This window comes from Nonomuraea sp. NPDC050680, from assembly GCF_040654555.1.
Lineage (GTDB): Bacteria > Actinomycetota > Actinomycetes > Streptosporangiales > Streptosporangiaceae > Nonomuraea.
Window position 1 is genome coordinate 112955 of sequence record NZ_JBFAIF010000019.1, and the last position, 56539, is coordinate 169493.

Below are 56539 nucleotides of genomic sequence, written 5' to 3' on the forward strand. Positions count from 1 at the left end.
CACACGCTCGTCGGCGCGGGCGCGGCCGAGGGCGCGATCGACGCCGCCAGCATCCTCAAGCCGATGCTGGCGCGTGGTGAGCTGCAGACCATCGGGGCCACGACCCTCGACGAATATCGCAAATACCTGGAGAAGGACGCCGCTCTGGAGCGGCGCTTCCAGCCGATCCAGGTGGCCGAGCCCTCGCTCAGCCACACGATCGAGATCCTCAAGGGTCTGCGCGACCGCTACGAGGCGCACCACCGGGTGTCCATCACCGATGGCGCGCTGGTGGCCGCCGCGCAGCTGGCCGATCGCTACATCAGCGACCGCTACCTGCCCGACAAGGCGATCGACCTCATCGACGAGGCCGGTTCGCGGATGCGCATCCGCCGGATGACCGCTCCGCCGGACCTGCGCGAATACGACGAGAAGATCGCCAACGTCCGCAGGGACAAGGAGTCCGCGATCGACGCGCAGGACTTCGAGAAGGCGGCCGCGCTCCGTGACCAGGAGAAGCAGCTCCAGCTCAAGCGCGAGCGGCGCGAGAAGGAGTGGAAGGCCGGCGACATGGACGTCGTGGCCGAGGTCACCGAGGAGCTCATCGCCGAGGTCCTGGCGACGGCCACCGGCATCCCGGTCTTCAAGCTGACCGAGGAGGAGTCGCAGCGTCTGCTCCGCATGGAGGACGAGCTGCACAAGCGGATCATCGGCCAGGACGACGCCATCAAGGGTCTGTCCAGGTCGATCCGGCGCACCCGCGCCGGGCTGAAGGACCCGCGCCGTCCCGGTGGTTCGTTCATCTTCGCCGGCCCGTCCGGCGTCGGTAAGACCGAGCTGTCCAAGGCGCTGGCGGAGTTCCTCTTCGGTGACGAAGACGCGCTGATCAGCCTGGACATGTCGGAGTTCATGGAGAAGCACACCGTCTCCCGGCTGTTCGGCTCGCCTCCCGGCTACGTCGGTTACGAGGAGGGCGGCCAGCTCACCGAGAAGGTGCGGCGCAAGCCGTTCTCCGTGGTCCTGTTCGACGAGATCGAGAAGGCCCACCCCGACATCTTCAACTCGCTGCTGCAGATCCTGGAAGACGGTCGCCTGACCGACGCCCAGGGCCGGGTGGTCGACTTCAAGAACACGGTCATCATCATGACCACCAACCTCGGCACCCGCGATATCTCCAAGGGCATCGGGGTCGGGTTCGCCAAGTCCAACGACGCCGACTCCAACTACGAGCGGATGAAGTCCAAGGTCCAGGAGGAGCTCAAGCAGCACTTCCGGCCCGAGTTCCTCAACCGTGTCGATGACATCGTGGTCTTCCACCAGCTGACGCCGGCGGAGATCATCCTGATCGTGGACCTGATGCTCGCTCAGGTCGACGCCCGGATGAAGGACCGCGACATGGGGCTCGACGTCTCGCCCGACGCCAAGCAGCTGCTGGCCGACCGTGGTTACGACCCGGTCATGGGTGCCCGGCCGCTGCGCCGGACCATCCAGCGCGAGCTGGAGGACTCGCTGTCGGAGAAGATCCTGTACGGCGAGCTCCGTCCGGGGCAGATCGTCAAGGTCACGATCGAGGGCGAAGGCGACGACGCGAAGTTCATCTTCACCGGTGAGGACGCGGCGTCCAGCCAGGTCCCCGACTCGGCCGCGGCGATCGCAGCGCCGATCAAGAACTGACGGCGCCCGAGTTCGACCTAGGAACCCCCCTGTGAGAGATCACAGGGGGGTTCCGTCGTTTTCTGGGTCGTTGCCGAATTTTTGGAAACGTGGGTACACCGCCACCGGGAGTAGTACTACACTGCGTAGAGCATTGCCAAGTCTCAGCCAAGTCGTCCCCAAGGCGGCGTTTGCAGGGTGAGGGCTGCTCCCTGGGGAGTACTAGGGAATCAACTCAGGGCGGACGCGTGCGCCCCCCGGCAGCAGGCATGCTCGACAGGTCCGCATGATCCCCAAGGCGGGCGACAGGAACGACCATGCAAGCCGTGGAGGATTCAATGCGTCTGCGTCACCAAGACGGAACGCTGGTTCACCTCGCCTACAACGCAGGCGTACACCCCGCGGAGGACCTGGAGAACCTGATCGCCCACCTGACCCGCTACACGGTGCCGGTGCGCAAGCGACTCGGGGTCGAGCGCATGGGCGTCGGGCTGTGGCTCTCGCCCGGCGTGGCCGACCATCTCACGGCCGACCGCATCGAGCTCGTACGACTGCGCAGGTCGCTGGAGGAGCGCGGCCTGGAGGTGGTGAGCCTCAACGGCACCGGCGGGCGCAACCTGGAGGTGCCAGGCCCCGACTGGGCCAAGCCGGAACGCTACCGCTACACGATGGCGCTGGCCAAGATCCTGGCGTTCCTGCTGCCCGACGACGTACGCTTCGGCAGCATCTCCACCATCCCGATCGGCTGGCGCCACGACTGGCCCGCCGACCTGCACGCGATCGCCACCCGGCGGCTCGAACGGCTGGCCAGGGAGCTGCGCGGCATCTACAGCGTCACCGGCAAGACCATCCGCGTCGGCTTCGAGCCGTGGCCCGGCTGCGTGCTGGAGACGACCGAGCAGGCGCTGGAGCGGGTGTGCGGGATCGACTCCGAGCACCTGGGCGTCTGCCTCGACGCCTGCCACCTCACCTGCGGCGGCGAGGAGCCCGGCGCGGCACTGCGGGGGCTGGCCGCCGCGGGCGCGCCGGTGGTCAAGCTGGGGCACGTGCACAACCACACGGGCGATACACCCGGCACGGGCGCGGTGCTGTACGACACGATGGCGGCGATGCTGTCGGGTGCGGTCAGCGGGAGCGCCCACATCGAGGTCGAGACGCACAACCTGGCGGTCCCAGGGCGCGCCAAGGGGCCGGGGGCGCTGGTGTCCCTGCTGGCCGAACAGCTGGACTGGGCCCGCAACAGCCTGACCGGGTTGGGTCTGCAACTGGCCGCGTAGCCCCGGCCGCCGCGTAGCTCTGGCCACGAAACCGGTCAGGAGTGGGGCAGGCGGTAGGTGCCGTCGTCGAGGTGTTCGGCCAGGCCGTCCGTGATCAGGCCGTCCAGGGCTCGCTCCCGTTGCACCGGATCGTCCCACACCACGTCGAGCGCCGCCTTGGGTACCGGGCCGTGGGCGGCTCGCAGCACGGCCAGCAGGCGGCCCCGGCATTGCCGGTCGGTCCCCGCGTATGTCTGGCCCTTGCGGGCGGGCCCGTCGTGCGGCGGTTTGCCGGCCAGGCGCCACGCGCACACCTGGGCGATCGGGCAGTCGGCGCAGCGTGGCGTGCGAGCCGTGCAGACCAGGGCGCCCAGCTCCATGACGGCCACGCCCCAGCGGGCGGCGCCGAGCTCGGGCAGGAGCGTCTCGGCCAGCCGGCGTTCGGCGGCGGAGGTGGCCGTCGGCGGATACTCCTCGGCCCGTACCGCCCTGGCGAACACCCGCCGGACGTTGGTGTCGAGGATCGCGTGCCGCGCGCCGTACGCGAAGCTGGCGACCGCGGCGGCCGTGTACTCGCCGATGCCGGGCAGCGCCAGCAGGGTCGCGTGATCTGACGGCACCTCGCCGCCGTGCTCCTCGGTGATGGCCCTCGCGCACGCGTGCAGCCGTAGCGCCCGGCGCGGGTAGCCGAGCCTGCCCCAGTGGCGTACGGCCTCGCCGGGGAGCTCGGCCGCCAGGGCCTTCGGGGTGGGCCAGCGGTCCATCCACTCGTGCCAGATGGGCAGGACGCGGACGACCGGGGTCTGCTGGAGCATGATCTCGCTGACGAGCACACCCCAGGGTGTCGCGTCGGGGGTACGCCACGGGAGGTCTCGGGCGTTGTCCTCGTACCACTCCAGAACGGGGACGTGTAGGAGGTTCGGCTCAACCACGCGCCCTAGGCTATGCCGAGATGGCGACCAGCGGCGTGTCGTCACCCTCCGTGGCCAATGGATTACCATGCTGTGAGTATGGATCCGGATACGATGGGTGACGGCAGCGGAGACGTCTACTGGCGACGGCGCATGAGCGTGCTGGTAGCGGTTCTCGTCGTGGTGGCGGTTGTCGCTTGGGCGTGTTCCAGCGGGGGGAGTGGGCCGCAGCGTTCCTCCAGCGCGCAGACCTCCACGAGCGCGTCGCCCTCGACGGATCCGCTGCTCGCCGGCCTGCGCACCCTCGCCATGGGCACGGCCACCCCCACGGCGTCGGTGTCGGTGTCGCCCACACCGAGCCCCAGCAAGGTCACGCTCACGCCCATGACCCGGCCCAAGCGGCCGGGCGAGCCCTGCACGGACGCCGACCTGGTGCTCAGCATGCAGGGCAAGCAGGACGTCTACGGGGCGGGTGTCCAGCCCAACTTCCTCATCACCCTGGTCAACACCGGCCCCGTCATGTGCTTGGCCGACGTGGGTCCGCGCTCCATGGAAGTGCGCATCACCTCCGGGGAGGACCGGATCTGGTCGACCTCCGACTGCGTCAGCGGTGAGGCGACCGAGATCAAGCAGTTGCAGCGCGGGGTTCCGTGGGTGCGCTCGCTCGACTGGAATCGGCGCCGCTCCAGCAGCGACTGCCGTACCGACCCGCCGGCCGCCCTGCCGGGGACCTACGTGGCCGTGGTACGCATGGGCAAGCTCAAAAGCCCGATGGGCGTCTTCCACCTTCGCTGAGCAGGCCCGCCGAGCACGGTGAGCCTGTCAGACGTAGCGCTCCAGGATGGAGGATTCCGCGAGGCGGGAGAGCCCCTCGCGGACGCTGCGCGCCCGGGACTCGCCGACGCCGCCCACCGCCTGGAGGTCGTCGATGCTGGCCGCCAGCAGCTTCTGCAGCCCGCCGAAGTGGTTGACCAGCCGATCGACCACGGTGGCGGGCAGGCGGGGCACCTTGGCCAGCAGGCGGAACCCGCGCGGGCTGACCGGGCTGTCGAGCGTCTCGTCGCCGCTGTGTCCCAGCACGTGGGCGACCGTCGAAAGGTCGAGCAGCTCCGCGCCCGAGAGCTGGTCGAGGTCGTGCATGGCCTCGGCGAGGCGCCGATGCCGGCGGCCGGCGGGGGCCGGGAGGTAGTCGCGGACGACGAGTTCGCGCTCCGAGTCGACGCCCGCCACCAGCTCGTCGAGCTGCAGCGACAGGAGCCGGCCGTCGGTGCCGAGCTCGACCACGTAGCCCTTGATCTCGTCGGAGATGCGCCTGACCATCTCCAGGCGCTGGGCGACGGCGGCCACGTCACGGACCGTCACCAGGTCCTCGATCTCCAGGGCCGACAGCGTGCCGGAGACCTCGTCGAGGCGGTGCTTGTAGCGTTCGAGCGTGGCGAGGGCCTGGTTGGCCTTGGACAGGATGGCCGCCGACTCCTCCAGCACGTAGCGGATGCCGTCGAGGTAGAGGGCGATGATCCGCATCGACTTGCTGATCGCGATGATCGGCAGGCCGGTCTGGCGGGCGACCCGCTGCGCGGTGCGGTGGCGGGTGCCCGACTCGTCGGTCGGGATGCCCGGGTCGGGCACCAGGTGCACGGCGGCGCGGACGATCCGCTGGCCGTTGCCCACCACGATCGCGCCGTCCATCTTGGCCAGCTCGCGCAGCCGCGTGGCGGAGAACTCGACGTCGAGCTCGAATCCGCCGCTGGAGACCTCTTCGACCACTTTGTTGTAGCCGAGCACGATCAGGCCGCCGGTCTGACCGCGCAGGATCCGCTCCAAGCCGTCGCGCAGTGGTGTGCCCGGGGCCACGGAGGCCAGGGCTTCGCGACGGCGGTCGTCGAGACTCCTGTCGTTTGGCACCTGACCCCCGTGTCGAATAGTCAAGCCAAGCTTAGCCGCGCTATGTGACGTGCGTGAGTGCGTCCCAGACGTTCTCCACCTCGACCACCTCGAAGCCGGCCGTGAACGCCACCGGTCCGACGGGCACCAGCGAACGCTGCCCATCCCGCTGCCCGTCGCGCCGGCCGGTGCCTTGGTCGAGGGAGCCGGCGGGCACCAGCCCGCGCTTGAACCCCAGCCTGGCGGCCTCACTCAGCCGCCGCCGGACGTCCTTCACCGGGCGCAGCTCGCCGGACAGCCCCACCTCGCCCATGGCCACCAGACCGGCCGGCAGCGGCTTGTCGCCGGCCGCGCTGGCCACCGCCAGCATCACCGACAGGTCGATGGCCGGGTCGGACAGCTTGATGCCGCCGACGGTCGCGGTGAACACGTCGCAGCCCCCCAGCTTGGCGTTGAGCCGGCGTTCGAGCACGGCCAGGATCATCTGCACCCGATAGGTGTCGAGCCCCGAGGAGCTACGCCTGGGCTGCTGCGCCTCGGTGCGGGCGACCAGGGCCTGCACCTCGGCCGGCAGCGGCCGGGTGCCCTCGACCGTGACGGTCACGCAGGTGCCCGGCACCGGCTGGCTGCGCCGCGAGACGAACAGCCCGCTCGGGTCGGTGATGCCCTCGATGCCGCGCTCGTGCAGGTCGAAGCAGCCGACCTCCTCGGTGGGACCGAACCGGTTCTTGATCGCGCGGACCATTCGCAGCCGGGAGTGACGGTCGCCCTCGAAGTTGAGCACGACGTCGACCAGGTGCTCAAGGGTGCGCGGACCGGCGATCGAGCCTTCCTTGGTGACGTGGCCGACGAGCACGGTGGCCATGTTGCGCTCCTTGGCCAGCCGTACGAGATTGGCGGCCACCTCCCGCACCTGCGTCACCCCGCCCGGCACGCCGGTGGTCTGCGCGGAGCCGACCGTCTGCACCGAGTCGACGACGAGCAGCTTGGGCTGGACCTTGTCGACGTGCGCGACCAGCGCCGACAGCTCGGTCTCCGCCGCGAGGTAGAGGTGGTCGCGGATGGCGCCGATGCGGTCGGCCCGCAAACGGACCTGGGCCGCCGACTCCTCGCCGGTCACGTACAGCACGGTGTCGCGCTCGGCGATGCGGGCGGCCGCCTCGAGCAGCAGCGTCGACTTGCCGATGCCGGGCTCGCCGGCCAGCAGCACCACCGCGCCGGGCACCAGGCCGCCGCCGAGAACCCGGTCGAGCTCGCTCACCCCGGTCGTACGGGCGGCCGCCATCTCGGCCTTGACCTGGCCGATCGGTATCGCCGGCGCGGTCGTCGCGCCGGCCTGGACGACGTGCACCCCGGCGCGCGCGCCCTCCTCGTCGACCGTGCCCCACGCCTGGCACTCGCCGCACCGGCCCACCCACTTCGTGGTGCGCCACCCGCACTCGGCGCAGCGGTATCCGGGCTTCTGCGCAGACTTGACCATGCGGAGCAGGCTAGCGGGCCGCGCCGACAATCTTCACCAGGTACAGGCGGTCTTTCACAAGGTACGGGTGGTCAGGCCAGGCCGAGTTCGGCCTCGATCATGCGCTTCGGCTTGGCCCCGACGACCTGCTTGACCGGCTGCCCGTTCTCGAACAGCAGCATCGTGGGCAGCCCCATGACGCCGTAGCGGGCCGAGATCTCAGGGTTTTCGTCACTGTTGAGCTTGCCGATGGTCAGACCGTGCTCGGCCTCGATCTCCGCGAGCACGGGGGCGACCATGCGGCATGGTCCGCACCATTCGGCCCAGAAGTCGACGAGGACCGGCTGGTCGCTCTTGAGCACCTTCTCCTCGAAATTCGCGGTGTTCAGCTCGATCATTTCTCTCCTCTAAGAACGCAACCAGGGCACGCGGCGCCGAGCTGGGCGGCGACCTCGGCGCGGCGGGCGAGCAGGACGCGGATCTCGTCGTCGATCTGGGTCAGCTTGCGCTGGTAGACGGCGACCGACTCGCTGCAGGAGCCGCCCGTGCTGTGGCCGGAGCGCAGGCAGTCGACGAAGGGCCGCGTGTCCTCCAGCGTGAATCCCACGGACAGCAGCGCCCGGATCTCGGACACCAGCTTGATGTCCTCCTCCGCGTAGTCGCGGTAGCCGTTGGACCCGCGTCTGGCCGTGAGCAGCCCGTGCTCCTCGTAGTAGCGGAGTGATCGGGTGCTCACCCCGGTCCGTTCGGCCAGCTCTCCGATGCGCATGCGTCCACGGTAGACGTTGACACTGACGTCAATGTCAAGCCCTCTAATACGAGCGCCAGCGCAGCACGTTCGGGTAGGGCAGTTCGAGGCCGGGGGTCTCGGCGATCGCCTGTGCGGCCACCTCGGGCGTGAACTCGATGCGCAGCACCGACTCCAGGTCGGCCCGGCGGGAGAAGGCCATCCGCAGGTCGAGTGGCTGCCGTCGCCACCCGTGGAGGTCCCAGAAGGACTCCACCGCTCTGGGGGAGTAGGTGGGCACCGTGCGCTGGAACCATCTGCCGAAGGCCCCGCGGGTGGCGTCCAGGTCGATGACGAAGGCCGTGCCGCCCCGCCGTACGACCCGGGAGAGCTCCCGTAAGCCGGGCTCGCAGCCGGGGCCGAAGAAGTAGGCCCATCGCGCCACCGCGACGTCCACGGACGCGTCGGGCACGGGCAGGGCCTGTGCGGTGGCGGCGTGGATCTCGACGGAGGGGAGTGCGGCGCAGCGGCGGCGGGCGAGGGCGACCAGGTCGCCGTGCGGCTCGACGCCGATCACCTTCGCCGCCTCGGCCGCGAAGGCCGGCAGGTGGTAGCCGGTGCCGCAGCCGATGTCGAGCACTGTGGCGCCGTCCCAGGAGCGCAGGGCGCGCATCGCCGTGTTGGCGGCGCCGTCAGGGTCGACGGCGCGATTCTCCAGCTCGTAGACCTGGGGAGAGTTCCAGATGTTGGGGCTGGGGATGGCGCCTTTGGCGATCCGTGGCATGGTCCAACCGTAGGGCTCGCGCGCCAGATCGGCGTCACCGGCTTAGGCTGGCAACGTGGCTGACGTCATCCGAGTGCCCAGTGCGAAGATCGCATTGTCCACCGCTTCGGTATATCCAGAACGCACCCCCGACGCGTTCGAGCTGGCCGCGCGCCTGGGTTACGACGGGGTCGAGATCATGGTCGGCGCCGATCCCGTGAGCCAGGACATCGACGTGATCGAGCGGCTCTCGGAGCATTACGAGCTCCCCGTGCTGGCCATCCACGCGCCCTGCCTGCTCGTCACGCAGCGCGTCTGGGGCCGCGACCCCTGGGCCAAGCTGGTCAAGGCGCAGAAGGCGGCCGAACGGCTGGGCGCCTCGACGGTCGTGGTGCACCCACCGTTCCGCTGGCAGCGCGAATACGCGCGCGACTTCGAGGCCGGGCTGGCCCGCATGCGGGAGGAGACCGAAGTCACGTTCGCGGTGGAGAACATGTTCCCGCTCAAGGCCAGGGGCAACGACGTGGTGCCCTACTCACCCGACTGGAACCCGACCGACTACGACTTCCCGCACGTCACGCTCGACCTGTCGCACACGGCCGTCTCGGGCACCGACGCCATGGAGATGGCCACCAAGCTCGGTGACCGTCTCGCGCACCTGCACCTGGCCGACGGCCTCGGCGTGACGAACAAGGACGAGCACCTCGTGCCCGGCAGGGGCAACCAGCCGTGCGCGCCCATGCTGGAACGGCTGGCCAAGTCCGGCTACGGCGGCCTGGTCGTGCTGGAGATCAACACCCGCAAGGCCGCCAGCCGTACGGAGCGGATCGACGACCTGGCCGAGGCCCTCGCCTTCGCCCGCCTCTACCTGGCGGCCGCCCGATGAGCGTCGGACCGATGAGGAAACTGGGCAAGGTGTTCGACAGCGTCGCCGACGCCTACGACGCGGCCCGGCCGACGTACCCCGACGAGATGTACCACGCGCTGTCGGAGGTGTCCGGCGTCGAGTTCGCCGGCGCGACGGCGGTCGACGTGGGCGCCGGCACCGGCATCCTGACGCGCGCGCTGCGAGCCCGCGGCTCACGGGTGGTCGCGGTGGACGCGGGCGCGGAGATGCTGGCCCGCCTGCACTCGAAGGTCGAGGACGACGGCACGGCCGCGGTGCTGGCCGATGGCAACGCGCTGCCACTGACGGACGGGTTCGCCGATCTGGTGACCTACGCCCAGTCCTGGCACTGGCTCGACCCGGTGGTCTCGATCGCCGAGGCCAGGCGGGTGCTGCGCCCGGAGGGGGCCATCGTGGGCTGCTGGAACTTCGCCCACGCCGCCCAGGCCGACTGGCTGGCCGCCTATGAGGTGCGGCTGGCGGAGGCGTGCCCGACCTACTGGGGCCAGGCGCTGGAGGAGTGGTCCGTGCCGCCCATCGCCGCCGCCCTGGACGTGGTCGAGGAGCGCTGGATCGCCTGGACGAGGCTGATCGGCATCGAGGACTTCCTGCTGGATCTCCGCTCGCATTCCTACATGGCGGCACTGTCCCCGGAGGCCGCCGACGAGCTCGTCGCACGACAGCGGACGGAGCTGCGCAGGGTCTTCCCCGAGGGCGTCATGCACGTGCCGATGCGCGTCTACCTGGCTGTGGGCCGGTGACCACCGAGCCCGCCGAGCGGAGCGAGGCAATGAACACAGCGAAGCGTCGGCCGGGGCGGCGGCCGGGGTCGGCGGATACGCGGGGGGAGATTCTCGCCGCGGCTCGGCGGGTCTTCGCTGAGAAGGGGTTCGACAAGGCGACCGTACGCGGCATCGCCAGGGAGGCCAAGGTCGATCCCGCCCTGGTGCATCACTACTTCGACACCAAGGAAGGCATGTTCGCGGCGGCGATGCAGCTGCCGGTCACGCCCGAGCAGGTCGTGCCGGTGCTGCTCGAAGGGCCGCGCGAGGAGATCGGGGAGCGGCTCGTCCGGCTGCTCCTGACGGTGACGGGTCAGCCCGAGACGCGCGAGCCGATGATCGCGCTGATCCGGTCGGCCATGACGAACCAGCAGGCCGAGGCGATGTTCCGGGAGTTCGCCACGAACGCCCTGCTCTTCAGGGTCGCCGACCGGCTCGAGGTGCCGCACCTGCGGATCGAGGCCGCCTTCTCGCAGATGTTCGGCATCGTCATGGGCCGTTACGTGCTCAAGCTGGAGCCGCTGGCGAGCGCCGATCCCGAGGAACTGGTCGAGCTGCTGGCCCCGACGATACAGCGCTACTTGACGGGGTAGAGCATTGTTCTGGGAGCGCCACCGGCCATAAGGTTACTAATCGGTAGGATTCCGGAAGTGCCTGGCCGGTGACGTAACCGTACGCTGGCAACCAACGTCGTCAGTGGGAGGTCCCGTGCTCTGGGTGGCCATCATCGGGCTCGTCATGACCGTCCTGGCGGTCGCCGTGGCGGGCCGCAGGACGTTGTTCCTGTACAAACTCGCCACGGTGGGCCCGCCCGCGCCCGAACGGATCGAGTACGCGAAGACGCACGCGGCCGATGAGCTGAAGGCTCAGCTGGTGGAGGTGTTCGGGCAGAAGAAGCTGCTCAAGTGGACGCCGTCCGGCGTGGCGCACTTCTTTGTGATGTGGGCGTTCTTCATCCTGCTGACCGTCTACATCGAGGCGTACGGCGCCATCGTCCAGGGCGCGATCACCGGCGAGCCCGACTTCCACATCCCGCTCATCGGCACCTGGGCGGTGCTCGGCTTCCTGCAGGACTTCATCGCGGTGGCCTGCCTGCTCGGCCTGATCACCTTTGCGGCCATCCGGATCAAGAACTCACCCAAGACGCTCGGCCGTAAGTCCCGCTTCTCCGGCTCCCACCTCGGGGGCGCCTGGCTCGTCCTGTTCATGATCTTCAACATCATCTGGACGCTGTTCCTGGCCCGTGGCGCGGCGGCGGCCAACGGCAACTTCCCCTACTCCTCGGGCGCCTTCGCGTCGCTGGCCCTGGGCAAGATCCTGCCGGCCAGCTCGCTGCTGGAGGAGATCGCGCTGCTCCTGCACATCGGCTTCATGCTGGTGTTCCTGGTCATCGTGGTGCACAGCAAGCACCTGCACATCTTCACGGCGCCGCTGAACGTGCTGTTCTCCCGCCGCCCCGACGGCCTGGGCGCCGCGCCCGAGCTGCGCGTCGACGGCAAGCTCGTGGACTTCGAGGACGAGGACCTGGACCCCGAGCGGCTGGGCCGGGGCAAGATCGGCGACACCACCTGGAAGGGCTTCCTCGACTTCTACAGCTGCACCGAGTGCGGCCGCTGCCAGTCGCAGTGCCCCGCGTGGAACACCGACAAGCCGCTGTCGCCGAAGATGCTCATCCTCGACCAGCGCGACCACGCCTTCAAGGTGGCCCCCTACCTGATGGCCGCCTCCACCGAGCACGCCGACACCGACGTGCTGGCGCTGCTGAACAAGCCGCTGGTCGGCGAGGAGGGCGTGATTCACCCCGACGTCCTGTGGTCCTGTACGAACTGCGGCGCCTGCGTCGAGCAGTGCCCGGTCGACATCGAGCACATCGACCACATCCTCGACATGCGTCGTTACCAGGTGATGGTGGAGTCGTCGTTCCCGTCGGAGGCGGGAGTGATGGTCAAGAACCTGGAGAACAAGGGCAACCCCTGGGGCATGTCCGAGATGAAGCGGGCCGACTGGATCTCCGAATTGGACTTCGAGGTCGAGCTGGTCGAGGACAAGATGCCCGAGGACGCCGAATACCTGTTCTGGGTCGGCTGCGCGGGCGCGCTGGAGGACCGGGCCAAGAAGACCACCAAGGCCGTCGCGGAGCTGCTGCACATCGCGGGCGTGAAGTTCGCCGTGCTCGGCCCGATGGAGGCGTGCACCGGCGACCCGGCCCGCCGCCTGGGCATGGAATACCTGTTCAACATGCTCGCCCAGCAGAACATCGAGACGCTCAACGAGGCGGGCGTCAAGAAGATCGTCGCCACCTGTCCCCACTGCTTCAACACCCTGGCCAACGAATATCCGCAGCTCGGCGGCACCTACGAGGTCGTACACCACACGCAACTGCTGGCCAAGCTGGTCGACGAGGGGCTGCTCACCCCGATCACGCCGATCGAGGAGAAGATCACTTACCACGACCCGTGCTTCCTCGGCCGCCACAACAAGGTCTACGCCCAGCCCCGCGACATCATGTCGAAGGTGCCCGGCGTACAGACGCAGGAGATGCACCGGCACAAGGACCGCGGTTTCTGCTGCGGCGCCGGCGGTGCCCGGATGTGGATGGAAGAGCGCATCGGTAAGCGCATCAACACCGAGCGGGTCGACGAGGCGCTGACCACGAATCCTGACACTGTCTCCACCGCCTGCCCGTTCTGCATGGTGATGCTCGGCGACGCCATCAACGAGAAGAAGAACACCGGCGAGGCGAAGGAGTCCCTCGAGGTCGTGGACGTGGCTCAGCTCCTGATCAAATCGGTTAAAAGCGGCTCCTGACGGGGGAATGTCGGACTCCTCTACAGCGCTTGTAGAGGAGTTCTGCACGTCAGGGGGCCCAAGTGCGGGAAAACTGCCATCCACATAACGGGAAAATCACGGTAACCTCAACGTCGCATGGCTTCATTCGACGGGGAGGGGGCTCGTGATGCGCGTCGTCGTCACAGACGCGGAAGTCACGCTCGCCGACGTGCTCTCCCTGCGACTCGCGATCGAGGAACCGCTGAGGGAAGGCACAGAGCTCGTGCTCAGGCACCGGACGACGGGGGTCGAGCGGGACGTGTTGCTCGGCACGCCGGGGGCCAGGACGCGGGAGGCCAGCCTGGCGGTGTCGCTGGCGCCGCTGATGCTCAGCCCCGGCCGCTGGGACGCCTACCTGCGCCGCGACGGCAAACGCTCACGGCTGCGCAGCATCGACCCGGGCTTCTCGCTCGACCACCTCGACGCCTACGCCCTGTGCAAGCGGACCCTCGCCTATCGCTCCTATCGCACCCGTAACGGGTTCCTCGCGCTGAAGATAGCCGACGCCGAGCCCGCGGCGGAGGTGCGCTCGATCTGGTTCAGGGAGGGCCGGTTCGAGGTGATGGGCCTGCTCGCCTACACCGGTCTGGAGGACGACGACTCGCGCCACGAGGCCAGGCTGGCGCTCCAGCGCGAGCAGCCCGCCGGGACGACCATCCGCACGGTGGCCACCGTGCAGGGGGTGCGCTTCCACGCCGCGTTCTCGCTGGTCGACGTCGTCGAGGCCGATCCGGAGTCCTCGGGCGTCTGGGAGCCGTCGCTGGAGGTCGAAGGGGTGCCGACGCCCATGGCCCTGGGTGCCCGGCTCGACGACATCGACGGCAAGCGCCGCCGGCTGCACTACCCGTCCGCCAGGGTCGACGGGGTGGCCGTCCGGCCCGCCTACACCGCCGAGGACGAACTGCGGATCGAGGTGGGCCGGTGAAGGTCAGCATCGTCGTCTCGTCCGCGTACTCCATGCGCGGTGAGGTGCGCTCCACCCTCAACCTCGCCACCGCCCTGGCCGACCGCCGGCACGACGTCGAGGTGATCAGCCTCAGGCGGCACAAGGACAAGCCGTTCTTCGCCGTCAGTCCGAAGGTGGCCCTACGCGCCGTGGTCGACGTCCGGCCCGGGGTCAGGCACCTGCTGCCGAGAGGGCAGGTACGCACCGAGGTGGCGCTGTGGCGGGTGCTGCGCGGCCTCAAGACCGACGTCCTCATCACCACCAGGCCGGGGTTGAGCGTCCAGGCGGCCAGGCACGCGCCACGAGAGACGCTCAAGCTGGCCAGGGAGTGGACGAACCCGGCGATACCCGGGCCCGTCAAGCGCTTCTATCCGCGTCTCGACGCGGTCGTCACGGCCACGGAGAGCGCGCAGGAGGAGTGGGGCAGCCTGCTGGGCGAGGGGACGCCCGTACACGCCGTACCGGACGCGCTGCCCGACGGCCCGTGGCCGCGCTCGCGGATGGACAACCGCATCGTCGCGGCGGGCGGCAGCTGGGAGCCCGTCAAGGCGTACGACAGGCTGATCAGGGCGTTCGCCACCATCGCCGACAAGCGGCCGGACTGGCAGCTGCGACTGTACGGCGGGGGTCCCGAGGAGCGGCGGCTGCGCGCTCTCGTCCGGGAGCTCGACCTGCACAACCACGTCTACTTCATGGGCGTCACGCCGGACCTGGCGGGCGAGTTCGCCAAGGCGTCGATCGTGGCCAACACCTCGAGCACCGCCGATCTCGGCATGACCGTGCTGGAGGCCATGGGCTGCGGCGTGCCGGTGGTGGCCTTCGACGGCGCCAGGGGGCCGAACGAGTTCGTGGCCACCGGCTACAACGGGGTGCTGGTGCCGGCGGCCGACGGCGGGCTGGAGATGTTCGCGGCCGCGCTGCTCGCGCTGATCGACGACGAGCGCCGGCGCCGCTCGCTCGCGGCGGGCGCGTTGGAGACGGCCATCCGGCACGAGGCGGCTGGAGTGGGCGAACAGTGGGAGAAACTGATCGGCGACCTCCGCTGAGCGATTCCGCTTACCGGTACCTTAGAAGCATGCATGGGTACAGCGGAGACAAGCAGGCATATCTGACGCGGCTCAGGCGCATCGAAGGGCAGATCAGGGGCCTGCAGCGGATGGTCGACGACGATGCCTACTGCATCGATGTACTCACCCAGGTGTCCGCGGCGACGCGGGCGCTGCAGGCGGTGGCTCTCGGGCTGCTGGAGGAGCACATCTCGCACTGCGTGGCCGACGCCATCAACACCGGCGGCCCCGAGGCGGAGGCGAAGGTCAAAGAGGCGTCAGCGGCTATCGCGCGTCTCGTCCGTTCGTAGGAGACGGCGGGCCCAACTGACTAGTCATGTTGTGCCGTGGCGAACCATCCCCGAAAACGACCGTCCCGGACCCCACGGGATCCGGGACTAGGTCATTAGTGATGGTCTTCAGCGGCTCGCCGAAGTCCGCAATCCGAGCGCGTCGTCGAGCTCATCCAAGGTCAGCCGCCGCTCGCTGATAGCGACGGCGGTGAGCACCTCGGCGTAGAGCGCAATCTCGTCCAACGCGACACGGTCGTGGACCCGAGAGTCCAGGTCGTCGTGCCCCACCGCGTCGTCCTTCCTTCCGCAGCCCACACCCTCTACGAGGTTACGGCGGAGGCCCTTCCGGCGACATGGCCCATCGGAGTCATTCCTTTCAACGCCGCCTGGGCCCCGCGGGGATCATTTCCCCAATCCCGAGATCACAATTCAGCTAATGGTGCGTTGCCTCAAGTCTTAGAACGGTATAGGCGGAGATAGGGTGAAATAGTGGTATTAGTGGTTTAGAACGGCAAGTCATCGCGTTCGGGGATCAAGCGGTGGACGAGCGCCGCCGCTCCCGCGAACCCGCGCTCCGGCACCCGCGCCCCCGTGACCCGGCCCCACGCCAGCCCGACGGCGTACGCGGCCCCCAGCACGGCCGCCGCGGCCGCCCGATCGGGCGGCTCGACGCCGGATCCTGACGCCCGCGCCTCCTCCCGCACGGGCGCCGACGTCCGCTCCACCTCAGACGCCCGCGACACACCGAAGCCCTGCGCGCCCGTTCCAGGGAGAGCGTGCGCCCCTGTCTCGGGTAGGGCGTGTGCGCCTGTTCCGGGGAGAGCGTGGGCTCCCGTTTCGGGTAGGACGTGCGCGCCCGTTCCAGGGAGAGCGTGCGCCCCTGTCTCGGGTACGGCGTGTGCGCCCGTTCCAGGCAGGGCGTGGGCCCCCGTCTCGGGTACGGCGTGCGCGCCCGTCCTCGGTACAGCCGCGTAGGCGCCCGTCTCCGGCGGCCCGGCGCGCCACGGATAGGGCAACGGCGCCCGCGTGGGGAAGCCCTCGGGCTGGGTGGTCTCCGCCGCCGAGGTGCTCGTCAGCCCTGCCCGGGCGAGCTCCTCGTACGCCCGCCGCAACCGGTGGTCCAGGTACCCGGGAAGCAGCCCCCGCGAGTCGGAGAGGTCCGCCAGGAAGGCCGCCGCCGCCCGGGACGGCTCGGTGGTGAAGTCCAGCGCCTCCAGCAGGTCGTAGACGGTGTGCCGGAAGTGCGTCTCGGGGTCTGTCTCCACCAGCGCCGCCCGGCCCAGCCGCTCCGGCAGCCGGTCGAGCCACGCCTGCCGTACCGTGTGGTCGTCGCGCAGGGCCGCGCGGTCGTCGAGGTGCGGCTGCCGGAGCGTGGGCTCCACCATCGTGAGCAGTGCCAGCGCGCGCGGCCTGAAGCGGGTGTCGGACAGCAGGATCTGGGCCGTGTCGGCCATCGTGGCGGCCAGCCGGAGCGCGGCGCGGGAGTGTCCGGCGCGCAGCCGCTCGGAGACGAGCGTGACGAGGTCGAGCAGCGGCGGCGCGGGCAGCCAGCGCACCCACTCGTCACCGGGCAGCGGCCGCCGCAGGTATTCGCCGAAGGCCGTGATGAGCCGCTCGTTGCCGTCGAAGGCGGGCGCGTACGCGCACCACATGATCGTTCCCCAGATCGCGGCGACCGTGCTCGGCACGTCTCTGGCGAAGATCGCGTCGAAGGCGCTCAACGGATAGTCGCGTTCCGACCGGCGTTCCTCGGCCCGCAGCAGCAGCCGGATCTGGTCGGTGAGCCCGGTGGGCACGTCGGGACCGACGAACGCCTGAGTGGAGCCCGGCTCGGCGGCGAAGTCCGGCCCGCGGGGGATCACCCGGACGGGCAGCACCGCGGCGGGATGCCGGGCGTCGCGCGTACGAGCGTCTCTGGGCGGCGGCGACAGGTGCCAGCGGCCGTCGGCGGGGTCGTGCAGATACCAGCGCGCGTGCGCCCCGAACAGCCACCGGTCCCCTTCGGGCGTCACCAGGGCTCTGGCCGCTATCACCTGGGCGCGATCGGGCACGGGAAGCCCCGGCCAGCGCGGGTCCGCGACCATCGCGCGGACCGCCGCCTCGACGGCGGTGAACGCATTCCAGGAGCGCACGGCGGCCATCGTACTGGTCCGATCTGAATCAACAACGGGCTTTACCCGGCAGAATGTCCGCTATGAGGGCAACATTGGTAGGGGTTCTGTCGGTTGTGGGTGTGCTCGCCGGGTGCGGTACGGCCACCTCGGTGCGGCCGTCCCCCACCGGCCCTGGCGTCCTGAGCCTGAAGGAGGCCTTACCCCCCAAACCCGGCGGAGAGGTGGGCTCGGCGTCGGACGAGTTCGACGCCGCCAAGAGTCTGTCGGTGTGGAGCAAGCTGAGCGACACCGAAAAGGACCTCGATCGGATCGCCAAACTCGATATTGGTACGACCACCAAGGGCTCGCTGTACTTGGAGCCCAAGGTTTCCGCCTGGTTCGACGGCTTCCGCGGCCCGTTCGTCTATCAGGAGCTCGCCGGGGACATCGTCATGCACGCCCGGCTCAAGGTCGAGGGCAAGAAGGGCGCCACGCCCACGCAGAAGTTCTCGCTCGGCGGCCTGATGGCCAGGGTGCCCGAGTCGTCCGGCAACGCGAACTGGATGTCGGTGACCACCGGCACGGCCGACACGAGCGGCCGGCTGGAGATGACGTACACCCAGAACGGCAGTTCCGCGCCGGAGGAGGTCAAGATCAAGACCGGCTGGGTGGAGTTCGTCCTGGCCAGGGTCGGGACCGCCGCGGTGGCCCTGTACAAGGAGGACGGCGGCGCCTGGAAGGTCGGCCGGCGGTGGCCGGCGAACCTTCCCGAGGTGCTGCAGTGGGGCATGACCGCCTACACCGACTGGAACAGCTACAACGCCCTCAAGAAGGACGCCGCCATAGGCAACGCCCAGCAGGTCAAGGGCACGCCCGACGTCAAGATGACCGTCGACTTCGTCCGGTTTCTCCGGCCCGAGCTGCCCGACTACGCGGACGCGCTCAACACCGCCTCGGTGCCGGACGACGTCCTGATCAAAGTGGTGACGCCGTCCGGTGCCTGAGCGCCTTGGCCTGGTAGTTGTCCGGCGTGCGGGCGAAACTCGCCCGGTCGTCGTCGGTGAGCTCGCGCACGATCTTCCCCGGCACCCCGGCGACCAGCACCCCGGCCGGGATCTTCTTGCCCGGACCGACCAGGGCGCCGGCGGCGACCAGAGTGCCCGCGCCGACGCGGGCACCGCCGAGCACGATCGCGCCGATGCCGATCAGCGCACCGGCTTCGACATGGGCGCCGTGCACCATGGCCTTGTGGCCGAGACTGACCCGGTGCTCCAGGACCGCCGGCTCGCCTGGGTCAGAATGGAGGCAGCACAGATCCTGTACGTTGCACTCCTCGCCGATCTCTATCCGCTCGTCGTCACCCCGGAGAACGGAGCCGTACCAGATGCTGGACGCCCGGCCCACCCGAACCCTGCCCACCACGACGGCGCCTGGCGCGATGTACGCCTCGGGATGAATGTCCGGGACCGCTCCGTTGTCCAATGCTGCGATGTACACCCGTCCCATCGTAATTCCCACCCCAGGTCTGGTGTTCCGGTTGCGGACGTGGGCAGATGGCAGGAAAGTCGATTCCTGACGTCTCGCCGCCAGACCTTGCAAGCCGCCGGTTTCCCCCGCCTCACGCAAACCCTTAGGTAACCCCCATGACAAACCAGCACGAGAGCATTCCCGATCTGATGCAAGAGGACACCTTCGAAGTCGTGATGCGCGGCTACAACCGCCGTCAGGTGCACGACTACATGATCCGTACCCGTAACCAGGTCCGAGATCTGGAAGAGCGGCTGGCGCGGGCGATCGACCAGGCCGAACAGGGCCGTGTCGAGCTGGCGGAGGCCAGGCGGCGCATGGTGGAGGCGCCGCAGAGCTACGAGGACCTCAGCCCCAGGCTGGCGCAGATCCTCCGGCTGGGCGAGGAGGAGGCCGCCGCCAAGAAGGAGGACGCGGAGGCCGAGGCCATCAGCGTGCGTGACGCCGCCAAGTCGGAGGCCGACCGGCTGGTCACTTCGGCGCGTGAGACGTCGGACAACATGCTCACCTCCGCCCAGTCGGAGGCGGAGCGGCGCGTGGGCGAGGCGACGGCGGCCGCCGAGCGCATGCTGGCTCAGGCGGGTGCCGACGCCGAGGAGAAGCTGACCAGCGCCCGTACGGAAGCCGAGGACACCCTGCGCGAGGCGCGGGCCGAGGCCGACAGCGTGCTCACCTCCGCCAAGCAGGAGGCCGAGCAGCTGGTCGCCTCCGCGAGCGCGGAGGCCGAGCGGACGCTCGCCGGCGCTCGCGCCGAGGCCGAGTCGACGCTGGCGTCGGCGCAGCAGCGGGCCGACTCGCTCGACGAGCACGCGGGGCGTCGCGTCGAATACCTGAGCAACACGCACACGGAGGTCGTACGGAGGCTGACCGAGATCAGCTCCGTGCTCGGCGACCTCATGCAGACCGAGGGCAAGGCGGGCCCGCTGGTCATCGAGCCGTCCACCGCGCCCGAGCCCGCCGCTCTGGAGGCCGCCCCGCAGGAGGACCCTGAGGCGACCCAACAGGTCGACCAGGTGCAGGAGTTCCAGGAGGTCGTCCAGGAGCCGGAGCACGTGCCGACTCCGCAGGACGACGTGCGGGTCATCGTCGAGGACAACCCGGCCGAGCGGACGGCGGAGGTCGAGCGGCCCGTCTCCGACGACACGGACGTCGACATCATCGGCCGCCTCTCGGACGTCCGCCGCTAACCGAGGGGTGCCCCCTACGGGGGAGCGGAAGAACGGACGCCCGGCGCACTCGAAGGGCCCCGCCATGCTCGGGTTCATGTGGCGGGGCCCTTTTCACGTCCCACGGGCGGAAGCCTCCGCCCCCGATCGGGTCGGAGGCTTCCGCGATCGTGGCCCCTATGGGGGCCCGGTGCCGGGGCCGCCGAGTCGCTGGACCCGGCACCGGGCTGCTCGCGAGCGTCCGCGGCGCACCGCCGGAGCGGTCCGTCGCGACGCTGTCACGGAGGCGCCGGACCGGCTCGCGGCTCGTGCTCGCCGGCCCTGCTCTCCTGGTCCCGGAGTTGCTCGCGCAGGCTCTCCGGGTCGTCGGCGTCGATGGTCATCGCGCACCCGGCCTCGCGCTGCGCGGCGCTGAGCGGGTGATGTCGCGTGGCCCACCAACGGCCGGCGTCGCTCCGCCAGATGGTCCACAGCGCGAACTCCCGGGCGATGTCGGCTAGATGCCGATCAAAGGACATCTGATCATCCCTCCGGGACCCGCGCAGGTTCCATCTCCTTGAAGCGTGCGTCACATCTCTAGAGAAGGCAATGATCGCAAGGGACAGGTCAACCTATCGCTTGACATATCTGCTTGACCTAGGCGTCGAAGTCGTACTGAAGTACGTACGCCGCCGAGTCCAGCACCATCTCGTTGAGCTCCACGGGCTGGCCGTTCGCGGTGTAGGCGGTCCGGGTGATCACGATCACCGGAGTGCCGCCGGGCAGGTCGAGCAGCCCGGTCTCGCGTGGTCCCGGCATCCTGGCGCGCACTTCCTCGGTGAAGTGCGCGGGCGGCAGGCCGAGATCGCGCAGCCGCGCGTACACGCCGCCCGGTCCCGTGTCGGGGGCGGTGATGGCGCTGCCCTCGACCAGACCGGCGGGGAAGTACGACGTGGCCAGCTGCACGGGCCGGGCGTCGACCGAGTAGCGGCGCCGCCGTACCCACACCTCGCCGCTTTCGAGGACGCCCGCGACCTCCTCGCGCGCCCGCTCGCGCGCCACCTCCACCTCGTCCACGGTGAAGGGCCGGCCGCGGGTGTCGGCGTCCCAGATGGTGCGTCCCTGACCCCATTGCTCACGGGAGAGCCGGCGTGAGCCGTGCCGGCGTATCGGTTTGAACAGTCGCACGTAGACCCCCGAGCCTCGCTTCGGTACCGCCAGCCCCTCGTTGATCAGTACGGCGAGCGCCTGCCTGGCGGTGGCGCGGGCGATCCCGTAGTCGGCCATGAGCGTGTTCTCGCCCGGTAGCCGATCCCCGTCGCGCAGTTCGCCGGACAGGATCCGGGAGCGGAGACCGTCGGCGATGCGTCGATAGATTGGGGGTTCGTGGGATACCGGGACTTCAGACACGTTTGACCACCCTCTGTCACCAACCCGTTTGGCGTCTCCAGAGAACTTGCCCCGTCTTGTCCACGATCGCACAGATACGAGGCATGGTCGCGAGCTTCTTTTGAGCGAATCATGCCCGTGTGGTGAAGTCGGCGGGGTTTCAGCGGGCCGTTACCTTGGAACGGTCCCGGCCGCTACTCGGCTCGCCCACCAGCGGCGAGTAATCAGCGCGGCGAGCACGGCTCCCGCGGTGTTGACGATCACGTCGTCGATGGAGGAGAGGCGGCCCAGCCGCAGGCCGTACTGGAGGGCCTCCACGGTCATCGAGGCGACGGCCGCGACGGCGGCGACGCGAGTGGTCGACGCCAGCCGCGCGGTGCGTACGGGCAGCAGCGCGCCGAGCGCCGCGAAAACCAGCAGGTTGCCTCCCACCTGCACCAACACGGTCTCCCAAGAGGCGCTGAGCACGTCGGCGAGGTCCATGAACGGCACGAGGCTGACTCCGCTCTGACCGCTTGCCGGGGTGAGGATCATCCACACCCAGGGGGCGGTTCCGACGGCGATCCCGATGTCGGCCAGGGCGGTGCGCACGGGTGCCGGGTGGCCCGCTCGGGCGCGGTGACGGGCGAGGAGCAAGATTGCCAGTACGGCCAAGGGCAGCGCAAAGGTACCAGCAATAATGACGGTTCCCCACAAATCCCACGTCCGAGCCATCGGACCATGATGGCGGCCGTCCCGAGGTACGGGAAGCTGTCCTTCCGGCTAGGTGCCGACGGGCGCGCGGGGAGGCGCCCACGGGCCGCGCGGATGGGTGGTCAGCTCCGGACCGGCGTCCACGGGCCGCGCGGGTGGGTGGTCAGCTCCGGACCTACGAGCGCGCGGGCAGGTGCTCGGCGAGGAAGGCGAGCGCCACCTGCCAGGCTCGCGCGGCGGGTTCCGGCTGGTGGAACATCGGCGACTCGCTGTTGTGGAAGGCGTGCCCGGCCTCCTCCTCGACGTGCATGAGCACATTGGCCCGGCCCGCCGCGGCCTGCTCGACCGTGGCCACCTGCTCGCGCGGGATGTACGGATCGCTGCCGCCGAACACCAGCAGCAGGGGCGAGCCGATGCGCTCCACCAGCCCGGCTGCCTCGGGCACGGCCGAGCCGTAGAAGGACAGCACGGCGTCGAGCTCGGTCTGGGTGGCCAGCATGAACGCGAGCGAGCCGCCCAGGCAGAACCCGAGCGCCCCGCAGCCGCCGCTCACCTCCGGCAGCTCGCGCAGGCGGGCGAGGGTGAGCGCGCAGTCGGCCACGGCCTGCGGGACGTCGAAACGCCCGGCCAGTTCGATCGAGGCGGCCGTGCCCTCGGGAGTGTGCTCGCCGATCCAGTTGGGCTGGAGCCGCCAGAACAGGTCGGGCGCGGCCACCACGTAGCCGAGGCCGGCCAGCTCCTCCGCCACCTTCGCGATGTACGGCCCCACGCCGTAGATCTCCTGGATGAGCAGGATGCCGGGGCCAGTGCCGCTGTCGGGCAGCCAGACATGGACGTCGAAGGAGCCGTCGTGGGCCGTGATGCGTTCTGTGCGCTTCTGCATGGAGTCCAGGATGGCGATCCGCGGGTGGTTGTGCAGCAAGACGGGCCGGTGTGGCACAGATCGGCTATGTACGGCATGGCGTGTGGAGCCGCCGGAGGAGACGATGTTAGAGACATTCCACGGCCTACCCAAGGAGCAGCCTGATGCAGGACGAATGGTCAGCGGCGGTAGACGCCCGTGCACACGCGGCCGACCGGTTGGCCGAGGCCGCGCGCTCGGTCAAGCCGTGCGCTCCCGTCAGGGACATGGTCAGCACCGCCGATGAGGGCTACGCCGTACAGGAGATCAACACGCGGCGGGCGCTGGAGGCGGGGCGGCGGCTGGTCGGCAGGAAGATCGGCGTTACCAACCGGCTGATGCAGAAGCAGTTCGGCATCGACGAGCCAGACTTCGGCATGCTTTTCGCGGATATGTCGTACCTCGATGGGCTTCCTATCCCGGTGGAGCGGTTCCTGCAGCCGCGGGCCGAGGCGGAGGTCGCGCTGGTGCTCGGCCGCGACCTGGTCGGCGGGCCTTTCACCGCGGCCGAGGTGATCAGGGCGGTGGAGTTCGCGCTGGTCGCCATCGAGATCGCGGACTCCCGCATCGCCGACTGGGACATCACGCTGGCCGACACGGTCGCCGACAACGCCTCCGCGGGCGCGTACGTACTGGGCAACACGCCGGTCTCCCTGATGGGCCTGGACCTGCGGGGGGCCGCGATGACGATGACGCGCGGCGGCCAGGAGGTCTCGACCGGCTCGGGCGCCGCCTGCCTGGGCCATCCGCTCAACGCGGCCGTATGGCTGGCGAGCCGGGTCGGCCGTACCGACCACGCGCTGCGGGCCGGAGATGTGGTGCTGACCGGATCGCTCGGGCCCATCGTGCCGGTCGGGCCGGGCGACGACTTCGAGGCGCACGTCGACGGCCTGGGGTCGGTCCGCGCGGTCTTCTCCTCGTGAAGCCGAGCGGTGGTCTCTTCGTGAAGCCGAGTGGTGGTCTCCTCGTGAAGCCGAGTGGTGGTCTCTTCGTGAAGCCGAGCGGCGTGCGCCTCGTGAAGCCGAGAGCGCTGCCGAGTCCTTTCCAGCCCGGGGCCTGAGGGGAGCGCCGGTGCGCGGGCCACTGCTCGGACTGGTGGTGCTGATGGCGGCGGGCTGCGGTGTCTCGCCCACGCTGGAGACGAAGCCGGATCCCACACTCAAGGTCGGCGCGATCATCTCGCAGACCGGGGTCTACGCCGTGCTCGGCGACGACATGGAGGCGGCCATGCGCCTCTACCTGGAGGAGCACGGCGGCAGGCTGGGCGGCAGACCGGCCGCGCTGGTCGTCGCCGACGACGCGGGCAATCCGGAGAAGGGGCAGCAGCAGGCCAGGTCGTTGATCGCGCGCGAGCGGGTGAGTGTGATCACCGGTCTGCTCGCCTCGCCGGTCGCGGTGTCGGTGGTCAAGGAGGCGGCCGGCACGCCGGTGGTGATCGCGAACGCCGGCGCCGACGAGCTGGGCGGCCCCGGCGTCTTCCGGGTGTCGTTCACCAACCACGCGCACGGCTACGCGGCGGGCAGGTACGCCGCCGAGCGGTACGGCAAGGCGGGAGTCGTGCTGATGGCCTCCGACTACTCGGGGGGCACCGAGACGCTCGACGGCTTCACCGAGGGCTACGGGGTCAAGCCGCTCAAGCGCATCCTCACCCCGTACGGCAAGAGCGCGGATCTGGCGCCCTATCTCAAGAGCATCCCGCCGGACGCCAAGCTCCTGTACGCCTTCTACGCGGGCGGCGAGGCGGTCACGTTCGCCAAGACCTTCAAGCAGCTCGGCTACGACACCAAGATCAACCTGCTGGCCTGCCAGAACCTCGCCGACGAGGACGTGCTGGAAGCCATCGGGGCCGACGCCGAGGGGATGACCAGCGTCGGACTCTACTCACCGGCGCTCACCACCCCCGAGAACGCCGCGTTCGTGGCTGGATGGAAGGCCAAGACGGGCCGGAACCCGTCGGCCGTGGCGCTGCAGAGCTGGGACGCCATGCAGCTCATCGACCGGGCGGCCGCGCTGGGCGGAGACCTGTCCTCGGCGCTCGGCCGGGTGGGCGACCTGGCGAGCCCGCGTGGCACGTTCCGGCTCGACCCCACGACGCACAATCCGGTGCAGAGCTGGTACGTCCGTAAGTATGAGAATGGAATCAACCGGGTAATCGCCACGATTCCCCCAGAAAGGAAGTGATCGCGTGCTGGATCGCGACCGCTGCCTCGCGCTGGACGCCGAGGATCCGCTGCGGGACTTCAGGGATGAGTTCGTGCTGCCCGAGGGCGTCGTCTACCTGGTGGGCAACTCGCTCGGCGCGCTGCCTCGCCGTACCTCCGAACGGGTGCGGCAGGCGGTCGAGGACGAGTGGGGCGGGCAACTCGTCGGCGGGTGGAACCACGCCGGCTGGTACGCCCAGCCGCTCACCACGGGCGACCGGCTGGCCCCGCTCATCGGCGCGGGCCCCGGCCAGGTCGTGGTGGGCAACACCACCTCGATCGCCATTTATCAGGCGGTAGCGGCCGCGACGCGGCTCCGGCCCGACCGGCGGGTGATCGTCTCCGACGTACGGAACTTCCCCACCGACCACTACATGGTCCAAGGGCTGGCCAGGACACTGGGCGGCTACGAGGTCCGCGACTTCGCCGAGGGACGGTTCGACGACGCGGCCGTGGTGCTGCTGTCCGAGGTCGACTACCGCACCGGCGCCCGCCACGACGTGCCCGCAGTGACCGCGCGGGTGCACGCGGCGGGGGCGCTGATGGTGTGGGACCTGTGCCACAGTGTCGGGGCCATGGAGGTGGACATCTCGATGGCCGATTTCGCGGTCGGCTGCACGTACAAGTACCTCAACGCGGGTCCCGGCGCGCCCGCGTTCCTCTACGTGAACCCGCGCCACCAGGCCGCCGCCGAGAACATCCTGTCCGGCTGGAACGGTCACGCGGAGCCGTTCGCGTTCGAGCCGGACTTCCGGCCGGCCGAGGGGATCAGGAGGTTCGCGGTCGGCACGCCGCACGTGCTGGCGTTCGCGGCGCTGGAGGCGGCGCTAGACGTGTGGGAGCGGGTGCCGATGCGTCAGGTCCGGGCCAAGAGCGTCGCGCTGACCTCGCTCTTCATCGACCTGGTCGGCGACGCCCTGGAGCTGGCCTCGCCGCGCGAGCCCGCCGAGCGGGGCAGCCAGGTCAGCTTCTACCACCCCGACGGCTATCCGGTGATGCGCGCGCTCATCGACCGGGGCGTGCACGGCGACTTCCGCGCACCCGACATCCTCCGCTTCGGCTTCGCGCCGCTGTACACCCGGTTCGTGGACGTGTACGACGCCGCCGCCGTCCTGGCCGAGGTGCTGGGCAAGGAGCTCTGGCGAGAGGAGAGGTACGCCCAGCGGCTCGCGGTCACCTGAGCCGGGTGGGGTGAACGCGGGTGATCAGGTCTCGTCGTCGAGTAGCTTGATCGCCCGCTTCGGCGCGATCGCCCGGTAGCTCTCCTCGACCCAGTCGAGCAGCACCTCCGTCTCGGGCAGCTCGGCCAGGAACGGCACCGACACCCACCCGGCCTTGCCCAGCCCGTAGCCACTGGGTGCGGCCCCCTCGACGGTCAGCGCGTGGCCGCGCGCCTCGGACAGCAGCTTCACGGTGAAGGACGGGTCCCACTTCTCGGTCCGCTCGTCCATGCCGAGGAAGACGAACACCTTCTTGTTCACCTTCACCACCGTCTCACCCCACGGATGATCCTCGTGCGTCTCCGGCAGCCCGAGCGCGAAGACCCGCAGCTGCTCCCGTACGTCATGCCAGTCATCCATGCTCACGGACGCTACCCAACGCGCCGGAACTCGGCCAGCTTGGCGTCGATCCGGTCCCTGATCAGGTCGCGAGCCTCCATGCGCGGCACCCCCGACATGAGCAGCCGGTCATAGTCGGTGTCGAGGTGGCGGATCGAGGCCACCACGGCCAGCGTGATCGCGTTCTCGTCGAGCGCCCTGGCCGCCGCCGTGCGCCCGACCCGGCCGCTGCCGCGCTGACCGGCGTGGGCGGCCACCTCCTGGGCCCGCGCGGGCGGGCAGCCGGGGAAGAGCCTGGCGATCTCGGCCGCCATCCGCGCCTGGTATTCGACGTCCTGGTCCGCCCGGCGCTCCCGGTCGCGCTCACGGCGGCGCAGCCGCACCTCCTCGTCGGCCAGGCACCGCTCCTCCGCCGCCGCCATCGCGTGCTCCTCGACCAGCAGCCCCTGGCGCTGGTAGACCTTGCGCCGCCGGTTGTACTGGACGACCACCGCCGACAGGCCGCTCTCCTGCTTCGCCCGGCGGCTGAGGGCCGCGTTGCCCGACGGCAGGAAGACCAGGTGGTCCATGTCCGCGCAGGTCAGGCAGTGGGACTCGTCCTCCTCCATGATCAGGTAAGGGCCCGTGTCGCCGCAGGTCGCGCACGTCCAGGCGTTGAGCGGGGCCACCACCACCAGGTCGGGCGCCTTGCTCTGCCGCTCGGTGAGTTGCCGCACCCGGGCCTCGCTGAGGTCGGGGGAGAGCCAATGGACGCGGAACACCTCCTGCCCGTGGTCGGCGGTGAAGCGCAGCTCGCGGCGGTCGCGGCTGCCGGAGACGTAGGGGGTCTCCACCGGCCGCAGCCCCTTGGCGGTCGCCCAGTCCTTCAGCAGCGCGGCGGCCGTGAGCAGCCGGTCGTCGTCGACGGGCGCGAGCTCGGCCAGCGTGGCCGCGCGGCCCTGCCGCCAGGTGTCGACGTGCCGCGAGTGCACCCAGCGCAGGCCGGTCACCACGTCGATGAAGGTCACGTACTTGCGGCCGGCCAGCGCGATCTCGGCGGCGTCCGCGACCCTGCGGGCCAGGTTCGGCTTGCTCATCGCCCCAGTCTCCCGCGCCTTTGCCGGGAGATGGCCCGGTCGGACGCATTCCTCGTGCCGGTCCCGGTAAGTAGTCAGGCGGATCTGGATATGTGGGGATCTGGATATGTGGGGATTCGGATATGGGGGAAATCGTGCGCTGGCTCTGGCTCGCCGTGCTCGTGTTCCTCACCGCGTGCGGGCCGACCGGGCAGGGCCCGCTGCCGCTCGTGAGGGGGTCCTTCGGCGCCAGACCGGTCATCACGATCCCGGACGGCGAGCCGGATCCCCTGCCGCGGGTGACGGTGCTGTCGGCGGGCAGCGGGCGGCCGACCATGCCGGGTGACGTGGTGCTGGCGGACGTGGAGGTCCGCCGGTGGTCAGGCAACCTGCCGTACGCGAACACGTACGACGCCCATCAGCCCGCCAGGGTCGTCTTCGACGGGCGGCACGTACCGGAATCCTGGCGCGAGGCGCTCATCGGCCGGCCGGCGGGCAGCCGGGTCATGCTCGTCGGTCCCGCGGCCCTCTCATACGGCCCCGGGCCGCCGCTCGGCGGGACGCGCCCGGCCGAGACACTGGTGCTGGTCTTCGACATCCTGGGCGGCTACCCGCCGGACGCGCGCCTGGTCGGGCGGGCCCTGCCGGACGTGCCCGACGACCGCTCGCCCCGCGTCCTCATCGGCGGCTCCGGCCCCTCGGTGCGGGCGGGCGCGAAGGTCGTCGTCCAGTACGTCGCGGTGGAGTGGCCGGGCCGCCGGGTCGTCGACTCGTCATACCTGCGCGGCGGCCCCAGCGCCTTCACGCTCGTGCCGGAGGCGGCGCCGCCCGGCTGGGTGGCCGGTCTGGCCGGCCAGCGTGTGGGCGCCCGCGTCGCCTTCCCCGCCGAGGCGGGCCGCCCCCTGCTGTATGTCGTCGACATCCTCGACGTGCTCGACCCCGCGTGACCCCGATCGACGTGCCTCGAATCCGAGTAACCCACGTGCCCCCAACCCCAAATAAAACGGCCCTGACACCGGAGGGGATGTCAGGGCCGTCGCACTTCGGCCGAGGAGGGTCAGCCGCAGTGCTCGGAAGGGCTCTCGTAGCTCGCCGTGCCGACCTTGCCGCCCCACTTCACGCACTTGTTGTCCGCGGCGGCCCTGACGGGACCCGCGTAGTAGGTGAAGCTGCCGGAGTCGGTGATCCGGGTCTTGCCGGACACCTCCAGGAAGGCGCTGGCCGCGCTGGCCTTGCCGAGCGACGTCTTCTTCAGCGTGGCGACGCAGTTGTTGGCGTTGGTGCTGTTGTAGAGCAGGTAGACCGTGCCCGAGGTGCCGAGGGCCTGCGAGTCGATCACCTTGTAGCCGGTGCCGCAGACCTTCTCCGGCGTGTACGGGTTGGTGCCGCCGCCGGAGCCGCCGCCGACGTAGCTCATGTACTTGTTCCAGTCCCAGTGCGAACCGGGGTCGGTGTGGTCCGAGCCGGGCACCTCGACGTGGCCGATGATGTGGCTGCGGTCCTTCGGAATGCCGTACCGGTCGGCGATGTTCCTGGTCAGCGCGGCCGACGAGCGGTACATCTGGTCGGTGAACCACGAGGCGTCGTTGATGAAGCCCTCGTGCTCGATGCCGACCGACCGGTGGTTGTAGGAGCTGACACCGGCGTGGAAGGCGCGGTTCTTCTCCCGCACCATCTGCGTGATCTGACCGTCGGAGGAGCGCACCACGTAGTGGGCCGACACCTTGGCGGCGGAGTTCTGGAACCACGAGATCGTGCCCGCGTACGAGCCCTGGGTCACGTGGATGATGATCCGGTCGATCTTCTCGTCGGTCGGCCGGTTGGACACGGCGTAGTTCGACGAGCTGGCGGCGGCCCACAGGGCGCCGGGATAGTCGGTGGCGGCCGCGAGCTGACGCGGGTCCGCGTCGTCGTACTTGCCGCGGTCCGGCTCGACGACCTTCGCGGCCACCTTCACGCCCGCGGTGTCGACGCCGTTGGCCAGCACCTCGTAGACGGCGTCGGCGTAGATCCGGGCGGTGCTCGCGTTGGCCGCGCCGCCGTACGCGGCGACCGCTTCGTACCACTTGGCGGGGTCCTTGCGCTCGGCCGCGGTCAAGCCGAGCTTGTCGGCCTTGGCGCGCAGTACGGCGGCGCCGCCGAGCACGTTGGCCGCGTCGTCGGTCTTGAGCTTCGCCGCGGTCTGGGACGTGATCTTGGCCGCGTCCTCCAGGGCGTGCGAGGAGGGGTTGCTGACCAGGTGCATCACGCCGTAGCCGCCGCTGGCGCTGGGCTCGCCGCCGTGACCGTCGAGGTGCGTCTCGGCGTAGCCGAGCGCGACCAGCAGGTCACGCGGCACCTCGTAGGCGGCGGCGGCCTTGTCGAAGGCGGCCGGGAGAGCGACGACGGTCGCCTGGGCGGCGGTCGCCTGGGCGGTGCCCACCAGGGCCGCCTGCTGGGCGCCCACGATGAGCACACCGGCCAAGAGAAGCTTCTTCATCATGATCAAGACCCGCAATGCTCGGAGGGACTGTTCTATGCGCTGACACCGGCCTGGCCGCCCCACTTGACGCAATGGCCGGCCGCCGCAGCCGGTCACCGGGCCCGCGTAGTAGGCGAAGTTGCCGGAGTGGTGATCCTTTCGAAGGGGATCTGTGTGACCAGGGTCGGCATTCGCCGCACAAGAATCGTCCAGAACCGATACAAAAGGTGGTCAGGCCTCTAAAGAGGAGCTGATGCGTCATGTCGGTCACCTTTCATGTTCTTGGGCCGTTGGAAGTCCGATCGTCGGGACGGTCCGTACGGATCTCCGGCAAGAAGCCGAGGATCCTGCTAGCCACGTTGTTGCTGGACAGCGGCCGTATCGTCGGCGCCGACCAGCTGGTCGAGGTGCTCTGGCCCGATCGCCCACCACGCTCCGCACAGGCGAACTTACGCACGTATGTCAGCTCCTTACGGACAGACCTCGGTGCCGAGTACCTACGCGGCGACGGCTCCGGCTACGCCATCGACATACCGGACGGCGCGCTGGACCTGCTGGCGTTCGAGGAGCTGGTCGCGCAGGCCCGTTTCGCCGACGCGCTCGCGCTCTGGCGCGGGGCGCCGCTGGCCGACCTTCCGGGCAGCCCGCTCTGGGACCGCCGCCTCGAACCGCTCAACGAGGTACGGTTACGCGCCGCCGAAGAGCTGATCGGCCAGCGGATCGAGAGTGGCGACCACGCCGGGGCGATCACCCAGCTGCGCGGGCTGCTGGTGGAGCACCCCTACCGGGAAGACCTGTGGAGCCGTCTCGTCCTGGCGCTGAACCGGGCCGGCCGCAAGGCCGAAGCGCTGCGGGCCTACGCCACGATCCGCGCCCAGCTGGTGGACGAGCTCGGCGTGGAACCGGGCGCCGACCTGCGTCGCGCCCACGAGTCGATCCTGGCCGACGAGGCCCCGCCGGTCGCGCCCCGGCAGCTCCCGCCGGACCTGCCCGACTTCACCGGCCGGGCCGACGAGCTGGCCCTGCTGGCCAAGCCCTTCTCCATCGCGGTCGTCTCCGGTTCGCCGGGGGCCGGGAAATCGGCGCTGGCCGTACACGCCGCCCATGGCCTGCGGGACGCCTTCCCCGGCGGGCAGCTCTACCTCGAACTCGACGGCAGAGAGTCGGCCGACCTGCTGGCCGAGGCGCTCCGGGCACTCGGCGTGGAGACGCCGCCGCCGACTGTCCACGAGCGCTCGGCGCTGTTTCGGTCGCTGCTATCCAAGCAATCGATGCTCGTGCTGCTGGACGACGCGCTCGACGCCGCCCAGGTACGGCCGCTGCTGCCCGGGAACGACTGCGCCGTCATCGTGACCAGTCGGCGCCGGATCACGGAGTTACCCGGCTCGATCCAGGTCGACCTCGGAGAGCTGTCCGCGCACGACGCGCTGACGCTACTCGGCAGGATCATCGGCATGGATAGGGTGTCCCGCGAGCATGAGGCGGCCCTGGCGATCGTGGAGGCGTGCGGGCGCCTGCCGGTGGCCGTGCGCAGCGCCGGATCGCGGCTGGCGGGCCGGCCGGGCTGGTCGCTCTCGGTGCTCAGACAGCGACTGGACGACGACCGGCTGAGCGAGCTGAAAGAGGTACGGGTCTGCCTCGACCGCAGTTACCGCCACCTGCCCGACGACGCCGCCCGTACGCTGGGCACGCTCGGCCTCCTGGGCGCGGTGGCCCAGCCCGGCTGGGTGATCGACGCCGCACTCGACAGGCACCGCGCCGACGACGTCACCGACCTGCTGGTGGACGTCAACCTGCTGGAGCTGGTCGGCACCGACCCGGTGGGCCAGCCGCGTTACCGGGTGCCTGATCTGATCCGCCGCCATGCGCTCGAACGTGGCTCCGACCGTAGCGGCCTGACCAGGGTGCTCGCCGCCTGGACCGCGACCACCGAGCACGCCATGGCCCGGCTGCCCACCACCGTCTTCAGCCTCACCGCCGCCCGGGCGCCGCGCTGGCGGCTGCCCGAGCAGACGCTCGACCGCCTGACCTCCGACCCGCTGGGGTGGTTCGAGGCCGAGCACGAGACGCTGGTCGGGGCCGTGAGCGTCGCCGCGGAGGCCGGGCTGGCCGAGTCGGCCTGGGGGCTGGCCGCCGCGATGGTCCCCTACTTGGATCTGCACTGCCATCTCGACACGTGGGAGCGTACCCACACCGTCGCCCTCGGTGCCGCCCGCGCGTCCGGCGACACCTACGGAGAGGCCGCCATGCTGCGCGGCCTGGCCCAGGTCTCCCTCTACCAGGACCGGTACGAGGAGGCCGTCGAGGACTTCACCCGATCCCGCCGGCTCTTCCACGACATCGGCGACCTGCGGGCGGAGGCTACCTCGATCTGCGGGCTCGGCGCGGTGAGCCAGTTCAGGGGCAGGCACGCCCAGTCGCTCGGGCACTTCAAGCGCGCCCTGGCCATGTTCCTGGCGGCGGACGACCCGCACGGCGAGGCCTTCGCCAGGCAGGCCATCGGCCGGGTCTGCCTCAAGTCGGGCGACCTGGCCCTGGCGTCGGAATCCCTGGGTCAGGCCATGCGGCTGGCTCAGGAGCTCGGCGACGCCCACCGCGAGGGCTGCGTCTGCCTGCAGATGGGCAACCTGCACAAGGCCATGTCCTTCCACCGGCACGCGCTCGACATCTTCGAGTCGCTCGGAGACCGGCACTGCGGCGCGTACGCCCTCCAGAGCCTTGCCGGGCTGCAGGCGGCCCGTGGGGAGTGGGCGCCGGCCTCCGCAGGGCTTGAGCGGTCACTGGAGATCTTCCAGGAACTCGGCGACCGGAGCGGGGAGGCGTCGAGCACGCAGATGCTGGGCGAGGTGCACCACTCGGCCGGGCGCACCGGGCTGGCACTCGACTATCTCAACCACGCCACCGTGCTGCGCCGCAGCCTGCCCGCCTAGCCCCGCGGGTCCAGGTCGGCGCGGATCATGCTGTACATCACGCCGTCATGCCACTCGCCTGCGCGGAAGCCGGCTCCGCGCAGAACGCCCTCCCGGGTGAACCCGGCCTTCTCCAGCGCCCGCTGCTCGCCCAGGTTGCTGATCTCGGTCGTCGCCTGGACCCGGTTGACCGGCGAATGGTCGAACAGGTAGCGCACCAGGAGCCGCTGAGCCCGCGTGCCGTGACCCTTGCCGCGGAACTCGGGCGCCACGATGATCCCCATCTCCCAGCAGTAGGCGACCCTGGAGGTCACCTGCTTGCTCCAGGTCATCAAGCCCACGCGGTCATCGCCCTCGGCGATCAGCAGCGTGCCACCGTCGTCGCCGAGCATCCCGTTGTCCTCCCAGCGTCGGCGGAGGAGGTGGGGGTCCTGCCAGCCATACCACTGATGGAGGCCAGTGCTCGCCGGGTCGCTGATCAGCCGGTTGAGGAAGGGCAGATCGTCCTCGGTGACGGGACGAAGCTCACTCGTCATGATCCAGACACTATGCGACGGACAAATCGCTTGAGGCGGGATCGCTGCGGCATTCCAGCCAGCGCCTCAAGGGACTCGGCCGCGCTCGGGCGCTTGGCGGGAGAGTGGTCCAGCATCCGGCGCACCACGTCGGGAACGTCGGGACCCTGGGTGTCGGCGCTGGTCGGCAGCTCGCCGGTGAGCAGCTGGTAGGCGATCACCCCGGCCGCGTAGACGTCGGAGGCGGCCGTCATCATCTCGGGCCGCTCATGGCACTCGGGGGCCACATAGTGGGCGTCGAGCACGTTGCCCAGCTCGTGGGCGACCGTGTAGTTGCGCGCCCCGGGCTTGGCGTAGTCGAACCCCGTCAGCACCGCGTGCCCGTCGGTCACCAGCACGCAGGCCGGGGTCAGGGCCCGGTGGATGACGCCGTGGGCGTGCGCGTGGGCCAGGCCGCGCAGCATGTCCTGGATCACGCCGAGCCGTACGCCGGTGCCCAGGCGCAGGTGCAGCGCCTCGCCGTGCACGTCGTCGAGCACCAGCACGAACCGGCTCTCGTCGTCGATGGCGAAGAAGTCACGCGAGCGCACCACGCACGGGTGCGGCGGGATGCGGGCCAGCGTCTGGTAGGCGTTGGCGATCCGTTGCCGCTCGGCCGCCCGCGACGCCTGGTCGGCCAGCGGGTCGGCCTGGTAGACCCGGAGCAGCACGGTCTCACTGCCGGGCAGCGTCGCGTTGAAGGCCCGGTATTCGGTCACCTTCGCGTCACCGCCGAGCTGCTCCTCGACCTCCCAGTTGCCGAACCTGGGCGGCGCGGTGCTGCGGCGTACGGTCTGGTTGAGCGAGTCGAGTATCCCGGTGAGGTACGGCTTGATGCGGTGACTGCACCCGCGCCTGACCCGCGAGACATCGCTCAGCGTGGCCAGCAGCCCGTCGAGGGTGGTGACGTTGACCGCGTCGCGCCCGGCCGGGTCGACGAGCTCGGCGTCGGGCGAGGTGAGGACCACGAGGCTGTCGACGTAGACACGCTCCAGCCGCGTGTCCTTGGAGACCAGCAGCCCTTTCAGCGCCTTGGCGATGCCCCGCAGCTTCGTCACGGGAGAGCCGAACGCCTCCCTGCGCGGCGGGAACCAGCGCGTGCCCGACACCTCGATCCGGCCACGGGTGCCCTTGACGTCGACGACGACCAGCGAGTGGCCGGTCAGCACGAGCAGGTCCACCTCGAAGACGTCCTCGCCGCGCGGGAGCTCGACGTTGTGCAGCAACAGCCAGTCGGCGGGCGCGTGGTCGCGCAGGAACGAGATCACCCGACGCTCGGCGTCGTTGACCGGACGTCCCCCTCCGACGATCTCTGCCATGGGCTAATCCTCCCACGTTCCAGCTAGCCGTTCTGTGGACGGTTCAACGAACCGCAGTCAGAAGTAGCAGTGCCGGGACGCTTTTCGGGGGCCGCTGCGCGCATAGCCGTGCCGGGCGGGTTCAGCGGGCCGTCGCCAGGATGACGCCGGAGCCGTGCGCCAGCTCGACCGCGACCAGCCGGTCGTGGTTCAGCAGGGTCTGTCGCACACTCTCCTGCCGGCGGACGAACTCCTCGTCCCAGGCCACCCCGGGAAGAGGCACCATGTCGTCCACCAGCAGCACGCCACGGGGGTTGAGCGCGGAGATCGTCCGTTCGAGCCCCACCTGCTTGCCCGCACGCGCGTCGGCGAAGATCAGGTCGAACGTGCCCAGCCCGGCCAGCACCTCCAGCGCGTCGCCGACGCGCGGGTCGACGAACTCCGGCTAGCCCTGCGCCGCGAGCCCGGCCCGTTCGGGGTCGCTCTCGATCGTCGTCACCGTGACGTCGGTCCTCGGCCAGAGCCCGCTGACCAGCCACCCGACCCCCACCCCCAGCCCGGTGCCCATCTCCAGGATCCGGCCATCGTCCGGCACCCGGGCGGCCAGTACGGCGAGCAGCCGCCCGACGTCCGGGTCGCAGGAGTAGTCGAACCCGGCCGCTTCCGCCCGCTCATGGGCCACGCGCACGAGTTCCGGCAGATCAGCATTCATGACCATTTTCTAGCGCATCTGCCCCGCCGCTGTGGGCGCGGACTTATCGCACCCACCCTGCGGATTTGCGCGGGATTTGTCGCACCCGCCCCCGCGGCTTGAGCACGGACAGCGTGGTGGCGCTCAGCAGCATGGCCAGCTGGCCGCCCAGTACCGCGACCTGTCCCCACTGACGGCCCCCGGCGGGCCGCGTCACGCCCTCGGTCGCGGCGGCCATCCCCTCGGGGTCGAACAGGAACATGCCGAGGCAGATGACCGACACCAGAAGCACCAGCTTGGCCAGCACCCAGTAGTGGCGGGCCAGTCCCCAGTGACTGGTCAGGCCGAGCGTGATGCCGGTGGCCAGCGCGGTGAGGCTGAGCGGGATGCCGCCCGCGAACACCAGGCTCGGCATCAGCCGGTAGGCCGCGTGGGCGAGCCCGAGATCGTCCGTCACCGTCGCCACGGTGTTCAGCACGACGAGCCCCCACACCTCGCCGAGCAGCGCGACCGAGGCGATGACGTGAACGACGAGCGCTCCCTTGCGTACGCGCGGCTTAATGACCCGATCTGTTATCCCGACCACCGTTCGACCTCCGGACTCGCGGACTCCGGGCCATCCTGATCGATGGATTCGTCCCGGACGTCCCACCACGGGCGGTGGCCGCGCTACACCGTTCGGTGTAGTGGTGCCAAGCCCGGGGTGATCCTTGCTAAACCGGCCCGCGCGATAAGCCAATCATTCTCGATGTGCGGATAAATGAAACTCGTTTTACCGTGTACGACGCAAGCGCATATGCCCTTCACCGGCCAGTGGGTTCGGAAAGGCGAATGCCAAGAAAACGAGGCGCCTCCTTGACCGCGAGCAGGCGTTTTTGGGTTGCGACATCGATCGGCGACCGCGATTGTTATTGGCGGCACCTTCACAGCCCTGCACAAACGACTAAGGCGCCGGGAATTCCGCGCCCATCAAACGGAGGAAACAAACATGATCCGTCGCATTCTCGCCGGTGCAGCCATCGCGGGCGCCGCTCTCGGCTTCTGCGTCTCCGCGGCTTCGGCCGACGTCGGCCCGAACCCCTTCCACAGCGGCCCGTCCATTCTGGGCCAGGCCAGCATCCTGGACAGCCTCACCGGGGTGAGCGACGCGGCCAAGTACACGAACGTTCCGGTCACCGCGAACCTGCAGGACGTCAACGTGCTGAACAACAACCACTGACACCCATCGCCGCATAGGCGGGAAGGTACGCTCCCGGCTCCACGGCCACATGCCGTAGGGCTGCCGGCCGCACCTTCCGCCGGATCGACACTTGTGCGATCCGCTTGAACCATCTCCGTGGATTCTCGCGAGGCCACGGAATCCGCTCGGTGCGCACCGAGACGGAACGCCGAGCGGCCCGGGTCACGATCGCGATCACGACCCGGGCCGCGAGGTGCTCTCCTTCCGCCCGCCACTGGAATGCCCGCTCCTAGCGGAATGTCTGTGCCTGCCGCTGGTACGCCCGCCCTTGGCGGAGTGCCCGCCTCTGGCGGAATGTCCGTGCCTGCCGCTGGAATGCCCGCGCCTGGCGGAACGCGCGCCCTTGGAAGGTCCGCTGGTGGAACGCGCGCTGTCGGATTGCGCGCTGCTGGGACGCCCACTGCTGGGACGTGCGCTGTCGGAACCCGCACTGCTGGGCCCCGCACTGTCGGAACCCGCACTGTCGGGACCCGCACTGTGGGGACCCGCACTGCTGGGACGTGCGCTGTCGGGACCCGCACTGTCGGGACCCGCACTGCTGGGACGTGCGCTGTCGGAATGGACGGTCCCGGGTCGGATCACCCCCATGAAATGCGGCTTGTTCAGCGGGTCGAGGCGGACGACCTCCCCGGTGAACGGGGCGTCGACGATCTGCGTGCCGTTCACGGCCAGCCCCACGTGCTCTGGTCCCTGGCGCCGCGGTTTGCTGTCGTAGAAGACGAGGTCCCCTGGTGCGACCTGCTTCTTGGGCACCCTGGCCCCTGACCGCCACTGCTCGTGCGTCGTCGTGCCGATCGAGACGCCCGCGCTCGCCCAGGCGTACTCCGTGAGGCCCGAGCAGTCGAAGCCCTTGGTCTTCTTGCCGTGCCCGATGCCGTACCCGGGGCCCTGGGGCCCGCCACCGCCCCACGAATAGGGGACGCCGAGCATCCCCAGAGCGGCCCGCACGGCGACGCCACCGGCCGCCGCACCACCGGCCGCCGCGCCACCGGCCGCCGCGCCACCGGCCGCGCCACCGGTCACTGCGCGGCCAGTCACCGCCGCCTGCGTGCAGCGTCCGGCGCCCTTCTCGCACGCCAGCCGGACGCCGGCCGTCGGGGTGCCGGAGTCCGGCGTCGCGAGCGAGCCGTACGCCAGGACCGTCAGCAGCAGGGCCCGTTTCACGTTCACTCCAGGGAGCGTTCCTCATCCCCTTTAGGACTAAAACACTCTTTAGCCAGGCAGGGCCCACATATGGCTATAAGCTGAAGTTTGTCCACAAGATGATATGCCGATAAATCCTGGCCAATTGGGACATGGACATCTGGTGCAAATAGTGATCAGGTGCTAAAGAATTTGAATAGAAGGCTTGCTTCAGAGTTATTCGCGAGCGAGATGGAAATTCGTCGGGATGGTTATTTGTGCGGCGCGTTGATAATGCCCTCGTCTCGACAGTTCTCCGGCTGCGTGAACAGGTTGATCAATGTCTCCAATGGGCGGTCCAACGCTGCGGTGATTGCGTCGCCGGGCGATTCTAGATCGGCCACGCGCACCGCGCGACCTTCCGCCCGGAGATCCAGACGGTCGCGCGGTCGCTGGTACGAGTATCGGGCGGCGGAAGATCCAGTTGCCGCATGGTTCATGACTTCGCTGTAATACGTCCATATTTTCGTGCATATCAGGTGGTGAAACATACTTCGTGTAATGTGAGACCGGGTTCGTGTCGACGACAACCCCCATGCGTGAGGTCTGATTGGGGGGGTGCGATGACTGTGAACGGCGAGGCGGCCGAAACGTCGGAGCGCCTGCTGTACGAGGACGACCAGCTGCGCATCTCCCTGCGGGCCAGGTGCGAGGTTCCGGCGCTGGCACTGCGTGGCGAGATCGACATCACCAACAGCTGCGCCCTCGCCCGGACCCTGGCCGCCGCCCGCGAGGGCGAGAGGCACATCATCGTCGACACCGGCGAGCTCACCTTCGTCGATCTGTCCGGCCTGCGCGTGCTGGCCATGCCGATGCTCGACCCCGCCGACCGTTGGATACGCCTGCGTAACCTCACCCCGTTCCAGCGACATATCCTGAAGTTGCTGGGATGGCACTGAAAACACACCGCAGACGCCGCATCAGATGATCATCGCCGCCGAGGTGCCCAGGCCGGTCGGGCCACCCAGCCGCCACTCGGGCGGCCGGTGGTGGCGGCGTAGCGACGCCTCGTCATAGCGCCGGCAGTCGCGATGCCACCTGAGGATGCCCGCCATCCAGTCGCGCAGCTCCGCCACGTAGCCGTTCAAGGCCGCGCGTGCCTCCTCGTCCAGCCGGTAGTCGTCGTACATGACCGGGAACTCGTGCGCGAAGACGTGCTCGAACTCCTTCATCCGGGACGTCATCAGGTCGGAGACGATGTCGAGCGCCGCCGGGTAGTCACAGCCGAAGAAGTTCTGGACGACCAGCACGCCGTTGTGCAGCTCACCCTCGAACTCGATCTCCTTCTGGTAGGAGAAGACGTCGTTGAGCAGAGTGGCGTAGTCGGAGGCCGCGCGCTCCAGCGAGATCATCGGCCCGGCCCGATAGACCTCCTCAGGGATCTCCTTCTCGCGGGCCAAGCGGCACAGGCTCATGGTCAGGTCGGAGCCGAAGGTCAGCCGCCGCATCTCGATGTAGTCGACGGGGTCGGGCACCCGGTTCAGCAGCTGGTTGTCCAGCTCCCACAGCCAGGACAGGCACATGTCCTCGATGGCCGCGCGGAACCTGCGCTGTGCGGCCATGCTCATCGGCGCCGCCGTACGGGTCCAGAGATCGGACAGACCACGCTCCAGGGCGGTCATCGGCGCCGGGGGAGCCGAGCCGTCGAGCGGCATGAAGGCGCCGAACCGGCCGACGGTGGCGCGGGCGGCGGCCAGGTTGCGGGACCGGCCGAAGACGGCGGGGAAGTAGTCGTCCCCGTACGTCCCCCACGCCAGCCAGGCCGAGGCCAGATCCAGCTCCTCCAGGGTCCCGTCGGGATGGAGGCCGGAGGCGCACAGCGCCAGGTCGTAGTCGACGAGCTTCTCCTCGTCCCAGACGGCCGAGCCGGTGACGCCCGGCTGCCCTTCGAGTATCCCCATCGCGCGCGCCCAGGCGACCAGGTTCAGGCGGGCGGCCTCCAGGTGGGGCGAGCTGCTGACCTTGAACGGCATGTAGAAGTCGGGGATCCGCGACGGGCCGACGGGCGTGTGCGGGACGTGGGTGAAGCTGCGGATCCGCTTCGCGCCGAGCAGGTCGACGATCGAGGTCGTGCCCAGCGGTCTGCGGGTCGCGCGCTCGTTCATGTAGCGGCTGGAGGCCATGTGCCATTCGTGGCCGCCCGACTGCCAGTCCTGCAGCCCCTTGACGTAGGCCAGCACGCCCGCGCAGGAGAGCGGGTCGAGACCCTGCTCGACGAAGAGCGGACCCAGCTCGGTGAACACGGTGTGCTCGAACTGCTGCAGCCGCGAGGTGAGCAGGTCGTTGACCGCGTCGGCGGCCTCCTGCGTGGTACAGCCGAGGAACTTCTCCAGCACCAGGACGCAGTTGCTCAGCTCGCCCTCCTCCTGGGTCTCCCGCTGGTAGGAGAACAGGTCGTTACGCAGGTGCACCGCGTCGGCGAAGGCGTCGCGCAGCACCCGCATCGGCCGGGAGCCGGCGATGCGCGCCGGGACCTCGGCCCCCACGGCGTGCTCGACCAGCCCGGCCGACCATGGCGCCCCGCCGACCTTGCGCCGCATCTCGATGTACTCGATCGGATTGGGCACCCGGCCCGCGTTGATGTTGGACAGCTCCCAGAGCGACTCGTTCAGCAGGTTGCGGGTGCTCTCGGCGAAGCGCTCCCGCCAGGCGAGCGACCTGGCGGGGACCGTACGGGCCCACAGGTCGGCCAGCCCCGCCTCGACCGGGTTGGTCGGCTCCGGCGTCGCGCACGACAGGTCCATCGGCATGAAGGCGGGCAGCCGGTCCAGGTAGCGCTTGCCGCCCTCACGGTCGTGGCCGCGTTTGAAGGCCTCCAGGAAGTGGTCGTCGAAGAAGAAGACCCAGACGTACCAGTCGGTGATCAGCGAGAGCTCGGCGCCGTCACAGTCGGGATGGGTGTAGCCGCACAGCAGGGCGTAGTCGTGGGCGTCGAGGTCGGCCTGCTCCCAGATGCCCGAGCCCTCCAGCATGCCCATGCCGCGCGCCCACTGCCTGGACTGCGTACGCGCCTCCTCGACGTGGGGGTTGAGGCGGGCCGGATACGGAACGTAGAAGTCCGGCAGCTCGAATGGCTGGGCCACCGGCCGGTCCGTCCCCTCCCCATCGACGGAACCACACTCGACAGAACGCGTCATCAGCCCATCACCTCGACGTTCTCGAGCATGCCCAGCGCGTCGGGCAGCAGGACCGCGGCCGAGTAGTAGGCACTGACCAGGTAGGACATGATCCCCTTCCCGTCGATACCGGCCAGGCGGACACTGAGCCCCGGTTGGTACTCATCCGGGATGCCGGTCTGGTGCAGGCCGACGACGCCCGAGTCCTCCTCGCCGGTCCTGAACGCGAAGATCGAGGTGGTGCCCTCCCGGCTGATCGGGATCTTGTCGCAGGGCAGGATCGGCACCCCGCGCCAGGCCGTCAGCCTGCTGCCGTCGAGCTGGACGGTGTCGGGGTAGACCCCGCGCGCGTTGCACTGCCGTCCGAAGGCGGCGATGGCGCGGGGATGGGCGAGGTAATAACGGGTCTTCTTCCTGCGGCTGAGCAGTTCGTCGAGATCGTCGGGCGTAGGCGGGCCGCCGTACGTGGAGATCCGCTGCCGGGCATCGACGTTGTGCAGCAGCCCGAAGTCCCGGTTGGTGATCAGTTCGTACTCCTGGCGTTCGCGTAGTGCCTCGATGCTCAGCCGGAGTTGCTGGTCGAGCTGGTTCATCGGCTGGTTGTACAGGTCGGAGACCCTGCTGTGCACCCGTAGGACGGTCTGGGCGAGGCTCAGTTCGTACTCGCGGGGGCTGAGTTCGTAGTCGACGAACGTGCCCGGCAGCACGGGCTCGCCCGTGTGTCCGGCGGCCAGCTCGATCGCCGCCTCGCCGTGCTTGTTCTGCGGCCGGGTCCGCCGGGCCCGATGCGCCTCGATCTGCGCCTGCAACGTCGGCCAGACGGGCATCAGCGCGCGGATCACCGCCCAGGGCAGGACCAGCACCGTGCAGGCGGTGGCGGCCCTGAGCGTGTACGTCCACCGGTCCTCCCGGCCGGGGAGGTCGTGGCCCGTGTGATCGCCGTCCGCCAGCGTCTCCCGCAGGACGCTGGTGCCGTACGGGCCGGTCTGCAGTTTGTCGGCCTTGCCGTGCGCGAGGAGAAGGAGGGCGTCGGCCGGGCGGCCCTCCTGCACGATCGTCTCGCCCCGCGCGTATTCCCGCTGCTCGAACTCCCCGGCCAGGGTGTCGAGCAGCGGGTCGCCGTCGAACCCGTGCAGCAGCGGCAGCTCGGTCAGGCTGGGCGGGATCACCCGGGTCGTGGCGCCCGCGCTGGCGAAGCTGACCCGGCCGCCGCCGACCTGATAGGTGAGCCGGCGGTTCACCCGGTAGGTGCCGGCTGCGGTTTGTACCCACGGAAGCGCCCGCAGCAGCCAGCGTGAAGAGATCTCCCGCATCTGCGGGGCAGTCTTGGTCGTGGTGGCGAGCCGGCGTGCCGCCTCCGTGCCCAGGCTCTGCCTTGAGTCCCGCTGGTCCAATTCCGTCAACCGAAACACCGCCAATCATTGGGCCGGGTGAACCGATCCGCGCTCAGCTGCCGAGTGCGACGTCTTCGAGGATGCCGAGCGCGTCGGGAACGAGTACGGCCGCGGAGAAGTAGGCAGTGACCAGATAGGAGATGACGGCCTTCTCATTGATGTTCATGAAACGCACCGACAAGCTGGGCTGGTATTCGTCGGGGATGCCGGTCTGGTGCAGGCCGACGACGCCCTGGTTCTCGTGGCCAGTGCGCATGAGCATGATGGAGGTCGTCCGGGCACCGGTGATCGGGATCTTGTTGCACGGGAAGATCGGCACCCCGCGCCAGGCCGGGATGCGGTGCCCGTTGACCTCGCTGGCCTGCGGGTAGATGCCGCGCTTGCTGCACTCCCTGCCGATGGCCGCGATGGCCTGCGGGTGCGCGAGGAAGAAGGCGGGCTCCTTCCAGACCGTGGACAGCAGGTCGTCGAGATCGTCGGGCGTGGGAGCGCCGCCGCGGGTGCGGATGCGCTGGCTGAAATCGGCGTTGTGCAGCAGCCCGAAGTCGCGGTTGTTGACCAGCTCGTGTTCCTGGCGTTCGCGCAGTGCCTCGACGGTCAGCCGGAGTTGCTGGTCGAGCTGGTTCATCGGCTGGTTGTACAGGTCGGAGACCCTGCTGTGCACCCGTAGGACGGTCTGGGCGACGCTCAGTTCGTACTCGCGGGGGCTGAGTTCGTAGTCGACGAACGTGCCGGGCAGGACGGGCTCGCCGTTGTGTCCGGCGGCCAGCTCGATCGCCGCCTCACCGTAGGCGTTCTGGGACCGTCCTTCGGCGTCTCGCGTGCTGCGCAGATGGGCGCGCAGCGCGGGGGACCGGTCGAGGACCGCCTGCAGGTTCGGCCGCGAGAGCGTGAGCACGGTGCAGGCGGTCTTGGCCTTCGCCGTGAACGCCCACTGGCCCGGCTCGCCCAGCACCTCCTCGCCGAAGTGGTCGCCGTCGGCCAGCACACCGAGGTTCTGCTCGTCGTCGTACGCGCCGCGGCCGGTCTTGGCCACCCGGCCATGGGCGATCAGGACCAGCTGGTCGAGGGGAGCGCCCTCACGGACGATCTCCTCTCCCGCCTCGTACTCGCGCTGGCTGAACCCGTCGGCGAGAGACTGCAGGACCTCGCCGTCGCTGAAGCCGCGCAGCTGATGCAGCTCGGTGAGCTCGGCGGGGATGACGCGCACGTCCGCGCCACTGGTGGTGAACGTGATGCGACCGTCGCCCAGGGTGTAGGTCAGCCGGCGGTTGACCCGGAAGACGCCACCGGAGGTCTGCACCCACGGCAACAGCTTGAGCAGCCAGCGGGAGGTGATCTCCTGCATCTGCGGGGCGGTCTTCGTGGTCGTCGCCAGGTTCTTGGCCGCATCGGTGCTGAGGCTGAGCTGCTGGCCGTTGGCCTCGGTCGACTCGGTCGTTTCGGTCATCGTGCACCACCAATCTTTAGAGGGTTTGCTAGCTGGGGTCTCGAGAGGGTCGGAGTTCGGGCGAAAGGGAACGGAGCTCGGGCGGGAGAGAGAACGTGAGGGTCTCTTCGGTCAGCGTCACTGGCTCCACGTCGGCGTAGCCGCGGGCGGCCAGCCAGGCCAGCAACTGGGTGACCAGCTCTTCTGGGACCGAGGCGCCCGAGGTCACGCCCACGGTCCGTACGCCGTCGAGCCAGCGCTCGTCGGCGTCGCCGGCCCGGTCGACCAGGTGGGCCGCCCGCGCGCCGGCGTTCACGGCCACCTCGACGAGGCGCCGCGAGTTGGAGGAGTTCGCGGAGCCGACGACGATGACCAGGTCGCACTGGGCGGCGATCCTGGTGATCGCCTCCTGGCGGTTCTGGCTGGCGTAGCAGATGTCGTCGCTCGGCGGGTCGATGAGCTGGGGGAAGCGCTCGCGCAGCCGGGCGACGGCGTCCATGGTCTCCTCGACCGCCAGCGTGGTCTGCGACAGCCAGCTCATCCTGGCCGAGCCGGCGTTCGTCAGCTCGTCGGGCCGGGCCGGGTCGACCACGTGGATGCGGTCGGGCGCCTCGCCGACGGTGCCCTCCACCTCTTCGTGCTCCGCGTGGCCGATGAGCACGATCTCGTAGCCCGACTCGGCCAGGCGTACGGCCTCCCTGTGCACCTTGGTGACCAGCGGGCAGGTCGCGTCGATCGTGCGTAGATCGCGTCGGGCCGCCTCGTGCTTGATCGCGGGCGAGACGCCGTGCGCCGAGAAGACGACCAGAGCGCCCTCCGGGACCTCGTCGAGCTCGTCGACGAAGATCGCGCCCCGGTCGCTGAGGTCGTCGACCACATAGGTGTTGTGCACGATCTGTTTGCGCACGTAGACAGGCGGTCCGTAGCGTCTGAGGGTCTCCTCGACGGTGTCGATGGCACGTTCCACACCCGCGCAATAGCCGCGCGGAGCCGCCAGAAGTACTCGTCCCATGATGTTCGCTCCTACCGGTCCCGGTGCGCGAGCTGGCCGGCCAGCACGGTCAGCGCCTCGCGCGCCTCGGAAGTGATGGGCGCCGCCTCCAGCGCCTTGGCGGCCTCACGCACCCGCTCGTCGATCATGTCCTCGACCTCGGCCAGCGCGCCGGTGTCGAGCAGGATCCCGCGCAGCTCCGCCGCCCGCTCCTCCGTCAGCTCCTGGTTGCCGTGCCAGCTGCGCAGATAGGAGAGCTGCGCGGGCGTCGCCCGTCTCAGGGCATGCGCGAACAGGACGGTGTTCTTGCCCTCGCGCATGTCGTCGAGTGCCGACTTGCCGGTGTCGGCCGAGGAGCCGAACGTGCCGAGCACGTCGTCGCGGAGCTGGAACGCCTCGCCGATCGGCACGCCGAAGCGTGAGTAGGAGTCGAGGAGACCGGGACCCGCGCCGGCCAGGGCGCCGCCGATCTGCAGGGGGCGCTCGACGGTGTACTTGGCGGTCTTGTAGCGGATCACCGTCAGCGCCGCCGACACCGTGGCTCCCGCTCGGAACTGGCCGAGGATGTCCAGGTATTGGCCGCTGATGACCTCGGTGCGCATCGCGTCGAACACGTGGTGAGCACCGTTCAGCCGGGTCGGCTCCACGCCGCACGACGACAGCAGCGTGTCGGACCAGGCCAGGCTGAGCGCGCCGAGCAGGATCCCGCCCGCCTGGCCGAACGCCTCGGCGCCCGGCCCCTCGTGCAGGGCGGCCAGGCTGCGGTGGATCGTCGAGCGGCCCCGGCGCATGTCGCTGCCGTCCATGATGTCGTCGTGGATGAGCAGCCCGGCGTGGCAGAGCTCGAGCGCGGCCGCCGCGCTGATGATCTCGTCGCAGTCGTCACCCCCGGCTCCCCGCCACCCCCAGTAGCACAGCTGCGGGCGGATCCGCTTGCCGCCGCTGAGGATGAAGCTCGTCAGCAGCTCGTACGCCGCGACCACGTCGGGATCGGACACCGGCGCGCGCCAGTCGTCCAGGAATCCATTGAGCCGTTTGTCGATACGAGGTCCCACGGGGTCTTGCCATCCGCCGACCGCCATGCTGCTGGGCTCCTTCTGTAAAGCGTCCGCCACCAATAGTTACTCATCCAATACGGAGAGTGTAAAGTGCCTTTTTGCTGACTCTCTGAGCGACCGGAGGTGCCCGATCCGCCCCACACATGGGGCGAGTTGACCGACCCTGGAAACCGCATGCGCAGCACGAAGGAAGCTCGATCCGTGACCGTGGCGAATCTCGAAGGAGGGCATCTGCGGGAGCGCGTGACCGGGGTTGTTTCCTGGGGGAATGCCGGTTGACGGTGTAATGCCCGGAGGGACGGGCAGGGCGAAGAGTTGTCATGGGTTCGGAAGCGAGGCCGGAGTGTCGATGCGGTCATACCCCCGGCGGATATGAGGAGCTTGTCATGCGCACCCTGCTGGCCCAGTCCTTCACCCTCGATGAAGTGACCGGGCTACGCCGGTCCGTGGCGGAGCGGGCGGCGGAGTGTGGACTGAGTGGCGCGCGGCTGGAGGACTACATCCTCGCTGTGCACGAGAGCGTCATCAACGCCGTGGAGCACGGGGGCGGGCACGGGCACTTCACGCTGTGGGCGGGCGACCGGATGCTCCACTCGGAGACCATCGACGAGGGCTCGGGCATCCCCGACGAGTACGTCGACGAGCATCGGCGGCCGCCCGACATCGCGTACACCGGCCGGGGCATCTACCTCATCCGCACCCTGTGCGACGGCGCGACCTTCCACACCGGCCCCACGGGCACCACGGTCCGGCTCATGATGTGGCTGCCGCGCCTGGCCCACGTCGCGCTGCAGCGCACGCCGATCAGGCGTATCAGGGTGGCGGCCACGAGCGGCAGGAAGCAGCACCACGGTTTTCGGGCGTAACTATTTATCCGATATCAACCAAAATTCAACCCTGTCACAGCATGGTCATCCTTTGTGACTACGCAACAGCTCTCTCAGGAGCTAACTGATATCCCTCCTGTCCCTCCGGCGGAGCAGGAGGCGTCCGGCAGTGTCGTGGGGATGTTGGAGCTCATCGGCTCCATAGTGGTACCGGTGGGCGTCGGGCTCTACGCGATGCTGTATCTGGGCATCCAGCAGATGTACTGGGTCTTCGACATCAATCCCGAACAAGCGGGGATCGACCAGTCCGTCCTGCTCGGACGGCTCATGGGCACGCTGATCATGCTCCTGCTCATCCTGCTGCCCGTGATCGGGGCCCTGGTGGCGGTGGGGTGGCTGCTCGACAAGGTGACGCGCGGCGCGGTCAACCGGCTCGTCCAGGCCGTCAGGCGGCGGCCATGGATCGCGGCGGTCATCGCCGCCGCCTGGTGCGGGGTGACCTATCTCAGCACCACCTACCTGTTCACGCTGGAGATCTCGCCGTTGCACGTGCTGGGCGCCCTGGTGCTCGGGGTCCTGGCGTTCGTGGTGCCGTTCCGGCTGCTGCGCCGCAAGCCGGTCGGGCGGGCCGGGATGAAGGTGCTCGTGGGCGCTCTCACCGGCATCGGCCTGGGCATGGTGCTCCTCGTCGGGCTCGTCATGGGTGCTGGGGACGTGCGTAACACCGGGCAGGCCAATGACCTGCTGAACATGGTGGGGTTCCAGGACCAGTGGGTGGTGGTGAAGGACGGCGACGACAAGCCGCTGTACGACGGGCGCGACCTCATGCTGCTCGGCGAGAGCGACGGCACGTACGTCTTCTACGACTGCGACTACATGACCACGTTCCGGCGACCGGCCGAGTCGACGAACCTGGGGGACATTCGCCTCGATCCCGAGCGGGAGCCGGGCTACAGCTGCGGGAGCCTGGTCAAGGACGAGGAGGCCAAGCCCAAGAAGAGCTGACCCATCAGGCCGCCCCGGAGCCGCCGTTGCCGGTGAGGGGGCGGCGGTGGGGAGGCTCGGGCGGGGACAGCGCGGCGGTGAGGGCGTCCTGGAGCGTGGCGTGGACCGGCAGGTGCTCGCCTATCCGGGTGACCTCGACGAGCCGGGCCGGCATGGGCTGCAGTGCCGCCAGGCGGACGCTGCCACCGTGCTGCCGGGAGAAGGTGTAGGTGCTGAGCAGCAGCCGCAGCCCCGAACTGTCCATGAAGTGCACTTCCGCGAGGTCGAAGACGAGGTGGTCGCCGGGCCGCTGGCGGCACTCCCGGATGAAGGCGTCGAGCCTGCTCTCGTTCGTGGCGTCCAGCTCGCCGCCGACGGCGATCACCGTCGCGCCGGGCAGGTGCTGGCAGGCGTAGGTCAGCCAGGACATGGGGCGGTCCATCGGCCACGCATGGCAGCGAGCAGACGCGGCCGCATAGGGGGATAGCTCGCCATGCCTGCACGATAGTCGTTTCGTCGCGGGATATCGCCTTACTGAGGATCGAACTCCCTCTTTCTCCAAACAGTAATTCGCCCTTGTTTAGCTATTTATCCGGCCAAAGCACTGCCCAAGGCGGACCCAAACCTCGTGTAGAAGGTGTGGTTTTGCGGTGTTTGTGGGTATTCGTTCACTTTGAGCCCGGTCGGCGTGCCCACCGGGTGACGGACGAGACTCGGGGGGATCGCCGTGGTCATGCAAACAGAGATCCGCACCCTGCTCGGCAGCCGTGTCATTGGCGCGGACGGCGAGGAGATCGGAAAGGTGGGGCAGGTCTATCTCGGCGACAGCACGGGCGAGCCCGAGTGGGTGACCGTGCGCACCGGGCTATTCGGGGTGAAGCAGACATTCGTCCCGTTGATGAACGCCCGCCGGTCGGGAGAGGAGATCCGCGTTCCCTTCGACAAGGACACCATCAAGGACGCGCCCAACATCGACCTCGACGGCCGACTCTCGCTGGAGGAAGAGGCCAGGCTCTACCGGCACTACGGCATCCGGCCCACGGGCGTGCCGACGCAGCGCACGGCCGAGCCTGGCACGAGGCTCAGCGGCCACGAGACGCACGACGAGGGCGACGAGGGCGACGAGGTGACCAGGACGGCTCACGTACACATCTACAAGTACGTGGAGGTCGAGGTCGTCCAGGAGACCGTGCCGCTCGAAGGGGAGGGAACGGCGGCGAGCCCCGTCGACTACCTACGCAGCCTGCGCGGGAAGAAGCGGCCGGAGGGCGCCGGCCAGGGCCGCGCTGAGCGGTTCGAGGCGGAGCGGCGCGAGCCGGAGCACATGCCGCTCGACAGCGGCGACTACATGAGCGAGCACGACGAGGACGTCCCGCCTCCTTGACAGTGATGCGCGCGAAAGCGGGAGATTGAGCGAAGGCCCAGGTCGAAGATCGGCCTGGGCCTTCGTCATGGCCGCCGGGCGACGCACGGGCAGGCGTTCGTCAGGGACCGGCGGACGAGCGGCCGTCAGGAGACGGGCGGGCAGGCGTTCGTCAGGAGACGGGCGGGCAGGCGTTCGTCAGGAGACGGACGGATAGGCGCTCGTCAGGAGACGGACGAGCGACCGTCAGGAGACGGGCGGGTAGGCGTTCTGGAGCAGTTGGCGGAACTGGGCGGAGAACCACTGGCCGGACAGCGGCGCATTCGGCAGCGCGCCCGTCAGGTTGTGGCCGTTGAGGTCGTTGCCGGTGTAGGTGGGGTCGCACATCCGGTCGAACTTCTTGCCCTCGTCGTTCGGGATGTCCGTGCTGGCGCCGTCCGACTCGCCGGGCGGCTTGACCCACACGTAGGCGTCCAGGCCGGAATCGGGGTTGGCGGTCGGCCGCGCGCCGAGGCCCGCGCCGCTCTGGTTGCACCAGTTGCCGGCGTGGATGCGCCGGTCGATGCGTGACTGGTCGACGAAGGTGTTGACGTCCGTCGAGGTGCTCGGGCCGCTCGGGCGGGCGCTGCCGCCCCAGCCGTTGCGCGAGGTGTCGATCAGCATGCCGAGCCCCGACTTGAAGCCCTTGCCGATCAGTGCGGTGCGCAGGGCCTGGGCGAAGGACGTCTCGTCCACGTACCAGTTCCAGTCGATCCACTTGGACTGCCGGACCGAGGTGCCGTTCACCGTGGAGTTGATGGTGAAGTACAGCTCCTTGGTGGCGGAGGTGTTCGCGGTATTGACGATGAATCCGTCCACGCTGTCCACCCCGGCGGTGGCGCCGGCGGCGGTGGAGTAGAAGAGGTTGACCGACGGGTTGAAGTTCGAGTCCCAGCCGAGCCATGCGTGGTGGGCGGCGTCGATGTAGGTGTAGACGTTCGACATCGCGTGCAGCTTGTTCAGCGCGTACTGGACGCCCTGGACGTAGGCGCCGGTGGAGTTGGCCTCGGCGCACTTGGGGAAGCTCAGGTTGGTGACCAGGTTGGGCAGCGAGTCGGGTTCGATGATCGTGACGATGCGCAGGTTCGCGTACTTCGAGTCGCTCATGATGGCGGCGATCGGGTCGATGTACTCGGTCTTGTAGCGGTTGAGCCCGTTCTCCGCGACGAGCAGTTCGCCGTTGGAGGCCAGCGCCGAGCAGTCACGGTTGGGCAGGTCGTAGATGACGAACTGGACGGTCAGCGGCGTGGAGCCGTTGGCGGCGTCCTGCGCGACGGCCGCGTCCAGATGCGCCCGCAGACCCATGACCGACGAGCTGCCGGCGATGGCGGCGATGCGGTCCAGCCACACGGCGGTGGAGGTGTTGGCCACCGCGGCACCGCCCGGCTCGGCCGCGGCCTTGGCCTTCCAGTCGGGGTTGACGTAGCCGGTGGCGCCCGCGTACGGGTTGTCGACGTGCCCGGCGGGCGGTGTGCCGTCGTCATCGGCCTCGGTGGCGGTGACCGTCCGGCTGGTCAGACCGCTGGAGGCGACGGTGAAGGTACGCGTGCCGTTGGTGGTGTCGGAGTCCTGGGCCGCGCCCAGGGTCACGGTCTGGGCGGTGTTCCAGTTGGCGGAGGTGAAGGTGAGCGAGCCGCCCGAGGTCACGGTGAGGTCGGCGTCGCCGCTGCCGGCCGTGGAGGTGACGGTCAGGTTCGCGGACGGCTGGATGGCCGGCTTGACCGTGTAGGTGGCGCTTCCGCCTTCCGGTACGGTCACCGCGGTCGGGGTCACGACCAGCGACTGCGTCTGCGTGGTGTCGTCGTCGACCTCGGTGGCGTTGACGGTGGCGGCGGTGACGCCGGTTCCGCCGACGCTGAAGGCCGCTGTGCCGTTGGTGGTGTCGGAGTCCTGGGCCGCCGCGAGGGTCACGGTCTGGGCGGTGTTCCAGTTGCTCGGGGTGAAGGTGAGGGAGCCGCCGGAGCTCACGGTCAGGTCCGTGTCGCCGCTGGACCGGGTGGTGGCGACGGTCACGTTGGCGGTGGGTGCGGCCGACAGCTTGGCGGTGAAGGTCGCCGTACCGCCCTCGTTGACGGACACCGAGCTCGCGGAGGTGACGACCGAGGGCGTCGTCGGGCCACCGCCGCCGCCACAGGTCACGTTGTTGACCGTGAAGGAGGCGGGGTTCGGGTTGCTGCCGCTCCATGTGCCGTTGAAGCCGATGTCCGTGGAGGCGCCGGTGGCGAGGTTGCCGTTGTACGACAGGTTCTGCCCGGTGACGCGGGTCGCGGTCTGGCTCCAGTTGGCGCCCCAGCCGCTTGGGACGTACTTCTGCCCGGCGGTGGGGAAGTCGAAGGCCAGCGTCCATGCGGTGAGTGGGTCACCGAGGTTCTTGAGTGTGATGTTCGCGGTGAAGCCGCCCTGCCCCGGACTCGTCGTCCACGTGTTGGGCGTGTAGGCGACATCACAGGCGACCGCGGCCTGTGCGGCCGTGGTCTGGCCGGCGACGAGACCTAAGGTCGCCAGGCAGGCGGCGGTCGCGGTCACGGCCCATCTGCGCAGGCCGCGGTGGAGTTTCACGAGCAATCATCTCCAGGAGCTAGAGCTGACGTGTGGGAGCGCTCCCATACTGAGCCGTGCTCACGGGTGTGTACAGGGTGCGGTGAAGAGCGGCTGCGCCGCCGACCCGGCATGCTCGCCGAATGTCGCGGAACCTCCATGAAACTTTCATGCCACGCAGCCAGGTGAGAGGAAATATGCGGGTTACCGGGACGGCATTCCGTTGACATCTCCATACGGCCACCCACAATCCATTTTGGGAGCGCTCCCACCCCCTACTCCCATGGAGACCTCGTGTCGTACACAATGCTCGCGCGCCTGAGAAGGCGGCTCGCACCGGCTTTTGCGCTGGTCCTCATAGCCGGGGCGACCACCGCGCTGACGGCCACGCCCGCCAGCGCGGCCGTCGCCTGCGAGGTGACGTACACCACCAATGACTGGAGCGGCGGTTTCACCGCCAGCGTCACCATCAAGAACGTCGGCGACCCGATCAACGGCTGGACGCTCGGCTTCAACTTCCCCACGACCACGCAGAAGCTCAGCCAGGGCTGGAGCGCCACCTGGGCGCAGAACAACCAGGCCGTCACCGCCAAGAGCCTCGACTGGAACGGCAACCTGCCCACCGGCTCCTCCACCAACATCGGCTTCAACGGCACCTTCACCGGCAGCAACCCGAAGCCCACCGCCTTCACCGTCAACGGCGTCACCTGCGGAGGCGTCGGCACAAACCAGCCGCCGACCGTGGCACTGACCTCGCCGACCGCCGGGCAGACGTTCGCGGCGCCCGCCACGGTGCCGATCGCCGCGACCGCGGCGGACTCCGACGGCACGATCGCCAAGGTCGACTTCTACCAGGGCACCACGCTGCTGAACAGCGACACCGCCGCCCCGTACGCCTACAGCTGGCCGAACGTGCCCGCCGGCAGCTACTCGATCACCGCCAGAGCCACGGACAACCTGGGCGCCACCACCACCTCCGCGCCCGTCGGGATCACCGTGACGGCCGACAACACGCCGGCGCTCGTGGTGAGCCCGACGAGCCTGGCCGTGCCGGAGAAGGGCACCGCGGCGTTCGGCGTCCGGCTGTCGAGGGCGCCCACCGGCAACGTGACCGTCGCCACCGCGCGGACCAGCGGTGACACCGACCTCACGGTCAGCTCGGGCGGCAGCCTGACCTTCACCACCGCCAACTGGAACACCGCGCAGAACGTCACCCTGGCCGCCGCCGACGACACCGACACGACCGCCGGCACGGCCACCTTCACGGTGAGCGCCAGCGGCTACAGCCCGATCGCCGTTACCGCCACCGAGGCCGACGACGACCTGCCGGGTGGCGACAACGAGTACGTCAGGCGGTTCACCGAGCTCTACAACGAGCTGCACGATCCGGCCAACGGCTACTTCTCGCCCGAGGGCGTGCCGTACCACTCGCTGGAGACCCTCATGGTCGAGGCGCCCGACCAGGGGCACGAGACCACGTCGGAGGCGTTCAGCTACTACCTGTGGCTGGAGGCGGTCTACGGGCAGATCACCGGTGACTGGGCCAAGTTCAACACCGCCTGGGCGACGATGGAGAAGTACATCATCCCGGCCACGGCCGACCAGCCGACCAACTCCTTCTACAGTCCGTCGAAGCCGGCCACGTACGCCCCCGAGTCCACCTCGATCAACAACTACCCGTCACCGCTGGACACCGGCGTGAGCGTGGGCACCGACCCGATCGCCAACGAGCTGAAGAGCGCGTACGGCACCAGCGACATCTACGGCATGCACTGGCTGCTGGACGTCGACAACACCTACGGCTTCGGCCGCTGCGGCGACGGCACCACCAAGCCCGCCTACATCAACACCTACCAGCGCGGCCCCGAGGAGTCGGTCTTCGAGACGATCCCGCAGCCGTCCTGCGACCAGTTCAAGTTCGGCGGGCCCAACGGCTACCTCGACCTGTTCGTCAAGGACAACTCGTACGCCAAGCAGTGGAAGTACACCAACGCCCCTGACGCCGACGCGCGGGCCGTGCAGGCGGCGTACTGGGCGCAGACCTGGGCCAAGGCGCAGGGCAAGGAGTCGCAGATCTCGGCGTCGGTCGGCAAGGCCGCGAAGATGGGCGACTACCTGCGGTACTCGATGTACGACAAGTACTTCAAGAAGCCCGGCTGCACCAGCCCGTCCTGCGCGGCGGGCACCGGCAAGGACGCCTCCAACTACCTGCTGTCCTGGTATTACGCCTGGGGCGGCGCGACCGACACGAACGCCGGTTGGGCCTGGCGGATCGGCTCCAGCCACAACCACTCCGGCTACCAGAACCCGCTGGCCGCCTGGGCCCTGTCGAACGTCGCCGAGCTCAAGCCCAAGAGCCCGACCGGCGCCACCGACTGGAGCACCAGCCTGAACCGGCAGCTGCAGTTCTACACCTGGCTGCAGTCGGCCGAAGGCGCCATCGCCGGTGGCGCGACCAACAGCTGGGAAGGCCACTACGGGACGCCGCCGGCCGGTCTGCCCAAGTTCTTCGGCATGACCTATGACTGGCAGCCCGTCTACCACGACCCGCCGTCCAACCAGTGGTTCGGCTTCCAGGCGTGGACGATGGAGCGGGTGGCCGAGTACTACTACGCCACCGGCAACGCCAGCGCCAAGGCGCTGCTCGACAAGTGGGTCACCTGGGCGCTGGCCAACACCACGGTCAACGCGGACGGCAGCTACCAGATCCCGTCCACGCTGCACTGGACCGGCCAGCCCGCGAGCGACTTCAGCTCCGCGAGCGGCATGCCCGCCGCCAACCCGGGCTTGCACGTGTCGATCGTGGACTACACGCAGGACGTCGGCGTCGCCGGCGCCTACGCCAAGGTTCTGATGTACTACGCCGCCAAGGCCAACCACACGGCGGCCAGGACCACGGCCAAGGCGCTGCTTGACGGCGTCTGGAAGTACCGCGACGCCAAGGGCGTGTCGGTGCCGGAGACCAAGACGGACTACAAGCGCCTCGCCGACCCGGTCTACGTCCCGCCGGGCTGGAGCGGCACCATGCCGAACGGCGACCCGATCAACTCCAACTCGACGTTCCTGTCGATCAGGTCCTTCTACAAGAACGACCCCGACTACGCGAAGGTCGACGCCTTCATCAAGGGCACGGGCCCGGCGCCGGTCTTCAATTACCACCGTTTCTGGGCGCAGGTGGACGTAGCCGTCGCCCTGGCGGAATACGGGCGGCTCTTCCCGTGACCCGCCCTTCATGATCGCCCCGCCCCGCCGCGTCCTGCCACGTCGGCGGGGCGGGTCACCATCGAAAGGCCGCCCATGAGAACACCACTCGCGGCGCTCACCACGCTGTTGCTCCCCTTGCTCTTCCTCTCGGCTTTTTCCCAAACGTCGCCTGTGTACGCCGCCACCGGCATCCACGTCAGCGGTACGAAGATCCTCGAAGCGAACGGCCAGGAGTTCGTCATGCGCGGCACCAGCCACGCGCACACCTGGTACCCCACCCAGACCAAGGCGTTCGCCGACATCAAGTCGCTGGGCGCGAACACCGTCCGGGTGGTGCTCAGCGGCGGGCGCTGGAGCGCCAACAGCGTCTCCGACGTGGCCGACGTCGTCGCCCGCTGCAAGGCCAACCGGCTGATCTGCGTCCTGGAGAACCACGACACCACCGGCTACGGCGAGCAGAGCGGCGCCTACACCCTCGACCAGGCCGCCGACTACTTGATCAGCGTCAAGAGCGCCCTGGTCGGCCAGGAGAACTACGTCATCGTCAACATCGGCAACGAGCCGGTCGGCAACAACGCCGTCACCCCTGACTGGACCACCGCCACCGCCAACGCGGTCAAGAAGCTGCGTGCCAACGGCTTCGAGCACGCGCTCATGGTGGACGCGCCCAACTGGGGCCAGGACTGGCAGAACGTCATGCGCGACACCGCGCGGACCGTCTTCGACGCCGACCCCGCCAAGAACACGATCTTCTCGATACACATGTACGGCGTGTACGACACGGCCGCGGAGATCACGACCTACCTGGACGCGTTCAGGACCGCCGGGCTGCCGCTGGTGATCGGTGAGTTCGGCTTCAACCACTCCGACGGCGACCCGGACGAGGACACGATCATGGCCCAGTCCGTGAGCCGGGGCCTTGGCTACCTGGGCTGGTCATGGAGCGGCAACGGCGGCGGCGTCGAGTACCTCGACCAGGTCACCAACTTCGACGTCACCCAGCTCACCTCATGGGGTCAGCGGCTCTTCAACGGCGCCAACGGCATCGCCGCCACCGCACGCGAGGCGTCGGTGTACGGCGGCGGCACCCCCGACCCGACCCCGCCCAGCGTGCCCGGCACCCCGGTCGCCTCCGGCGTCACCTCGACGGGAGCCACGCTGAGCTGGACCGCCTCCACCGACAACGTGCGCGTGAGCGGCTATGACGTCTACCGGGCGCCGAGCACGCTGCTCGGCCAGTCGGCGACCAACTCGATCACGCTGAGCGGCCTGACCTCCGCGACC

At 69.4% G+C, this 56539-nt stretch carries 53 protein-coding genes (2 of these 53 cut by a window edge); 24 read left to right on the forward strand and 29 right to left on the reverse strand.

The features are described from left to right. Together AB0H88_RS40850 and AB0H88_RS40855 are read left to right on the forward strand one after the other, a co-directional pair. A protein-coding gene (locus AB0H88_RS40850) for an ATP-dependent Clp protease ATP-binding subunit (RefSeq protein WP_357653945.1) crosses the window boundary here: on the forward strand, nt 1–1653 show its 3' portion. Its footprint begins 855 nt before the window's first position; only the last 1653 of its 2508 coding nucleotides appear in the window; its start codon lies beyond the left edge, outside the window; it ends in the stop codon at nt 1651–1653. Between the two features lie 317 nt (nt 1654–1970). After that, nucleotides 1971–2909 carry a TIM barrel protein gene (locus AB0H88_RS40855; RefSeq protein ID WP_357653946.1) on the forward strand — a complete coding sequence of 313 codons (939 nt, stop codon included), beginning with the start codon at nt 1971–1973 and terminating at the stop codon, nt 2907–2909. Between the two features lie 35 nt (nt 2910–2944). Here the strand turns inward: AB0H88_RS40855 and AB0H88_RS40860 are convergent, their stop codons facing one another. Then, the gene (locus AB0H88_RS40860) at nt 2945–3820 is read right to left on the reverse strand and encodes an A/G-specific adenine glycosylase (protein ID WP_357653947.1); all 876 of its coding nucleotides are present in this window, start codon (nt 3818–3820) and stop codon (nt 2945–2947) included. Between the two features lie 78 nt (nt 3821–3898). Here AB0H88_RS40860 and AB0H88_RS40865 point away from each other — a divergent pair, with 78 nt between their 5' ends. Further along, nucleotides 3899–4594: a hypothetical protein gene (locus AB0H88_RS40865; protein ID WP_357653948.1), complete on the forward strand. Its 696-nt coding sequence runs from the start codon at nt 3899–3901 to the stop codon at nt 4592–4594. Between the two features lie 27 nt (nt 4595–4621). Here the strand turns inward: AB0H88_RS40865 and disA are convergent, their stop codons facing one another. The 5 genes from disA to AB0H88_RS40890 all read right to left on the reverse strand — a co-directional run bounded on the left by disA (nt 4622) and on the right by AB0H88_RS40890 (nt 8653). Then, nucleotides 4622–5704, reverse strand: coding sequence for a DNA integrity scanning diadenylate cyclase DisA (gene disA / locus AB0H88_RS40870; protein ID WP_357653949.1), 1083 nt, complete (start codon nt 5702–5704; stop codon nt 4622–4624). Between the two features lie 40 nt (nt 5705–5744). After that, nucleotides 5745–7163, reverse strand: a complete 1419-nt coding sequence (radA, locus tag AB0H88_RS40875; protein ID WP_357653950.1) for a DNA repair protein RadA — start codon at nt 7161–7163, stop codon at nt 5745–5747. 71 nt (nt 7164–7234) lie between these two features. Next, entirely contained in the window at nt 7235–7540 is a 306-nt protein-coding gene (trxA, locus tag AB0H88_RS40880) for a thioredoxin (RefSeq protein ID WP_357653951.1), read from the reverse strand. Then, nucleotides 7537–7911, reverse strand: coding sequence for a MerR family transcriptional regulator (locus tag AB0H88_RS40885; protein WP_357653952.1), 375 nt, complete (start codon nt 7909–7911; stop codon nt 7537–7539). The genes trxA and AB0H88_RS40885 overlap by 4 nt, the downstream gene beginning before the upstream one ends. Nucleotides 7912–7954: 43 nt before the next feature. Beyond that, entirely contained in the window at nt 7955–8653 is a 699-nt protein-coding gene (locus AB0H88_RS40890) for a class I SAM-dependent methyltransferase (RefSeq protein ID WP_357653953.1), read from the reverse strand. 55 nt (nt 8654–8708) lie between these two features. On the opposite strand from AB0H88_RS40890, the gene AB0H88_RS40895 reads away from it, so the two are divergent. From AB0H88_RS40895 to AB0H88_RS40925, 7 genes are all read left to right on the forward strand, one after another. Next, nucleotides 8709–9518, forward strand: a complete 810-nt coding sequence (locus tag AB0H88_RS40895) for a sugar phosphate isomerase/epimerase (RefSeq protein WP_357653954.1) — start codon at nt 8709–8711, stop codon at nt 9516–9518. A gap of 11 nt (nt 9519–9529) precedes the next feature. After that, nucleotides 9530–10279: a class I SAM-dependent methyltransferase gene (locus AB0H88_RS40900; protein ID WP_357653955.1), complete on the forward strand. Its 750-nt coding sequence runs from the start codon at nt 9530–9532 to the stop codon at nt 10277–10279. A gap of 29 nt (nt 10280–10308) precedes the next feature. Further along, on the forward strand, nt 10309–10893 hold the full coding sequence (locus AB0H88_RS40905; protein WP_357653956.1) for a TetR family transcriptional regulator: 585 nt from the start codon (nt 10309–10311) through the stop codon (nt 10891–10893). Between the two features lie 115 nt (nt 10894–11008). Next, nucleotides 11009–13108, forward strand: a complete 2100-nt coding sequence (locus tag AB0H88_RS40910; RefSeq protein WP_357653957.1) for a (Fe-S)-binding protein — start codon at nt 11009–11011, stop codon at nt 13106–13108. 148 nt (nt 13109–13256) lie between these two features. Next, nucleotides 13257–14054 carry a hypothetical protein gene (locus tag AB0H88_RS40915; protein WP_357654003.1) on the forward strand — a complete coding sequence of 266 codons (798 nt, stop codon included), beginning with the start codon at nt 13257–13259 and terminating at the stop codon, nt 14052–14054. Continuing rightward, nucleotides 14051–15121, forward strand: a complete 1071-nt coding sequence (locus AB0H88_RS40920) for a glycosyltransferase (protein ID WP_357653958.1) — start codon at nt 14051–14053, stop codon at nt 15119–15121. Before AB0H88_RS40915 ends, AB0H88_RS40920 begins: the two co-directional genes overlap by 4 nt. 29 nt (nt 15122–15150) lie before the next feature. After that, nucleotides 15151–15432: a metal-sensitive transcriptional regulator gene (locus tag AB0H88_RS40925; protein WP_080044376.1), complete on the forward strand. Its 282-nt coding sequence runs from the start codon at nt 15151–15153 to the stop codon at nt 15430–15432. Nucleotides 15433–15540: 108 nt separating this feature from the next. Here the strand turns inward: AB0H88_RS40925 and AB0H88_RS40930 are convergent, their stop codons facing one another. Together AB0H88_RS40930 and AB0H88_RS40935 are read right to left on the reverse strand one after the other, a co-directional pair. Then, nucleotides 15541–15702: a hypothetical protein gene (locus AB0H88_RS40930; protein ID WP_175589978.1), complete on the reverse strand. Its 162-nt coding sequence runs from the start codon at nt 15700–15702 to the stop codon at nt 15541–15543. Nucleotides 15703–15917: 215 nt separating this feature from the next. Further along, nucleotides 15918–17546 carry a hypothetical protein gene (locus AB0H88_RS40935; protein WP_357653959.1) on the reverse strand — a complete coding sequence of 543 codons (1629 nt, stop codon included), beginning with the start codon at nt 17544–17546 and terminating at the stop codon, nt 15918–15920. A gap of 62 nt (nt 17547–17608) precedes the next feature. Between AB0H88_RS40935 and AB0H88_RS40940 the strand changes: the two genes are divergently transcribed. Continuing rightward, nucleotides 17609–18511, forward strand: coding sequence for a hypothetical protein (locus AB0H88_RS40940; RefSeq protein WP_357653960.1), 903 nt, complete (start codon nt 17609–17611; stop codon nt 18509–18511). Here AB0H88_RS40940 and AB0H88_RS40945 read toward each other — a convergent pair. Further along, a complete protein-coding gene (locus AB0H88_RS40945; protein ID WP_357653961.1) occupies nt 18483–19004 on the reverse strand; it encodes a gamma carbonic anhydrase family protein in 522 nt (173 codons plus the stop codon). The two genes, AB0H88_RS40940 and AB0H88_RS40945, sit on opposite strands and share 29 nt — an antisense overlap. Nucleotides 19005–19150: 146 nt before the next feature. Between AB0H88_RS40945 and AB0H88_RS40950 the strand changes: the two genes are divergently transcribed. Continuing rightward, nucleotides 19151–20221 (forward strand): hypothetical protein, encoded by a 1071-nt coding sequence (locus AB0H88_RS40950; protein ID WP_357653962.1) that lies wholly within the window; start codon nt 19151–19153, stop codon nt 20219–20221. A 257-nt stretch (nt 20222–20478) separates the two neighbouring features. Here the strand turns inward: AB0H88_RS40950 and AB0H88_RS40955 are convergent, their stop codons facing one another. From AB0H88_RS40955 to AB0H88_RS40970, 4 genes are all read right to left on the reverse strand, one after another. After that, nucleotides 20479–20718 (reverse strand): hypothetical protein, encoded by a 240-nt coding sequence (locus AB0H88_RS40955; RefSeq protein WP_357653963.1) that lies wholly within the window; start codon nt 20716–20718, stop codon nt 20479–20481. A 118-nt stretch (nt 20719–20836) separates the two neighbouring features. Beyond that, nucleotides 20837–21589, reverse strand: coding sequence for a GntR family transcriptional regulator (locus AB0H88_RS40960; RefSeq protein WP_225293238.1), 753 nt, complete (start codon nt 21587–21589; stop codon nt 20837–20839). 150 nt (nt 21590–21739) lie between these two features. Further along, complete coding sequence (locus AB0H88_RS40965; RefSeq protein ID WP_357653964.1) at nt 21740–22159, reverse strand: VanZ family protein; 420 nt, start codon at nt 22157–22159, stop codon at nt 21740–21742. A gap of 277 nt (nt 22160–22436) precedes the next feature. After that, nucleotides 22437–23144, reverse strand: coding sequence for a dienelactone hydrolase family protein (locus AB0H88_RS40970; RefSeq protein ID WP_357653965.1), 708 nt, complete (start codon nt 23142–23144; stop codon nt 22437–22439). Between the two features lie 143 nt (nt 23145–23287). Here AB0H88_RS40970 and AB0H88_RS40975 point away from each other — a divergent pair, with 143 nt between their 5' ends. From AB0H88_RS40975 to kynU, 3 genes are all read left to right on the forward strand, one after another. Beyond that, entirely contained in the window at nt 23288–24085 is a 798-nt protein-coding gene (locus AB0H88_RS40975; RefSeq protein ID WP_357653966.1) for a fumarylacetoacetate hydrolase family protein, read from the forward strand. A gap of 148 nt (nt 24086–24233) precedes the next feature. Beyond that, nucleotides 24234–25343, forward strand: coding sequence for an ABC transporter substrate-binding protein (locus AB0H88_RS40980; RefSeq protein WP_357653967.1), 1110 nt, complete (start codon nt 24234–24236; stop codon nt 25341–25343). 4 nt (nt 25344–25347) lie between these two features. After that, on the forward strand, nt 25348–26544 hold the full coding sequence (kynU, locus tag AB0H88_RS40985; protein ID WP_357653968.1) for a kynureninase: 1197 nt from the start codon (nt 25348–25350) through the stop codon (nt 26542–26544). A 24-nt stretch (nt 26545–26568) separates the two neighbouring features. On the opposite strand, the gene AB0H88_RS40990 is transcribed toward kynU, so the two are convergent. Both AB0H88_RS40990 and AB0H88_RS40995 read right to left on the reverse strand, forming a co-directional pair. Next, on the reverse strand, nt 26569–26943 hold the full coding sequence (locus tag AB0H88_RS40990) for an MmcQ/YjbR family DNA-binding protein (RefSeq protein WP_357653969.1): 375 nt from the start codon (nt 26941–26943) through the stop codon (nt 26569–26571). Between the two features lie 11 nt (nt 26944–26954). Next, nucleotides 26955–27998, reverse strand: coding sequence for a DUF2293 domain-containing protein (locus tag AB0H88_RS40995; protein WP_357653970.1), 1044 nt, complete (start codon nt 27996–27998; stop codon nt 26955–26957). 122 nt (nt 27999–28120) lie between these two features. Here AB0H88_RS40995 and AB0H88_RS41000 point away from each other — a divergent pair, with 122 nt between their 5' ends. Beyond that, the gene (locus AB0H88_RS41000) at nt 28121–28924 is read left to right on the forward strand and encodes an FKBP-type peptidyl-prolyl cis-trans isomerase (RefSeq protein ID WP_357653971.1); all 804 of its coding nucleotides are present in this window, start codon (nt 28121–28123) and stop codon (nt 28922–28924) included. Between the two features lie 110 nt (nt 28925–29034). Here AB0H88_RS41000 and AB0H88_RS41005 read toward each other — a convergent pair whose 3' ends face one another. Next, nucleotides 29035–30459, reverse strand: coding sequence for a peptidoglycan recognition family protein (locus AB0H88_RS41005; protein ID WP_357653972.1), 1425 nt, complete (start codon nt 30457–30459; stop codon nt 29035–29037). Between the two features lie 269 nt (nt 30460–30728). Between AB0H88_RS41005 and AB0H88_RS41010 the strand changes: the two genes are divergently transcribed. Beyond that, nucleotides 30729–33368 carry a BTAD domain-containing putative transcriptional regulator gene (locus tag AB0H88_RS41010; RefSeq protein ID WP_357653973.1) on the forward strand — a complete coding sequence of 880 codons (2640 nt, stop codon included), beginning with the start codon at nt 30729–30731 and terminating at the stop codon, nt 33366–33368. Here the strand turns inward: AB0H88_RS41010 and AB0H88_RS41015 are convergent. The 5 genes from AB0H88_RS41015 to AB0H88_RS41035 all read right to left on the reverse strand — a co-directional run bounded on the left by AB0H88_RS41015 (nt 33365) and on the right by AB0H88_RS41035 (nt 36476). Continuing rightward, a complete protein-coding gene (locus tag AB0H88_RS41015) occupies nt 33365–33883 on the reverse strand; it encodes a GNAT family protein (RefSeq protein WP_357653974.1) in 519 nt (172 codons plus the stop codon). The two genes, AB0H88_RS41010 and AB0H88_RS41015, sit on opposite strands and share 4 nt — an antisense overlap. Further along, nucleotides 33880–35220: an NERD domain-containing protein kinase family protein gene (locus AB0H88_RS41020; RefSeq protein ID WP_357653975.1), complete on the reverse strand. Its 1341-nt coding sequence runs from the start codon at nt 35218–35220 to the stop codon at nt 33880–33882. The genes AB0H88_RS41015 and AB0H88_RS41020 overlap by 4 nt, the downstream gene beginning before the upstream one ends. Before the next feature lie 121 nt (nt 35221–35341). Beyond that, entirely contained in the window at nt 35342–35605 is a 264-nt protein-coding gene (locus tag AB0H88_RS41025; RefSeq protein ID WP_357653976.1) for a hypothetical protein, read from the reverse strand. 39 nt (nt 35606–35644) lie between these two features. Continuing rightward, the gene (locus AB0H88_RS41030; protein WP_357653977.1) at nt 35645–35911 is read right to left on the reverse strand and encodes a hypothetical protein; all 267 of its coding nucleotides are present in this window, start codon (nt 35909–35911) and stop codon (nt 35645–35647) included. A gap of 43 nt (nt 35912–35954) precedes the next feature. Beyond that, nucleotides 35955–36476, reverse strand: coding sequence for a hypothetical protein (locus tag AB0H88_RS41035; RefSeq protein ID WP_357653978.1), 522 nt, complete (start codon nt 36474–36476; stop codon nt 35955–35957). A 402-nt stretch (nt 36477–36878) separates the two neighbouring features. On the opposite strand from AB0H88_RS41035, the gene AB0H88_RS41040 reads away from it, so the two are divergent. After that, nucleotides 36879–37109, forward strand: a complete 231-nt coding sequence (locus AB0H88_RS41040) for a hypothetical protein (protein ID WP_357653979.1) — start codon at nt 36879–36881, stop codon at nt 37107–37109. A 195-nt stretch (nt 37110–37304) separates the two neighbouring features. On the opposite strand, the gene AB0H88_RS41045 is transcribed toward AB0H88_RS41040, so the two are convergent. Beyond that, nucleotides 37305–38300, reverse strand: coding sequence for an NlpC/P60 family protein (locus AB0H88_RS41045; RefSeq protein ID WP_357653980.1), 996 nt, complete (start codon nt 38298–38300; stop codon nt 37305–37307). A gap of 575 nt (nt 38301–38875) precedes the next feature. Here AB0H88_RS41045 and AB0H88_RS41050 point away from each other — a divergent pair. After that, the gene (locus AB0H88_RS41050) at nt 38876–39211 is read left to right on the forward strand and encodes an STAS domain-containing protein (RefSeq protein ID WP_357653981.1); all 336 of its coding nucleotides are present in this window, start codon (nt 38876–38878) and stop codon (nt 39209–39211) included. Between the two features lie 21 nt (nt 39212–39232). Here AB0H88_RS41050 and AB0H88_RS41055 read toward each other — a convergent pair whose 3' ends face one another. Genes AB0H88_RS41055 through AB0H88_RS41075 form a run of 5 tightly spaced genes read right to left on the reverse strand, consistent with a single transcriptional unit; the run spans nt 39233 to nt 46324 of the window. Beyond that, on the reverse strand, nt 39233–41449 hold the full coding sequence (locus AB0H88_RS41055) for a terpene synthase family protein (protein WP_357653982.1): 2217 nt from the start codon (nt 41447–41449) through the stop codon (nt 39233–39235). Further along, on the reverse strand, nt 41449–42831 hold the full coding sequence (locus AB0H88_RS41060) for a family 2B encapsulin nanocompartment shell protein (RefSeq protein ID WP_357653983.1): 1383 nt from the start codon (nt 42829–42831) through the stop codon (nt 41449–41451). The genes AB0H88_RS41055 and AB0H88_RS41060 overlap by 1 nt, the downstream gene beginning before the upstream one ends. Before the next feature lie 43 nt (nt 42832–42874). Beyond that, entirely contained in the window at nt 42875–44272 is a 1398-nt protein-coding gene (locus AB0H88_RS41065) for a family 2B encapsulin nanocompartment shell protein (RefSeq protein WP_357653984.1), read from the reverse strand. A gap of 28 nt (nt 44273–44300) precedes the next feature. Beyond that, nucleotides 44301–45263, reverse strand: coding sequence for a 4-hydroxy-3-methylbut-2-enyl diphosphate reductase (locus tag AB0H88_RS41070; RefSeq protein ID WP_357653985.1), 963 nt, complete (start codon nt 45261–45263; stop codon nt 44301–44303). Nucleotides 45264–45274: 11 nt separating this feature from the next. Beyond that, a complete protein-coding gene (locus AB0H88_RS41075; RefSeq protein ID WP_357653986.1) occupies nt 45275–46324 on the reverse strand; it encodes a polyprenyl synthetase family protein in 1050 nt (349 codons plus the stop codon). A gap of 362 nt (nt 46325–46686) precedes the next feature. Between AB0H88_RS41075 and AB0H88_RS41080 the strand changes: the two genes are divergently transcribed. Together AB0H88_RS41080 and AB0H88_RS41085 are read left to right on the forward strand one after the other, a co-directional pair. After that, nucleotides 46687–47166 (forward strand): ATP-binding protein, encoded by a 480-nt coding sequence (locus AB0H88_RS41080; RefSeq protein ID WP_357653987.1) that lies wholly within the window; start codon nt 46687–46689, stop codon nt 47164–47166. Nucleotides 47167–47307: 141 nt separating this feature from the next. Then, a complete protein-coding gene (locus AB0H88_RS41085) occupies nt 47308–48132 on the forward strand; it encodes a hypothetical protein (RefSeq protein ID WP_357653988.1) in 825 nt (274 codons plus the stop codon). Between the two features lie 4 nt (nt 48133–48136). Here the strand turns inward: AB0H88_RS41085 and AB0H88_RS41090 are convergent, their stop codons facing one another. Next, a complete protein-coding gene (locus AB0H88_RS41090; protein ID WP_357653989.1) occupies nt 48137–48541 on the reverse strand; it encodes an STAS domain-containing protein in 405 nt (134 codons plus the stop codon). Between the two features lie 303 nt (nt 48542–48844). Here AB0H88_RS41090 and AB0H88_RS41095 point away from each other — a divergent pair, with 303 nt between their 5' ends. Further along, nucleotides 48845–49495, forward strand: a complete 651-nt coding sequence (locus tag AB0H88_RS41095) for a PRC-barrel domain-containing protein (protein ID WP_357653990.1) — start codon at nt 48845–48847, stop codon at nt 49493–49495. 225 nt (nt 49496–49720) lie between these two features. Here AB0H88_RS41095 and AB0H88_RS41100 read toward each other — a convergent pair whose 3' ends face one another. Then, nucleotides 49721–52072, reverse strand: a complete 2352-nt coding sequence (locus tag AB0H88_RS41100) for a glycoside hydrolase family 6 protein (protein ID WP_357653991.1) — start codon at nt 52070–52072, stop codon at nt 49721–49723. 273 nt (nt 52073–52345) lie between these two features. Between AB0H88_RS41100 and AB0H88_RS41105 the strand changes: the two genes are divergently transcribed. Beyond that, on the forward strand, nt 52346–55273 hold the full coding sequence (locus tag AB0H88_RS41105; protein WP_357653992.1) for a glycoside hydrolase family 48 protein: 2928 nt from the start codon (nt 52346–52348) through the stop codon (nt 55271–55273). 75 nt (nt 55274–55348) lie between these two features. Next, nucleotides 55349–56539: the 5' portion of a cellulase family glycosylhydrolase gene (locus AB0H88_RS41110; protein WP_357653993.1), read on the forward strand. The gene runs 405 nt beyond the window's last position; only the first 1191 of its 1596 coding nucleotides appear in the window; it begins with the start codon at nt 55349–55351; the stop codon falls past the right edge of the window.

Coding starts and splice junctions, on each gene's coding strand:
- AB0H88_RS40865 (WP_357653948.1), top strand. CDS start 3,899: ATGGATCCGGATACGATGGGTGACGGCAGCGGAGACGTCTACTGGCGA.
- AB0H88_RS40855 (WP_357653946.1), top strand. CDS start 1,971: ATGCGTCTGCGTCACCAAGACGGAACGCTGGTTCACCTCGCCTACAAC.
- AB0H88_RS41040 (WP_357653979.1), top strand. CDS start 36,879: ATGATCCGTCGCATTCTCGCCGGTGCAGCCATCGCGGGCGCCGCTCTC.
- AB0H88_RS41000 (WP_357653971.1), top strand. CDS start 28,121: ATGGGGGAAATCGTGCGCTGGCTCTGGCTCGCCGTGCTCGTGTTCCTC.
- AB0H88_RS41030 (WP_357653977.1), bottom strand. CDS start 35,911: ATGAATGCTGATCTGCCGGAACTCGTGCGCGTGGCCCATGAGCGGGCG.
- AB0H88_RS41090 (WP_357653989.1), bottom strand. CDS start 48,541: ATGTCCTGGCTGACCTACGCCTGCCAGCACCTGCCCGGCGCGACGGTG.
- AB0H88_RS40990 (WP_357653969.1), bottom strand. CDS start 26,943: ATGGATGACTGGCATGACGTACGGGAGCAGCTGCGGGTCTTCGCGCTC.
- AB0H88_RS40940 (WP_357653960.1), top strand. CDS start 17,609: ATGAGGGCAACATTGGTAGGGGTTCTGTCGGTTGTGGGTGTGCTCGCC.
- AB0H88_RS40925 (WP_080044376.1), top strand. CDS start 15,151: ATGCATGGGTACAGCGGAGACAAGCAGGCATATCTGACGCGGCTCAGG.
- AB0H88_RS41070 (WP_357653985.1), bottom strand. CDS start 45,263: ATGGGACGAGTACTTCTGGCGGCTCCGCGCGGCTATTGCGCGGGTGTG.
- AB0H88_RS40915 (WP_357654003.1), top strand. CDS start 13,257: ATGCGCGTCGTCGTCACAGACGCGGAAGTCACGCTCGCCGACGTGCTC.
- AB0H88_RS41005 (WP_357653972.1), bottom strand. CDS start 30,459: ATGATGAAGAAGCTTCTCTTGGCCGGTGTGCTCATCGTGGGCGCCCAG.
- AB0H88_RS40955 (WP_357653963.1), bottom strand. CDS start 20,718: ATGTCCTTTGATCGGCATCTAGCCGACATCGCCCGGGAGTTCGCGCTG.
- AB0H88_RS41055 (WP_357653982.1), bottom strand. CDS start 41,449: ATGACGCGTTCTGTCGAGTGTGGTTCCGTCGATGGGGAGGGGACGGAC.
- AB0H88_RS40975 (WP_357653966.1), top strand. CDS start 23,288: ATGCAGGACGAATGGTCAGCGGCGGTAGACGCCCGTGCACACGCGGCC.
- AB0H88_RS41080 (WP_357653987.1), top strand. CDS start 46,687: ATGCGCACCCTGCTGGCCCAGTCCTTCACCCTCGATGAAGTGACCGGG.
- AB0H88_RS40970 (WP_357653965.1), bottom strand. CDS start 23,144: ATGCAGAAGCGCACAGAACGCATCACGGCCCACGACGGCTCCTTCGAC.
- AB0H88_RS40995 (WP_357653970.1), bottom strand. CDS start 27,998: ATGAGCAAGCCGAACCTGGCCCGCAGGGTCGCGGACGCCGCCGAGATC.
- AB0H88_RS41075 (WP_357653986.1), bottom strand. CDS start 46,324: ATGGCGGTCGGCGGATGGCAAGACCCCGTGGGACCTCGTATCGACAAA.
- AB0H88_RS40905 (WP_357653956.1), top strand. CDS start 10,309: ATGAACACAGCGAAGCGTCGGCCGGGGCGGCGGCCGGGGTCGGCGGAT.
- radA (WP_357653950.1), bottom strand. CDS start 7,163: ATGGTCAAGTCTGCGCAGAAGCCCGGATACCGCTGCGCCGAGTGCGGG.
- AB0H88_RS41085 (WP_357653988.1), top strand. CDS start 47,308: ATGTTGGAGCTCATCGGCTCCATAGTGGTACCGGTGGGCGTCGGGCTC.
- AB0H88_RS41015 (WP_357653974.1), bottom strand. CDS start 33,883: ATGACGAGTGAGCTTCGTCCCGTCACCGAGGACGATCTGCCCTTCCTC.
- AB0H88_RS41020 (WP_357653975.1), bottom strand. CDS start 35,220: ATGGCAGAGATCGTCGGAGGGGGACGTCCGGTCAACGACGCCGAGCGT.
- AB0H88_RS40900 (WP_357653955.1), top strand. CDS start 9,530: ATGAGGAAACTGGGCAAGGTGTTCGACAGCGTCGCCGACGCCTACGAC.
- AB0H88_RS40890 (WP_357653953.1), bottom strand. CDS start 8,653: ATGCCACGGATCGCCAAAGGCGCCATCCCCAGCCCCAACATCTGGAAC.
- AB0H88_RS41095 (WP_357653990.1), top strand. CDS start 48,845: ATGCAAACAGAGATCCGCACCCTGCTCGGCAGCCGTGTCATTGGCGCG.
- trxA (WP_357653951.1), bottom strand. CDS start 7,540: ATGATCGAGCTGAACACCGCGAATTTCGAGGAGAAGGTGCTCAAGAGC.
- AB0H88_RS41065 (WP_357653984.1), bottom strand. CDS start 44,272: ATGACCGAAACGACCGAGTCGACCGAGGCCAACGGCCAGCAGCTCAGC.
- AB0H88_RS40950 (WP_357653962.1), top strand. CDS start 19,151: ATGACAAACCAGCACGAGAGCATTCCCGATCTGATGCAAGAGGACACC.
- AB0H88_RS41050 (WP_357653981.1), top strand. CDS start 38,876: ATGACTGTGAACGGCGAGGCGGCCGAAACGTCGGAGCGCCTGCTGTAC.
- AB0H88_RS40885 (WP_357653952.1), bottom strand. CDS start 7,911: ATGCGCATCGGAGAGCTGGCCGAACGGACCGGGGTGAGCACCCGATCA.